General features: G+C 68.5%; 46 protein-coding genes and 4 pseudogenes (2 of these 50 cut by a window edge). 22 read left to right on the top strand and 28 right to left on the bottom strand.

Features of this window, described 5'->3' with window-relative positions; translation table 11 throughout:
* The 3 genes and pseudogenes from PSm6_RS10750 to PSm6_RS10740 all read left to right on the top strand — a co-directional run.
* Positions 1-24 carry the end of a hydrogen peroxide-inducible genes activator gene (locus PSm6_RS10750; RefSeq protein ID WP_021218904.1) on the top strand. Its footprint begins 918 nt before the window's first position, so the window shows 24 of its 942 coding nt (coding positions 919-942); its start codon lies off the left edge, out of view; the stop codon is at positions 22-24.
* A pseudogene (recG, locus tag PSm6_RS10745) lies at positions 21-2095 on the top strand (ATP-dependent DNA helicase RecG). Before PSm6_RS10750 ends, recG begins: the two are co-directional and overlap by 4 nt.
* Positions 2096-2186: 91 nt before the next feature.
* Complete coding sequence (locus PSm6_RS10740) at positions 2187-3590, top strand: aminoacyl-tRNA deacylase and HDOD domain-containing protein (protein ID WP_043240959.1); 1404 nt, start codon at positions 2187-2189, stop codon at positions 3588-3590.
* 88 nt (positions 3591-3678) lie between these two features.
* Here the strand turns inward: PSm6_RS10740 and PSm6_RS10735 are convergent, their stop codons facing one another.
* The 6 genes from PSm6_RS10735 to PSm6_RS10710 form a co-directional block, all read right to left on the bottom strand.
* Positions 3679-4401, bottom strand: coding sequence for a hypothetical protein (locus PSm6_RS10735; RefSeq protein WP_043240956.1), 723 nt, complete (start codon positions 4399-4401; stop codon positions 3679-3681).
* Between the two features lie 106 nt (positions 4402-4507).
* A complete protein-coding gene (locus PSm6_RS10730) occupies positions 4508-4900 on the bottom strand; it encodes a hypothetical protein (RefSeq protein ID WP_031287521.1) in 393 nt (130 codons plus the stop codon).
* A 135-nt stretch (positions 4901-5035) separates the two neighbouring features.
* The gene (locus tag PSm6_RS10725) at positions 5036-5308 is read right to left on the bottom strand and encodes an HU family DNA-binding protein (protein ID WP_021218870.1); all 273 of its coding nucleotides are present in this window, start codon (positions 5306-5308) and stop codon (positions 5036-5038) included.
* A 188-nt stretch (positions 5309-5496) separates the two neighbouring features.
* Positions 5497-6645, bottom strand: a complete 1149-nt coding sequence (locus PSm6_RS10720) for an NAD(P)/FAD-dependent oxidoreductase (protein WP_043240953.1) — start codon at positions 6643-6645, stop codon at positions 5497-5499.
* A 71-nt stretch (positions 6646-6716) separates the two neighbouring features.
* Positions 6717-6884 carry a rubredoxin gene (locus tag PSm6_RS10715; protein WP_043240950.1) on the bottom strand — a complete coding sequence of 56 codons (168 nt, stop codon included), beginning with the start codon at positions 6882-6884 and terminating at the stop codon, positions 6717-6719.
* A gap of 252 nt (positions 6885-7136) precedes the next feature.
* A complete protein-coding gene (locus PSm6_RS10710) occupies positions 7137-7304 on the bottom strand; it encodes a rubredoxin (protein WP_021218867.1) in 168 nt (55 codons plus the stop codon).
* A gap of 169 nt (positions 7305-7473) precedes the next feature.
* On the opposite strand from PSm6_RS10710, the gene PSm6_RS10705 reads away from it, so the two are divergent.
* Complete coding sequence (locus tag PSm6_RS10705) at positions 7474-8028, top strand: chorismate--pyruvate lyase family protein (RefSeq protein ID WP_043240947.1); 555 nt, start codon at positions 7474-7476, stop codon at positions 8026-8028.
* A gap of 27 nt (positions 8029-8055) precedes the next feature.
* Complete coding sequence (gene ubiA / locus PSm6_RS10700; RefSeq protein WP_021218865.1) at positions 8056-8946, top strand: 4-hydroxybenzoate octaprenyltransferase; 891 nt, start codon at positions 8056-8058, stop codon at positions 8944-8946.
* Between the two features lie 36 nt (positions 8947-8982).
* Here the strand turns inward: ubiA and PSm6_RS10695 are convergent, their stop codons facing one another.
* On the bottom strand, positions 8983-9354 hold the full coding sequence (locus tag PSm6_RS10695; protein WP_021218864.1) for a COG4315 family predicted lipoprotein: 372 nt from the start codon (positions 9352-9354) through the stop codon (positions 8983-8985).
* A 269-nt stretch (positions 9355-9623) separates the two neighbouring features.
* Between PSm6_RS10695 and phoB the strand changes: the two genes are divergently transcribed.
* The 4 genes and pseudogenes from phoB to PSm6_RS10675 all read left to right on the top strand — a co-directional run bounded on the left by phoB (position 9624) and on the right by PSm6_RS10675 (position 14212).
* Positions 9624-10313: a phosphate regulon transcriptional regulator PhoB gene (gene phoB, locus PSm6_RS10690; protein ID WP_021218863.1), complete on the top strand. Its 690-nt coding sequence runs from the start codon at positions 9624-9626 to the stop codon at positions 10311-10313.
* Positions 10314-10334: 21 nt separating this feature from the next.
* Positions 10335-11638: pseudogene (gene phoR, locus PSm6_RS10685) on the top strand (phosphate regulon sensor histidine kinase PhoR).
* A 76-nt stretch (positions 11639-11714) separates the two neighbouring features.
* Complete coding sequence (locus PSm6_RS10680; protein WP_265170519.1) at positions 11715-13070, top strand: hemolysin family protein; 1356 nt, start codon at positions 11715-11717, stop codon at positions 13068-13070.
* A gap of 344 nt (positions 13071-13414) precedes the next feature.
* The gene (locus PSm6_RS10675) at positions 13415-14212 is read left to right on the top strand and encodes an alpha/beta hydrolase (protein ID WP_021218860.1); all 798 of its coding nucleotides are present in this window, start codon (positions 13415-13417) and stop codon (positions 14210-14212) included.
* A gap of 10 nt (positions 14213-14222) precedes the next feature.
* On the opposite strand, the pseudogene recD reads toward PSm6_RS10675, so the two are convergent.
* From recD to recC, 3 genes and pseudogenes are all read right to left on the bottom strand, one after another.
* Positions 14223-16072 (bottom strand): annotated as a pseudogene (recD, locus tag PSm6_RS10670) (exodeoxyribonuclease V subunit alpha).
* Positions 16069-19608: an exodeoxyribonuclease V subunit beta gene (gene recB, locus PSm6_RS10665; protein ID WP_265170202.1), complete on the bottom strand. Its 3540-nt coding sequence runs from the start codon at positions 19606-19608 to the stop codon at positions 16069-16071. Before recB ends, recD begins: the two are co-directional and overlap by 4 nt.
* Positions 19605-22852, bottom strand: a pseudogene (gene recC / locus PSm6_RS10660) (exodeoxyribonuclease V subunit gamma). Before recC ends, recB begins: the two are co-directional and overlap by 4 nt.
* Before the next feature lie 261 nt (positions 22853-23113).
* Between recC and PSm6_RS10655 the strand changes: the two are divergent.
* Together PSm6_RS10655 and PSm6_RS10650 are read left to right on the top strand one after the other, a co-directional pair.
* Positions 23114-24811, top strand: a complete 1698-nt coding sequence (locus PSm6_RS10655) for a Na/Pi cotransporter family protein (RefSeq protein WP_043243827.1) — start codon at positions 23114-23116, stop codon at positions 24809-24811.
* A gap of 44 nt (positions 24812-24855) precedes the next feature.
* A complete protein-coding gene (locus PSm6_RS10650) occupies positions 24856-25896 on the top strand; it encodes an AraC family transcriptional regulator (RefSeq protein ID WP_265170201.1) in 1041 nt (346 codons plus the stop codon).
* Between the two features lie 22 nt (positions 25897-25918).
* Here PSm6_RS10650 and PSm6_RS10645 read toward each other — a convergent pair whose 3' ends face one another.
* Both PSm6_RS10645 and PSm6_RS10640 read right to left on the bottom strand, forming a co-directional pair.
* On the bottom strand, positions 25919-26881 hold the full coding sequence (locus PSm6_RS10645; protein WP_043243829.1) for an NAD-dependent epimerase/dehydratase family protein: 963 nt from the start codon (positions 26879-26881) through the stop codon (positions 25919-25921).
* Positions 26869-27786: a bile acid:sodium symporter family protein gene (locus PSm6_RS10640; RefSeq protein ID WP_265170200.1), complete on the bottom strand. Its 918-nt coding sequence runs from the start codon at positions 27784-27786 to the stop codon at positions 26869-26871. The genes PSm6_RS10645 and PSm6_RS10640 overlap by 13 nt, the downstream gene beginning before the upstream one ends.
* Positions 27787-27965: 179 nt before the next feature.
* On the opposite strand from PSm6_RS10640, the gene PSm6_RS10635 reads away from it, so the two are divergent.
* From PSm6_RS10635 to PSm6_RS10610, 6 genes are all read left to right on the top strand, one after another.
* Positions 27966-28271 (top strand): hypothetical protein, encoded by a 306-nt coding sequence (locus PSm6_RS10635; RefSeq protein WP_263400295.1) that lies wholly within the window; start codon positions 27966-27968, stop codon positions 28269-28271.
* Between the two features lie 166 nt (positions 28272-28437).
* Positions 28438-30669 carry a putative bifunctional diguanylate cyclase/phosphodiesterase gene (locus PSm6_RS10630; RefSeq protein ID WP_031287503.1) on the top strand — a complete coding sequence of 744 codons (2232 nt, stop codon included), beginning with the start codon at positions 28438-28440 and terminating at the stop codon, positions 30667-30669.
* Positions 30666-32249: a methyl-accepting chemotaxis protein gene (locus tag PSm6_RS30725; RefSeq protein ID WP_265170199.1), complete on the top strand. Its 1584-nt coding sequence runs from the start codon at positions 30666-30668 to the stop codon at positions 32247-32249. The genes PSm6_RS10630 and PSm6_RS30725 overlap by 4 nt, the downstream gene beginning before the upstream one ends.
* 60 nt (positions 32250-32309) lie before the next feature.
* Positions 32310-33686, top strand: coding sequence for a M16 family metallopeptidase (locus PSm6_RS10620; RefSeq protein WP_265170198.1), 1377 nt, complete (start codon positions 32310-32312; stop codon positions 33684-33686).
* Between the two features lie 106 nt (positions 33687-33792).
* Complete coding sequence (locus PSm6_RS10615) at positions 33793-34830, top strand: DUF5924 family protein (protein ID WP_265170197.1); 1038 nt, start codon at positions 33793-33795, stop codon at positions 34828-34830.
* A 202-nt stretch (positions 34831-35032) separates the two neighbouring features.
* Entirely contained in the window at positions 35033-36058 is a 1026-nt protein-coding gene (locus PSm6_RS10610) for a DUF6602 domain-containing protein (protein WP_265170196.1), read from the top strand.
* 150 nt (positions 36059-36208) lie between these two features.
* On the opposite strand, the gene PSm6_RS10605 is transcribed toward PSm6_RS10610, so the two are convergent.
* A complete protein-coding gene (locus tag PSm6_RS10605; RefSeq protein ID WP_265170195.1) occupies positions 36209-37435 on the bottom strand; it encodes a spore maturation protein in 1227 nt (408 codons plus the stop codon).
* Between the two features lie 140 nt (positions 37436-37575).
* On the opposite strand from PSm6_RS10605, the gene wrbA reads away from it, so the two are divergent.
* Positions 37576-38172: an NAD(P)H:quinone oxidoreductase gene (wrbA, locus tag PSm6_RS10600; RefSeq protein WP_184488229.1), complete on the top strand. Its 597-nt coding sequence runs from the start codon at positions 37576-37578 to the stop codon at positions 38170-38172.
* 249 nt (positions 38173-38421) lie between these two features.
* Here the strand turns inward: wrbA and PSm6_RS10595 are convergent, their stop codons facing one another.
* The 6 genes from PSm6_RS10595 to PSm6_RS10570 all read right to left on the bottom strand — a co-directional run bounded on the left by PSm6_RS10595 (position 38422) and on the right by PSm6_RS10570 (position 41128).
* A complete protein-coding gene (locus PSm6_RS10595; protein ID WP_184488228.1) occupies positions 38422-38886 on the bottom strand; it encodes an inhibitor of vertebrate lysozyme family protein in 465 nt (154 codons plus the stop codon).
* A 9-nt stretch (positions 38887-38895) separates the two neighbouring features.
* Positions 38896-39057, bottom strand: coding sequence for a DUF1328 domain-containing protein (locus PSm6_RS10590; RefSeq protein WP_021218842.1), 162 nt, complete (start codon positions 39055-39057; stop codon positions 38896-38898).
* Between the two features lie 32 nt (positions 39058-39089).
* Positions 39090-39284, bottom strand: a complete 195-nt coding sequence (locus tag PSm6_RS10585; RefSeq protein WP_021218841.1) for a hypothetical protein — start codon at positions 39282-39284, stop codon at positions 39090-39092.
* 21 nt (positions 39285-39305) lie between these two features.
* Positions 39306-39569 (bottom strand): hypothetical protein, encoded by a 264-nt coding sequence (locus PSm6_RS10580; protein WP_021218840.1) that lies wholly within the window; start codon positions 39567-39569, stop codon positions 39306-39308.
* Positions 39570-39827: 258 nt separating this feature from the next.
* Complete coding sequence (locus PSm6_RS10575; protein ID WP_021218839.1) at positions 39828-40262, bottom strand: ferritin-like domain-containing protein; 435 nt, start codon at positions 40260-40262, stop codon at positions 39828-39830.
* A 32-nt stretch (positions 40263-40294) separates the two neighbouring features.
* Complete coding sequence (locus PSm6_RS10570) at positions 40295-41128, bottom strand: BON domain-containing protein (protein WP_265170194.1); 834 nt, start codon at positions 41126-41128, stop codon at positions 40295-40297.
* Between the two features lie 228 nt (positions 41129-41356).
* On the opposite strand from PSm6_RS10570, the gene algB reads away from it, so the two are divergent.
* The gene (gene algB / locus PSm6_RS10565) at positions 41357-42703 is read left to right on the top strand and encodes a sigma-54-dependent response regulator transcription factor AlgB (protein ID WP_265170193.1); all 1347 of its coding nucleotides are present in this window, start codon (positions 41357-41359) and stop codon (positions 42701-42703) included.
* On the top strand, positions 42700-44475 hold the full coding sequence (locus tag PSm6_RS10560) for an ATP-binding protein (protein ID WP_043243836.1): 1776 nt from the start codon (positions 42700-42702) through the stop codon (positions 44473-44475). The genes algB and PSm6_RS10560 overlap by 4 nt, the downstream gene beginning before the upstream one ends.
* 202 nt (positions 44476-44677) lie before the next feature.
* On the opposite strand, the gene PSm6_RS10555 is transcribed toward PSm6_RS10560, so the two are convergent.
* The 3 genes from PSm6_RS10555 to PSm6_RS10545 form a co-directional block, all read right to left on the bottom strand.
* Positions 44678-45490, bottom strand: coding sequence for an N-acetylmuramoyl-L-alanine amidase (locus tag PSm6_RS10555; RefSeq protein WP_265170192.1), 813 nt, complete (start codon positions 45488-45490; stop codon positions 44678-44680).
* On the bottom strand, positions 45487-46080 hold the full coding sequence (locus tag PSm6_RS10550) for a MarC family protein (RefSeq protein WP_021219840.1): 594 nt from the start codon (positions 46078-46080) through the stop codon (positions 45487-45489). The genes PSm6_RS10555 and PSm6_RS10550 overlap by 4 nt, the downstream gene beginning before the upstream one ends.
* A 72-nt stretch (positions 46081-46152) precedes the next feature.
* On the bottom strand, positions 46153-46833 hold the full coding sequence (locus PSm6_RS10545; protein ID WP_043243839.1) for a hypothetical protein: 681 nt from the start codon (positions 46831-46833) through the stop codon (positions 46153-46155).
* 196 nt (positions 46834-47029) lie between these two features.
* On the opposite strand from PSm6_RS10545, the gene PSm6_RS10540 reads away from it, so the two are divergent.
* On the top strand, positions 47030-48451 hold the full coding sequence (locus tag PSm6_RS10540; RefSeq protein ID WP_265170191.1) for a DASH family cryptochrome: 1422 nt from the start codon (positions 47030-47032) through the stop codon (positions 48449-48451).
* Between the two features lie 6 nt (positions 48452-48457).
* Here PSm6_RS10540 and PSm6_RS10535 read toward each other — a convergent pair whose 3' ends face one another.
* The 5 genes from PSm6_RS10535 to PSm6_RS10515 all read right to left on the bottom strand — a co-directional run bounded on the left by PSm6_RS10535 (position 48458) and on the right by PSm6_RS10515 (position 53192).
* Positions 48458-50563: a GGDEF domain-containing protein gene (locus PSm6_RS10535; protein ID WP_265170190.1), complete on the bottom strand. Its 2106-nt coding sequence runs from the start codon at positions 50561-50563 to the stop codon at positions 48458-48460.
* On the bottom strand, positions 50560-51438 hold the full coding sequence (locus PSm6_RS10530; protein ID WP_021219844.1) for an endonuclease/exonuclease/phosphatase family protein: 879 nt from the start codon (positions 51436-51438) through the stop codon (positions 50560-50562). The genes PSm6_RS10535 and PSm6_RS10530 overlap by 4 nt, the downstream gene beginning before the upstream one ends.
* A 21-nt stretch (positions 51439-51459) precedes the next feature.
* Entirely contained in the window at positions 51460-52089 is a 630-nt protein-coding gene (locus PSm6_RS10525) for a thiol:disulfide interchange protein DsbA/DsbL (protein WP_021219845.1), read from the bottom strand.
* A 153-nt stretch (positions 52090-52242) separates the two neighbouring features.
* Positions 52243-52848 (bottom strand): c-type cytochrome, encoded by a 606-nt coding sequence (locus PSm6_RS10520; protein ID WP_021219846.1) that lies wholly within the window; start codon positions 52846-52848, stop codon positions 52243-52245.
* A gap of 53 nt (positions 52849-52901) precedes the next feature.
* Positions 52902-53192: a c-type cytochrome gene (locus PSm6_RS10515; RefSeq protein ID WP_031287843.1), complete on the bottom strand. Its 291-nt coding sequence runs from the start codon at positions 53190-53192 to the stop codon at positions 52902-52904.
* A gap of 175 nt (positions 53193-53367) precedes the next feature.
* Between PSm6_RS10515 and yihA the strand changes: the two genes are divergently transcribed.
* Complete coding sequence (yihA, locus tag PSm6_RS10510; protein WP_021219848.1) at positions 53368-54015, top strand: ribosome biogenesis GTP-binding protein YihA/YsxC; 648 nt, start codon at positions 53368-53370, stop codon at positions 54013-54015.
* A 251-nt stretch (positions 54016-54266) separates the two neighbouring features.
* Here yihA and polA read toward each other — a convergent pair whose 3' ends face one another.
* On the bottom strand, positions 54267-56389 hold the 3' portion of the coding sequence (gene polA, locus PSm6_RS10505) for a DNA polymerase I (protein WP_021219849.1). It continues 625 nt past the right edge of the window; the window shows 2123 of its 2748 coding nt (coding positions 626-2748); its start codon lies beyond the right edge, outside the window — the gene reads right to left on this strand; its stop codon occupies positions 54267-54269.

The raw sequence follows: 56389 nt of genomic DNA, 5'->3' as shown, positions 1-56389 counted from the left end.
CAGGCCGAACCGCAACCGGCATGACCGAGCTCGCGCAAGTCCCCGTCACCGTGCTCAAGGGCGTCGGTGACGCCCTGGCGGAAAAGCTCGCCAAGGTCGGCCTGGAAAACCTTCAGGACATCCTCTTCCACCTCCCGCTGCGCTACCAGGACCGCACCCGCGTGGTGCCCATCGGCGCCCTGCGCCCGGGCCAGGACGCGGTGGTCGAAGGCACCGTCACCGGCGCCGACGTGGTCATGGGCAAGCGCCGCAGCCTGCTGGTACGCCTGCACGACGGCACCGGCGCGCTCAGCCTGCGCTTCTACCACTTCAGCAATGCGCAGAAGGAAGGCCTCAAGCGCGGCACCCAGCTGCGCTGCTACGGCGAAGCCCGCCCCGGCGCCTCGGGCCTGGAGATCTACCACCCCGAGTACCGCGCGCTGAATGGCGAGGAACCGGCCCCGGTGGAGCAGACCCTGACGCCCATCTACCCAACCACCGAAGGCCTGACCCAGCAGCGCCTGCGCCAGCTCAGCCAGCTGGCCCTGGCGCGCCTGGGGCCAGAGAGCCTACCGGACTGGCTGCCGGAGGAGCTGGCCCGCGACTACCGCCTGGGCCCGCTGGACGAAGCCATCCGCTACCTGCACCGGCCGCCGCCGGACGCCGACCTCGACGAACTCGCCGAAGGCCAGCACTGGGCCCAGCACCGCCTCGCCTTCGAAGAGCTGCTCACCCACCAGCTCTCCCTGCAGCGCCTGCGGGAAACCCAGCGCGCCCAGCAGGCACCACAACTGCCGCCTGCGAAGAAGCTGCCGCAGCGCTACCTGGCCAACCTCGGCTTCACGCCCACCGGCGCCCAGCAACGGGTCGGCGCCGAAATCGCCTACGACCTCGCCCAGCCCGAACCCATGCTGCGCCTGGTGCAAGGCGACGTCGGCGCCGGCAAGACGGTGGTCGCGGCCCTGGCCGCCCTGCAGGCCCTGGAGGCCGGCTACCAGGTCGCCCTGATGGCGCCTACCGAGATCCTCGCCGAGCAGCACTTCCTCAACTTCAGCAAGTGGCTGCAGCCGCTGGGCATCGAAGTCGCCTGGCTCGCCGGCAAGCTCAAGGGCAAGGCCCGCGCCGCCGCGCTGGAACAGATCGCCGCCGGCACCCCCATGGTGGTCGGCACCCACGCGCTGTTCCAGGACGAGGTGCAGTTCAAGCGCCTGGCCCTGGTGATCATCGACGAACAGCACCGCTTCGGCGTGCAGCAGCGCCTGGCCCTGCGCAAGAAGGGCATCGACGGCCGCCTCAGCCCGCACCAGCTGATCATGACCGCCACGCCCATCCCGCGAACGCTGGCCATGAGCGCCTACGCCGACCTCGACACCTCGATCCTCGACGAGCTGCCCCCGGGCGTACGCCGGTGAACACCGTGCTGGTAGCCGACAACCGTCGCATCGAAGTGATCGAGCGCGTCCGCGCCGCCTGCCAGGAAGGCCGCCAGGCCTATTGGGTCTGCACCCTGATCGAAGAATCCGAAGAGCTCACCTGCCAGGCGGCGGAAACCACCTTCGAAGAGCTGTCTTCCGCCCTCGGCGAGCTGCGCGTGGGGCTGATCCACGGCCGCATGAAAGCACCGGAAAAAGCGGCAGTGATGAACGAGTTCAAGGAAGGCAAGCTGCAGCTGCTGGTCGCCACCACCGTCATCGAGGTGGGCGTCGACGTGCCCAACTCCAGCCTGATGATCATCGAGAACCCCGAGCGCCTCGGCCTCGCCCAGTTGCACCAGTTGCGCGGGCGTGTCGGGCGGGGCAGCGCCGCCAGCCACTGCGTGCTGCTCTACCACCCGCCGCTGTCACAGCTCGGACGCGAGCGCCTGGGCATCATGCGTGAAACCAGCGATGGCTTCGTCATCGCCGAGAAGGACCTGGAACTGCGCGGCCCCGGCGAAATGCTCGGCACCCGGCAGACCGGGCTGCTGCAGTTCAAGGTTGCCGACCTGATGCGCGACGCCGACCTGCTGCCGGCGGTGCGCGACGCCGCGCAAGCCTTGATGGAACGCTGGCCGCAGCATGTGAGTCCGTTATTGGAGCGCTGGTTGCGACACGGCCAGCAATACGGTCAAGTGTGACGCGGCGCACACTGCGCTGGTCGCCTGACCCATCAGTCACCCAGACCGCTCGTTATACTCCGGGCAGTCGTTTTTTCGCTGGATGCTACCCATGACCGAAGTCGCTCTCGCTCCAGATACAGAACCCCAAGCCCCGTCGGTGATCCTGCAATTGCTGGACAAGCTGGGCCTGCCCTACCAGATACGCCTCGAAGAGCCCTCCCTGGAGCCGGCCCGCCGCGTACAGGCAGTTCTGCTGGAAGACGCCGTCGGCACTCTGCTGGTGTTCTACCCGCGCAACCAGTTGCTGGACCTCAACCGCCTCGCCGAACTGACCGGGCGCAAGCTGGTGGCCGTGAAGCCGGAGCGCTTCGAGCGCATGCTCGGCAAGCACGACCTCAACACCCTGCCGGCCCTGCCGCCGCTGACCAGCTCGCCCTGCCTGTACGACGAGCGCCTGCTGCAGGAGCCGCTGCTGCTGATCGAGTCCGGGCACGCCGGCGTGTTGCTGGAACTGGCCGCCGAAGACTTCCGTCATCTGCTCAGCAAGGCCAGCGCCGCCCGTTTCGGCGTGCCGCTGAGCAGCATCCGCCTCAACCTCGATCGCCCTGACGACGACCGCGCCGAAATCACCCAGGCGGTCCAGGCCTTCACCGCCCGCCGGATCCAGCAGCGCCTCGAGGAAACCATCGAGATTCCGCCGCTGCCGGAAACCGCGCAGAAGATCATCAAGCTGCGGGTCGATCCCAACGCCACCGTCGACGACATCACCGGCGTGGTCGAAACCGACCCGGCCCTGGCCGCACAGGTGGTGAGCTGGGCCGCGTCGCCCTACTACGCGGCCCCCGGCAAGATCCGCTCGGTGGAAGACGCCATCGTCCGCGTGCTGGGCTTCGACCTGGTGATCAACCTGGCCCTCGGCCTGGCCCTGGGCAAGACCCTCAGCCTACCCCGCGAACAGCCGCAGCACGCCACGCCCTATTGGCACCAGGCGATCTACACCGCTGCAGTGATCGAAGGCCTGACCCGCGCCATTCCCCGCGCCCAGCGTCCCGAAGCCGGCCTGACCTACCTCGGCGGCCTGCTGCACAACTTCGGCTACCTGGTGCTGGCCCACGTCTTCCCGCCGCACTTCTCGCTGATCTGCCGCCACCTGGAGGTCAATCCGCACCTGGCCCACGGCTATGTCGAGCAGCACCTGCTGGGCATCACCCGCGAGCAGATCGGCAGCTGGCTGATGCGCTTCTGGGACATGCCCGAAGAACTGGCCACCAGCCTGCGCTTCCAGCACGACCCGCACTACGACGGCGACCATGCCGCCTACCCGAATCTGGTGTGCCTGGCGGTCAGCCTGCTGCGCTCCCGTGGCATCGGCACCGGCCCGGTGGAGGAAATCCCTGACGAGCTGTTCGAGCGCCTGGGCCTCTCCCGCGACAAAGCCGAGGAATCGGTGAGCAAGGTGCTGGAAGCCGAAGCCGCACTGCGCGAACTGGCTTCCCAGTTCACGCCCCACTGAGTGGCGTGAAGCGGTTGTAGAAAAGGGGCCTCGCGGCCCCTTTTTCATGGGTTCAGTTCCATGGCTGCACCCCGCAGCCCGTCCCGCACTACTTCAACAAGGCCCGGCGCTTGGCGAAGACACCGGGAAAGGCCTCCAGGCTCAATGCCAGCAGCTGCTTGACCGCCGGGCGCTCGTAGAGCTCCGCGTAAGCCTGTACCTGGTCGCTGGGCATCTGCCGGTAGGCATAGAGCATGAAGGACTCCACCGCCTGCTCGCTGCTGGCGCGGATGCCTTCGGCCTGCTTGGCGGTCTGCTCGGCCAGGGCCTTCTCGCTGATCTTCTCGCCGCGCTGGCGCAGGGTCAGCATGGCCAGGGTCTTGCCCACCTCATAGCGCAGCAAGGACGCCAGGTCGGTGGTCCGCGCGGCCTTGTCAAGCCGGCGCACCAGCCCCAACCGATCGGCCCGGGGCGGCTTGTCGGCCAGTTGGGTGCGGTAGGCGGCCAGGCCTTCACCCACATCGCGCTCGGCGGCGGTGAAGCGCTGCGCCAGGGGGCTGTCGAGGGCCGCCTCCACCTGGGCGAGCTGCTCGGCACTCACTTTCGGCGCAATGGCGCTGGCCAGGTCACGGCACAGGGCATCGGCCTCGAAGGCCTTGTTCAGCTGCTTCAGGTAGCGCTCCGGCGCGCTGCGCTGCAACAGCGGCCCGCTCTGCTCGCAGAGCAGGCGCACACCGGCCAGTTCGAAGGCCTTGGTCAGATCATCGGGTTTCGGGGCCGCAAAGGCGGCGAGGCTGCCAAGCAGCAGCGGAAGAGCGAGAAGGGCGCGCATGGACTGGATTCCGTCAGGACGAGCGCCCTCGACAGAGAAGGGCGCACACGGATCAGCCTAGCGAAAGGGCCGCGCGCCGACCAGCAGCGCAGCGACCGAATGCGGATCAGGCAGCCTTTTTGGCGGCGGCCTTCTTCTTCGGCACCAGGTACTTGGTCAGGCCCTGGAACCAGATCACCAGCGCAGGGTTGCCCTGGATCTGGATGTCCTTGTTCTGGATGCCCTGCATGAAGGCCAGCTGCTTGTTCTTGGCGTTCATGGTGGCGAAACCGTAGGCACCATCCTTGAAGCCGATGGCGAAGGCCGGAGCCTCGGCGGTGCCGCGCTTGCTGGTCACGCGCTGGTCCTTGACGATGAAATGCCGCGCGACCTTGCCGTCCAGGGTATGCAACTGGAACACCAGGTCCTTGCCGGCGAGCTGCTCCTGAAAAGCGGCGTTGTCACGGCTGGCCTTGGCCATCAGGCGGCCCAGCATCCAGAGGAGAAGACGGAATTTCATGCGCACGAGCCTCGGCTGAAAATGGAACGGCGGCGCATTGTAGCGGTTTGCGAGCGGGACTACAGCCAGACTTGGGATGGGTGAAAGGGCTGTCAGATCACGCCCGGAGCCTGGCGGCCCCGGGCGTCCATGGCCTTAGTTGACCGCGTCCTTCAGGGACTTGCCCGGCTTGAAGGCAACGGTGTTGCTGGCCTTGATCTTGACCGGTTGACCGGTCTGGGGGTTCTTGCCAGTGCGAGCACCGCGATGGCGCTGCAGGAAGGTGCCGAAACCGACCAGGGTCACACTGTCCTTGCGGTTCAGCGCGCTGGTGATTTCTTCGAGAACGGCGTTGAGTACACGATTGGCCTGATCCTTGGTGAGATCGGCCTTTTCGGCGATGGCGGCGGCGAGTTCCGGTTTACGCATAGATGCCTCTTTGACGGTTTGTTGTTTTTGTGTCCGTGCTGTTCATCCAGAACAGCGCCCAAGGCGCCGCAACAGCTCTGCGCTGCGGCAGACCAGAGGGAGGATGGCATGCTGCAAAGGGCCGCGCCAGTGTTGTCCGACAGTTTTGGGCGCGAACCCGAGGGCTAATCCGACAGAAGGACGGCGATTCACGCCAGCAGTGGAGGCAGTTCCCGGTTCAGGGCCAGCTTCTCCTGCACCGCCGCGCCGGTCAGGGCGTAGCCCAGCAGGCGGCCGCCGGCATCGCGGCACAGCGCCTTGATGTCGGCGCCAGAGCCCTCCACGCTCCAGGCCCCCTCCGTGCCACGGGGCGGCAACGATACCACCAGGGGGCAGGCCGGGGTCTTCACCGTCACCGGCATCGGCCCGTAGCTCACCGCCGTGGCATTGCCCGCCAGGGTCTGCGCCAGGGCACGGGCACAGGCCATCAGCGGCATCACATAAAGCAGGTTGATGCCATCCACTTCGGCGCAATCGCCCAGGGCGTAGACGTTGGCGTGGGAAGTCTTCAGGTGGCGGTCCACCATCACCCCGCGATTCACATCCAGCCCGGCCGCGGCGGCCAGGGCGATGCGCGGGCGCAGGCCGACCGCCGAGATCACCAGATCACAGGCGATGCGGGTGCCATCGGACAGGTGCGCGTCCAGGCCGTCACCGGCGTGATTGAGGCTGGCCAGCACCGGGCCCAGGTGGAAGCGCGTGCCCAGGCCTTCGAGGCCGGCCTGTACCGCCGCTGCGGCCGCCGGGTGCAGCAGGCCGGGCATGACCTGCTCGCAGGGGGCCACGAGCTCCACTTCGAAGCCACCCAGGGTCAGGTCGTTGGCGAACTCGCAACCGATCAGGCCGGCACCGAGGATCAGCACGCGCTTCTTGCCCGCCGCCGCCACGCGGAAGCGGGCGTAGTCTTCGAGGTCGTTGATCGGGAACACCGCGTCTTCGGCGTCGCCTTCCACCGGCACGCGGATCACCTCGGCGCCCCAGGCCAGCACCAGGTCGCGGTACTCCACCGCCTCCTCGCCTATCCACAGGCGACGGTGGCCCGCGTCGATGCCGGTGATGCGGGTGTGGGTACGGATCTCGGCCTTCAGTTGGTCGGCCATGGCACCGGCTTCGGCCATGGCCAAGCCGTCGGCGTCCTTGTTCTTGCCGAAGCCGGTGGACAGCATCGGCTTGGAGTAGGAGCGGCCGTCGTCGGCGCTGATCAGCAACAGCGGGGTTTCGCCGTCCAGCTTGCGGAATTCCTTGGCCAGGTTGTAGCCGGCCAGGCCGGTCCCGACTATCACCACGGGTGCACTCATCACTCACTCCTCAGCTGCAAAACGACGCGACGGCCCACGGGCCGTCGCTGAATATCGGGGGTTGTCGCGGATCAGGCGATCTCGATCATCTCGAAGTCGACCTTGCCCACGCCGCAATCGGGGCAGACCCAGTCCGGCGGGATGTCTTCCCAGCGCGTGCCCGGGGCGATGCCCTCTTCCGGCAGGCCCTGGGCCTCGTCGTAGATGAAGCCGCAAACCACGCATTGCCACTTGCGCATAAGCACCTCCGCCCGGCGGAAAAAACCGTTGAGACCCTACTCCAATTGCGAACCCCTCGCCAAGGCTTGGCGCGGCCCGCCCGACGGAGGTTGGGCTCGGGTGGCGGTGAGAAAGGAGACACCATGGACGGCGATGAACCCGAGGGCTTCGCGGTGGGCAAGCAGGGCGAGGGCCTGGGGTGCGTCTTCGGCCGCGCGGGCCGAAAGCAGGGGATGCGGGGCCCACCACAGGACGTGGGGGCCCGGGAGGGATCAGCCGATTTCGATCATCTCGAAGTCCAGCTTGCCGACGCCACAGTCGGGGCACAGCCAGTCGGCCGGCACGTCTTCCCAACGGGTGCCCGGCGCGATGCCGTCATCCGGCCAGCCCTGGGATTCGTCATAGATCAGACCACAGACCACGCATTGCCACTTTTTCATTATCGTCCTCGGCGGAACTCACGGTTTGGCGCGCAACCTATACCAAACGCGGCACAGCGCCAAGACGCCGGGCGACGGGATGAAGCCCGCCTGCGGCAACCCGCCGCCCCACGAAACGCCCCTGGCGCCGTGTTAGACTCCCGCGCCGCCCCGAACCGCCAGGACCATCGTGCCAGACGCCGCCCTCGCCCATCCGCCCCGCTGGCTCAGCGCCACGCAACTGCATCCCGCGCCCCCCGCCGGCCTGCGTGACTGGCTGTTCGACCAGGGCTCGCTGACCCGCCGCCTCACCGCCCTCTCGGCCGACGCCTTCAGCGTCACCCCGCTGGTGGAAGGCTGGCAGGTGCTGCGCAATGACGAATGCATCGCCCTCGGCGTGCCCGACGGCAGCCAGGGCTGGGTCCGCGAGGTCTACCTGCGCGGGCACGGCGAAGCCTGGGTATTCGCCCGCAGCGTCGCGGCCCGCAGCGCCCTGGAAGGCTCCGGCCTGGCCCTGGGCGAGCTGGGCAGCCGCTCCCTGGGCGAGCTGCTGTTCAGCGACCGCGCCTTCGCCCGCGGCACCATCGAGGTCACCCGCTATCCCGCTGCCTGGTTGCCCGCCGAGGTGCGCGCCGAACGCTTGTGGGGGCGTCGCTCCTGCTTCCGCCGTGGCGAGCTGGCGGTGCTGGTGGCCGAGATATTCCTGCCAACCCTGTGGCAGCACGCCGGCATCGAAACCCTATAATCCGCCCACGCCCAGCGGAGACCGCCGATGTACCTCAAGCTCCTGCAATCGCTCAACCGCCTGCACCCCCGCGCCTGGGACTTCATCCAACTGACGCGCATGGACAAGCCCATCGGCATCTACCTGCTGCTCTGGCCCACCCTCTGGGCGCTGTGGGTCGCCGGTGAGGGCCGCCCGAGCCTGAAGAACGTGCTGGTATTCGTCGTCGGCGTGGTGCTGATGCGTGCCGCCGGCTGCGTCATCAACGACTACGCCGACCGCAACTTCGACGGCCACGTCAACCGCACCAAGGCCCGGCCCCTGGCCAGCGGCGCGATCAAGCCGCGCGAGGCACTGGTGTTCTTCGCCGTGCTGGTGGCCCTCAGTTTCGGCCTGGTGCTGCTGACCAACGCCACCACCATCTGGCTATCCTTCGGCGGCCTGGCCCTGGCCGCCTGCTACCCCTTCATGAAGCGCTACACCTTCTACCCCCAGGTGGTGCTCGGCGCGGCCTTCTCCTGGGGCATGCCCATGGCCTTCACCGCCGAGACCGGCGAGCTGCCGGCAGCGGCCTGGCTGCTGTACATCGCCAACCTGCTGTGGACCGTGGCCTACGACACCTACTACGCGATGACCGACCGCGAGGACGACCTGAAGATCGGGGTGAAGTCCACCGCCATCCTCTTCGGCGACGCCGACCGCATCATCATCGCCACCCTCCAGGGCCTGGCGCTGCTGTGCCTGCTCCTGGCCGGCAGCCGCTTCGAGCTGGGCCTGTGGTTCCACCTCGGCCTGCTCGGCGCCGCCGCCTGCTTCGCCTGGGAATCCTGGAGCACGCGCACGCGGGACCCGCAGGCCTGCTTCAAGGCTTTCCTGCACAACCACTGGGCGGGGATGGCGATCTTCATCGGCCTGGTGGCCGACTACGCGCTGCGCTGAGCCAGCGCAACGCGGGTCGCGGGGACAGGGGCGGGCTCAGGGCTTGGCCAGGTGCCAGACCTGCATCTTGCCGTCGCCGGTCTTGTCGCCGGCCTGCTTGTCCATGATGAAGGTGTAGAGCGGCTTGCCGTCATAGGCCCACTGGCTGGTGCCGTCATCGCGCTTGACCAGGCTCCACTTGCCCTCGGCCTTGGCACCGGCCTCGGCCATCAGCGGCGGCCAGTTCTTCGCGCATTCGCCGCTGCAGTGGGACATGCCCATGGCGTCCTTGTCGAAGGTGTACAGCGTCATGCCGTGGTGATCCACCAGCACGCCATCCTTCTCCATCGCCGGCTCCGCCGCCAGCAGCGGCCAGGACAGCAATGCCCCGGCCAGCAGGGCCAGCGCCTGTGGATAAGTTCTGCTCATCGCATTTCTCCTCGCAAGGGTCCGCTTCGGCCCGGCAACCACCGGCCCGGGACGGGGTGCGGCGGGCAGGCAGCCGGTGCCCTGGCAGGGCATCGCGTCAGGCCGGCTCCGGCTGTGCGCCGGTGGCCCGTTGAGCATAGTCGAGGCCATCGCGCCGCCCGTCGCTACCCGGGCGAGGCCATCCCGCTACATGCCGATGTCATATAGCTGCAATAATTCCGTTATCTAATGCGCGCAAACCAGCTGAACAAGCGACCCGAGGCGGATACATGGTTGGTAAGAACATCCTGATAGTCGACGACGAAGCGCCCATCCGCGAAATGATCGCGGTAGCCCTGGAAATGGCCGGCTACGAGTGCCTGGAAGCGGAGAACACCCAGCAGGCGCACGCCATCATCGTCGACCGCAAACCCGACCTGATCCTCCTCGACTGGATGCTTCCCGGCACCTCCGGCATCGAGCTGGCCCGGCGCCTGAAGCGCGATGAGCTGACCGGCGACATCCCGATCATCATGCTCACCGCCAAGGGCGAAGAGGACAACAAGATCCAGGGCCTGGAAGTCGGCGCCGACGACTACATCACCAAGCCCTTCTCGCCCCGCGAGCTGGTGGCCCGCCTCAAGGCCGTGCTGCGCCGCGCCGGCCCCACCGACAGCGAAGCGCCGATCGAAATCCGCGGCCTGCTGCTGGACCCCATCAGCCACCGCGTGACCATCGACGGCAAGCCCGCCGAGATGGGCCCCACCGAGTACCGCCTGCTGCAGTTCTTCATGACCCACCAGGAGCGCGCCTACACCCGTGGCCAGCTGCTGGACCAGGTCTGGGGCGGCAACGTCTATGTCGAGGAGCGCACCGTCGACGTGCACATCCGCCGCCTGCGCAAGGCGCTGGGCGATGCCTACGAAAACCTGGTGCAGACGGTACGCGGCACCGGCTATCGTTTCTCCACCAAAGGCTGACCCCGCACAAGGACGCACCCGTTGAACCAGGACTGGCGTCGCGCCGTAATCCGCCGTTTGCTCCTCCTGCTAGCCGTCTGCCTGATCGCCGGAGCCCTCTCCGGCGAATACGGCTGGGCTCTGGCCGTCGGCCTCGGTGGCTACCTCGGCTGGACCCTCAGCCAGCTCCTGCGCCTGCACAAGTGGCTCAAGGAACACAAACCCGACGAGCCGCCGCCGGATGGCTACGGCCTCTGGGGCGAAGTGTTCGACAGCATCTATCACCTGCAGCGCCGTGATCAGCGCGTGCGCGGCCGCCTGCAAGCGGTGATCGACCGCGTGCAGGAATCCACCGCCGCCCTCAAGGACGCCGTGGTCATGCTCGACAGCGAGGGCAACCTCGACTGGTGGAACCGCGCCGCGGAAAACCTGCTGGGCCTGAAGACGCCCCAGGACAGCGGCCAGCCAGTGACCAACCTGATCCGCCACCCGCGCTTCAAGGAATACTTCGAGCAGGAAAACTACCGCGAGTCCCTCGACCTGCCGTCACCGGTCAACGACCGCCTGCGCCTGCAGTTCCACATCACCCAGTACGGCAACCGCGAACACCTGATGCTGGTGCGCGACGTCACCCGCATCCACCAGCTGGAACAGATGCGCAAGGACTTCGTCGCCAACGTCTCCCACGAGCTGCGCACCCCGCTGACGGTGATCGCCGGCTACCTGGAAACCCTGCTGGACAACGTCGAGGACGTGAACCCCCGCTGGACCCGCGCCCTGCAGCAGATGAACTCCCAGGCCGGGCGCATGCAGAACCTGCTCAACGACCTGCTGCTGCTGGCCAAGCTGGAAGCCACCGACTACCCCTCGGACAACCAGCCCATCGCCGTCGACACCCTGCTGCAGAGCATCCGCAACGATGCCGTCGCCCTGTCCGGCAGCCGCCAGCACAGGATCACCCTCGAAGCCGACGCCAGCTATCAGCTGCGCGGCAGCGAGGCCGAGTTGCGCAGCGCCTTCTCCAACCTGGTGTTCAACGCCGTCAAGTACACCCCGATGGCGGCGACGTGCGCATCCGCTGGTGGGGCGACGAACTGGGCGCGCACCTGGCGGTGCAGGACTCCGGCATCGGCATCGAGAGCAAACACCTGCCGCGCCTGACCGAGCGCTTCTACCGGGTCGACTCCAGCCGCGCCAGCAACACCGGCGGCACCGGCCTGGGCCTGGCCATCGTCAAGCACGTGCTGATCCGCCACCGCGGCCGCCTCGACATCAGCTCGGTGCTCAACCACGGCAGCACCTTCACCTGCCATTTCCCGCCCAGCCAGGTCGCGCCGCGCGCTTGAACGCGGCACCGGGCCCGGACAGGGCCCGGCGTCTTGCAAACTGCGGTCCCAGCCCTCACCCTTAGCCGATCATTCGCTGACCAAAGCCCCCAATGGACCCGTCCCCGCTAGTTCACTCTCTTCCTATTTCGCCGACTTCGGCCTCGTTCTGTTCGCCCTGTTCCTCGTCGTGCTCAACGGTTTCTTCGTGGCCGCCGAGTTCGCCATGGTCAAGCTGCGCGCCACCCGCGTCGAAGCCATCGCCGACAAGCACGGCTGGCGCGGCAGCATCCTGCGCACCGTGCACAACCAGCTGGACGCCTACCTCTCGGCCTGCCAGCTGGGCATCACCCTCGCGTCCCTCGGCCTCGGCTGGGTCGGCGAACCGGCCTTCGCCCACCTGCTCGGCCCGCTGCTCAGCGCCTTCGGCATCGAGTCGGAGAAGCTGGCCCACGGCATCTCCTTCTTCACCGCCTTCTTCATCATTTCCTACCTGCACATCGTGGTCGGCGAGCTGGCGCCCAAGTCCTGGGCCATCCGCAAACCCGAGCTGCTGTCGCTGTGGACGGCGGTGCCGCTGTACCTCTTCTACTGGCTGATGTACCCGGCCATCTGGCTGCTCAACGCCAGCGCCAACGCCATCCTGCGCATCGCCGGTCAGGGCGAGCCCGGCCCGCACCACGAGCACCACTACAGCCGCGACGAGCTCAAGCTGATCCTCCACTCCAGCCGTGCCCGCGACCCCAGCGACCAGGACATGCGCGTGCTCGCTTCCGCCGTGGAGATGGGCGAACTGGAAGTGGTCGACTGGGCCAACTCCCGTGAAGACCTGATCTACCTGGAGCACGACGCCCCGCTGGCCGACATCCTCAGCGTGATCCGCCGCCACAAGTACAGCCGCTACCCGGTGCACAACGCCCAGACCGGCGAGTTCATCGGCGTGCTGCACATCAAGGACCTGCTCCTGGCCCTCTCCGCCCTGGACAGCCTGCCCGAGTCCTTCGACCTGGCCGAGCTGACCCGCCCGGTGGAGCGCGTCACCAAGCACATGCCGCTGTCGCGCCTGCTGGAGCAGTTCCGCCAGGGTGGCGCGCACTTCGCCCTGGTCGAGGAGGCCGACGGCAAGGTGGTCGGCTTCCTGACCATGGAAGACGTGCTCGAAGTACTGGTCGGCGACATCCAGGACGAACACCGCAAGACCGAACGCGGCATCCTCGCCTACCAGCCCGGCAAGCTGCTGGTGCGCGGCGACACCCCGCTGTTCAAGGTCGAGCGCCTGCTGGGCATCGACCTCGACCACGTCGAGGCGGACACCCTCGCCGGCCTGATCTACGAAACCCTCAACCGCGTCCCCGAGGAAGAGGAAGTGCTGGAGACCGAAGGGCTGCGCATCATCGTCAAGAAGATGAAGGGCCCGAAGATCGTCCTCGCCAAGGTGGTCAGCATCGACTGATCCACCACTCGCTACGAAAAACGGGGCCCACGGGCCCCGTTTTCGTTCCCGCCTAGGCACAGGATGGGCGTAGGGTGGGCCGGGCGGCGCTCCGCTTCAGCCCACCGCTCTCCATCGATCCCCCACCTCAACCGCCCCCGACCGCCCTTCCCTGATCTAGAGTTCACCTGCACCCGCCGTTTCGCTTGCGCCTGGTCCCTGAACCCCGGCGCTGGCGTGCGATGCCGTCGGCCTCCCGTGCTGAATCCCCCTCATCAACGCTGCGGTGTCTCACGGGTTCCGGTCACGGCCGCACATCGCCGGGCCGTGGCCGGCCCCTCGCCGCAAGGAACGCGGAGTCGCTCATGATCATCATCAGTTCACGCAAGGACTTCTCCAACCCGGACCAGCTCTCCGAGACCGGCCACCTGATACGCGAGGTGGACCTGGCCAACGACACGGTCACGGCGGTGCTGGACTTCAAGGACCTGCTGCACCTGGTAAAGGGCAAGCGCCTGCTCCTGCTGGTGCACGGCTACAACAACGAGCAGTTCGAGGTGTTCGACTCCTACCAGGTGATCGAGCAACAGGCCATGGTCCACCTCGCCGACGCCTACGACATGGTGCTCGGCTACTCCTGGCCCGGCGGCGACCAGAAGCTCGACTGGTGGCAGGCGAAGAAACGCGCCAATGCCGTGGCGCGGATGTTCCGCTTCCTGCTGGACAACCTCTACGGGGATGCCGCCGCCGTGGACGTGATGTCCCACAGCCTCGGCGCGCGGGTCACCCTCAAGGCCCTCAAGGGCTCGCCCGGGCGCATCGTGCGCAACTACTTCTGCACGGCGCCGGCTGTGGATAACGAATGCTTCGAAAGCGACGAGGAGTTCGCCGACGCCATCCCCTCCTGCGAGCGGGTGTACATCTTCCACTCCTCGCGGGACGAGGTGCTGCGCTTCGCCTACGCCTCCTCCGAGCATGACCTGGCCCTGGGCCTCTACGGCCCCGAAGACAAGACCTACATCGAAGTGGCCACCAGCACGGTGTTCGTCGCCAACTGCAAGAAGGTGGTCTCCAACCATGGCGGCTACAAGCGCGCGGGGGCGGTGTACAGCTACATCCAGGCCAGCTTCGCCGGTGGCCTGCAGCGCTTCGTCACCCTGTGAGGGAGGCCCGTTAGAACAGGTCCAGCTGCCCACCCGCCGGAGGCGCGGGTGGTGCGGCGGGTGGCGGCGCCATGACGGGTGCCGGCTCCGCACTGGCCAGGCGCGCGGCCAACCCGGCCGCGCGCTCGGCGCGGGTATTCACCGCCTCGCCCAGGCGCTGCGGCAGGCCCCAGATCTCCACCCGCTGCTTGGCGCGGGTGATGCCGGTGTAGAACAGCGAGCGGCTGAGCAGCGGGCTCGGCTGCTCCGGCAGCGCCAGCAGCACCTCGCGGAACTCCGAGCCCTGGCTCTTGTGCACCGTCATGGCGAAGGCGCTGTCGTGGCTGGGCAACCGCGCCGGGGCGAAGGGCCGGTGGCCACCTTCGCCTTCGAAGAACACCCGCAGGCCGTTGGGCGTGGGCAGGCAGATGCCGATGTCGCCGTTGAACAGGCCCAGGGCATAGTCGTTCTGCCGCACCATCACCGCGCGGCCCGGGTACCAGCGCTCGCGGCTGGCGATGCCCAGGCGCCGCTTGATACGCGCCTCCAGCGCCTCGTTGATGCCGTTCACCCCCCAAGGCCCCTCGCGCTGGGCGGTGAGGGCGCGGAAGTCGGCGAAGGCGGCGAAGGCGGCCTCGGCATCACCGGTGCGCGCGGCGACGATGAAGGGCGCGTAGCCGGCGTCCAGGCGCTCCAGCAGCGGGCCCTGCAACGGGCCGGGGTTCCAGCCCAGATCGGGCCGCGCCTCGCGCAGCAACTCCAGGGTGCCGCGCGCGTCGCCCGCGTTGATGCGCCGCGCCAGCTCGCCGATGCCGCTGTCGCCCGCGAAGCGGTGGCTGTGGGTCAGCAGCACTACGGCGTCGCCGAGGCGCGAGCGCGGCTGCTCCACCGGCACGCGCTGGCCGGTGATGCGCTCCAGGTCGGCACTGGCGGTGGCGTCCAGGCCACGGCCTTCGCAGAGCTCGGCGAACACCGCGCCGGCCTCCACCGCCGAGAGCTGGTCCTTGTCGCCCAGCAGCACCAGGCGCGCGCCGGGGGCAGGGCGTCGAGCAGCTTGGCCATCAACGCCAGGTCCACCATCGAGGCTTCGTCCACCACCAGCACATCCAGCGGCAGCGGGTTGTCGGCGTGGTGGCGCACCTGCGGGCTGTCGCCGCGGCTGCCCAGCAGGCGGTGCAGGGTACGCGCCTCCTCGGGCAGCAGGGCCTTGATCCTATCGTCCACCGGCAGCTCGGCCTTGGCATTGCGGATGGCCTCGGCCATGCGCGCGGCGGCCTTGCCGGTGGGTGCGGCGAGGCCGATGGCCAGGCGCTCGCCACCGGGTTGTTCCAGCAGCGCGGCGAGCAGGCGTACCACGGTGGTGGTCTTGCCGGTGCCGGGGCCGCCGGAGATCACCGCCAGGTTGCGGCGCACCGCCTGGGCGGCGGCCAGGCGCTGCCAGTCCGGCTGCTGGGTGTTGCGGGCGAACAGCCGCGCCAGGGATTCCGCCAGGCGCGCCTCGTCCACCGGCGGGCGGGCGCCGGCCATGGCCAGCAGGCTGGCGGCCAGGCGCGTTTCGTAGGCGTGGTAGCGGCTGAGATAGAGGCGCTCGCCGTCCAGGGTCAGCGGCGCATAACCGCCGGGCTCCGCCACCAGAGGGGAAGCACGCAGGGCGGCCAGCCAGGTGGGCAGGGCCGGCAGGTCGAGCCCGGCAGCGCCCTCGTCGAACACCCGCTGCCCGGCCAGGCGCGCCAGGGGCAGGCACACGTCGCCATTGGCCAGGGCCTGGCAACACAGCGCGGCGGCGGCGGTGACCGCCTCGCCGGCATCCGGGTCGAGGCGCAGCAGGCTCTCGGCGAAGAAGCGCTCCAGCGGGCCCAGCGGCCATTCGGCGAGCGTCATGGGCGGCCCTCCTCGAACAGGCGGTCCAGGGCGTTGAGCAGCGCGTCGTCGGGCCGGTGGAAGTACACGCCGGCCTCCGGCATGCCACGCAGGAACAGGTAGTAGGCGCCGCCCAGCCCCTCGCTGGCGAAGCCATCCAGGCGCAGGCGCAGGAAACGCCGCAGCGCCACCAGGTAGATCAGGTACTGCAGGTGATAGTGCTCGGCGGCGATGGCCTGCTCCAGGCGCTCGCCGCCGTAGTAGCTGGCGTCCGGACCGAGCCAGTTGGACTTGTAGTCGGCGATGTACCAGCGCCCCTGGTGCTCGAAGGTCAGGTCGATGAAGCCCTTCATGAAGCCGTTCAACTGATCGAATTCCAGGCGCTCGGCGGCCAGGCGCATGGGCTCCGGCAGGCCGTGGGCGGGGTCGGCCAGCACCGCGCGCAGGCCCTGGATATCCAGCTGCGCCACGGGGAAGGTGAAGCCCAGCTCCGGCAGGCGCCGGCTCGGTTCGAGGGCGGCCAGGCTCAGGCCCTGGCCGTCGAGGTCGGCATCCAGCACCTTGCGCAGCTGCTCGATGGCAATCGCCGCCCAGTCCTCGGGCAGGCCGTGGCCCAGCAGGTGCAGCGGCACCAGGGCCTCCAGCTCGCCCTCGCCGCGCACCCAGTCCTCGAGGATGGCGTGCAGGCAGGTACCGGCACGGGCGCCCCGGGGGAAGCCGTAGAAGCCGGCACCCGGGTCGGTGGCCGGGGGCACGAAGAAGGCGTCGCGGTCCGGTGCCTCCATGTGCATGCCGGCGGCCAGGCCGGAGAAGCTGCCCACCCGCCAGGCGCTGTGCAGGCCGCGTTGCAGGTGCGACAGGGCGGCCGGCGGTGCAGCGCGGGTCTCGCCTTGGGCGCTGGCCTCGGCCTCGCGGCAGGCCACCAGGGCGATGTCGCCGCCGCTGGCGTCGGCCAGGCCCTGCAGCTCGCGGCGCAGGCCGGCGCCATCCAGCGCGGCGAGGTGGCCGCCCAGTTCGCTGAGCAGGGCATCGCCGGGCAGTTCGCGGCCGTGCAGCAGCCAGGCGAGGGCGCTGCTGTGCAGACCGTCCTCGGGCAGCTCGCCGTCCTTCTTCGCCTTGGGCAGGGCCACCGGGCCCCAGTGCAGCCACAGGCGATCCCGGGCGCGGGTCAGGGCCACGTAGGCCAGGCGCAGGCGCTCGGCGAAGCGTTCACGGCGGGCGCGCTCGCGGTTGTCGTCGTAGTCGGCGCCGCCCAGGTCCAGCAGCGGCGTGCCGTCCTCGGCGTGGCAGGTGATGTCTTCGTCGCGGCGCAGCAGCGCGCCGTCCCAGAGGTAGGGGCAGAACACCAGCGGGTATTCCAGGCCCTTGCTGGTGTGCACGGTAACGATCTGCACCCGCTCGGCATCGCTTTCCAGGCGCAGCAGGGCGTCGTCGCCGTGGCTCTCCGCCGCGCGCTGGGCGTTGAACCAGGCCAGCAGCGGTTCCAGGCCGGGGCGCTGGAGGCTCTCGGCCTGCAGCAGCTCGGCGAGGTGCAGGAGATTGGTCAGACGGCGTTCGCCGTCGGGCAGGGCGATCAGCCGTTCGGCCACCCGCTGCTCGTCGAGCCAGGCGCGGAAGGCGCGCATGAAGCCCTGCTGCTGCCAGAACTGGTGGTAGCGCTCGGCGTCCTCGCGCTCCTGGTCCCAGGCGTGCTCGTCGTCCTGGCAGCGCGCCAGGGCCTGGGCGTCGCGGCCCAGCAGGCGGGTGGCCAGGGCGTAGCGCAGCACGCCTTCGCGGCCGGGCTCTGCATAGGCGGCGAGCACGGCGGCCAACTCCTCGGCCTCGGCGCTGTGCCAGACGCTGTCACGCCCCCGGCGCACGCTGGGCACGCCGCGCGCGGCCAGTTGCTCGGCCACATCGCCAGCCTGGCGGTGGCTGGCCACCAGCACGGCGATATCACCACCGCGCAGGGGCGTGCGCACGCCGGCCTCGTCGAAATAGGCCTCGCCCCGGCCACTGGCGGCCAGCAGGGCCGCGATGCGCCGGGCGGTATCGATGGCCACGGCGTTGCCGGCCTCGCCCTTGCCCAGGGGTTCGTCGCCCAGCCACACCAGCTCCAGCGGCGCTCCCGCTTCGGGCAGCACCAGCTGGGCGCGGGCCTTGTCGCTGGCGCCCACGGGCGGGTAGGTCAGCCCCGGCTCGGCGAAGGGCAGGGGCCGGTCGAACACCTGGTTGAGCGCGGCGATCAGCGCCGGCACCGAGCGGTGGTTGGTGTTCAGGCTGTACTGCCGCGCCGCCTCGTCACGGGCTTTGAGGTAGGTGGCCAGATCGGCGCCACGGAAGGCGTAGATCGCCTGCTTGGGGTCGCCGACGAAGCACAGGTCGCCGCCTTGCTCGCCACCGGGGTAGATGCAGCGGAAGATGGCGTACTGCACCGGGTCGGTGTCCTGGAATTCGTCGATCAGCGCCACTGGGTAGCGCTCGCGCAGGGCGGCGGCCAGCGTTTCGCCGGCGGGGCCCTGCAGCGACTGGTCGAGGCGGTTGAGCAGGTCGTCGAAGGCCAACATGCGCTGCGCCGCCTTGCGCGCCGGCAGCTCGCGGTTGAGGGTGTCGAGCAGGCGCACCTGCAGGTCGATCAGCCGCGCCTCACCGGCGGGCTTGGCCTCTTCCAATGCATCGAACAGCCCCTGCAGCGCAGCGCAGAGGGCGTGCTCGGGCAGCTCGAAGCCCTTCTTGCAGGCCTTGATCAGCGCCTCGCGGCCGAGCTTTTCCAGGCCTGTGGGCGCCGCGAACAACGCTGCCGGGTCGGCGAAATAGGCGTCCAGCTCACCCTGCCAAAGGGCGAACTTGGCGGCGTCGTAGCTGCGCTTGTTAAGCCCGTCGAAGGCCGCCAGGTCGGCAAGGTAGGCCTGGGCATCGCGCAGCCAGGTATCCCGGGCGTGGTTCCAGGCCTCGCCGGCCGCCCCCAGGTCGCCCAGCTCGGTTTCCCGGGGCTCGATGCGCAGGTAGGGCTTGCCCAGGTGCGAGCGCAGGCGCTGGCGCAGGACCTGCGGGGTGAGGCGCTTCTGCGCGAGGAAGCGCGCCCAGGCCGGCTCGGCCGCGGCCAGCTCGGCACGCCAGAGGTCGGCGAGCAGGCCGTCCAGCACCTCGCGGTCGTCTGCCGTCAGCTCACTGTCGAAATCGCCACCGGCCTCGAACGCCGCGTCCTGCAGGGCGCGCTGGCAGAAGCCGTGAATGGTGAAGATCGCCGCCTCGTCGAAGCCGTGCACCGCCAGCAGCAGGCGGCGGTGGGCGTCCTCGCCCGGGTACTGCGCATGCAGGCCGGCCAGCACCGGGTCGGGCGCCGGTGCGCCTTCGTACATGGCCAGCAATGCCGCCAGCCGCGCGCGTATGCGTTCGCGCAGCTCGGCGGTGGCCGCAGTGGTGTAGGTCACCACCAGGATCTGCCCCACGCCCAGCTTGCGCTCCAGCAGCAGCCGCGCGTAGAGCGCGGTCAGGGTCCAGGTCTTGCCGGTACCGGCGCTGGCCTCGATCAGGCTGCGCCCGGTAAAGGGATCGTTGAGCAGGTCGAGACTCACGCGTCGTCCTCCTCGTCATCTGCCAGGGCGTCCAGCGCCGGGCCGAAGAGGGTTTCGGCGAGGCGTTCGAAGCGTTCGTCCAGGGGGTCGCGGTCGCGGAAGGCGAGGGCGTACCAGGGGTCGCGGGACTCACCCACGGGGCCGAAGTCGATGCCGTCCCAGGCGATGCGCGCCTTGCTGCGGGCGGCGTCGATAGGTTCCTTGCGCCCGGGCTTGCGCCAGCCGGAGGCGAAGCCGTGGCTGGCCTTGGTCAGCAGCGGCAGGGGTTCGCACAGGGCTTCGCGGTAGGCATGCAGCCAAGGTTCGAGGAGGGCGGCGGCATTGGCCAGGGGGCCAGCCTGCCAGTCACCGGCGGGCGAGAGCAGGCGGCTTTCACGGGCGATGCCGGGGGTGGCCGAAAGGTTGAGCAGCAGGTGGCGCAGCCAGAAGGGCGCCAGCTCCCATTCGCCGAGGCGGTTGAGGCGCCAGCCGAACAGGCCGTCCTCGGTGACGCCATCCAGCCAGCCGTGGATACGCACGCCGGCCAGGCTGACGTCCACCAGCAGCGGCTGCGGCGCGCTGTCCGGGCGCGCCTCGAACAGGCGCGGGGCGAAGGCACGCACCGGGCCGCGCAGCTGGCCCCAGAGCGCATGGCCCAGCTCGCCGGTGGGCAGCCAGCCGGCGGCGCGGGCGATACGGCGTTCGTCCAGCTCCGACCAGCCGCGCTCCACCGCGTCCAGGGCCAGCTGGCGCAGGCCGCGCCAGGCAGGCCCCTCCAGGGCGAAGGGCTCGTCGCTGGCCAGGGCCTCCTCAGCTTCGGCCAGGCGCAGGCCCAGGCGCTGCTCGAGGAGGAAGCGCGCCGGGTGGCGGAAGCATTGGATCAGTTGCGCCGGCTCCAGGGTCAGCCAGTCAGCGTCGGGCTCCGGCAAGGGCAGGGCGAAGGGTGCATCCGGCTCCCGGGGCACCTCCGCCAGGCGCTGGGCCGCGCGGAACCAGGGGGCGGAGAAACCGGCGTGGCTGCCGCCGGCGAAGTTGCCGGAGGCGAAGGGCTGCAGCGGGTGGCTGATGAGCACCCGCTGGCTGGCCTTGGTCTCGCCGGCGGTGGCGGTGAGGTCGATGGTTTCCAGCAGTTCGCTGATCAGCACCGAGGGCGGCAGGTGCGCGTTGTCGCGCGGGTCGCGGCCCACGTAGCTGAGGTAGAGGCCATCACGCGCCGACTGCAGGGTCTCCAGCAACAGGTAGCGGTCGTCGAGGCGCCGCGCGCGGTCACCCCGGCGCGGCTTGCGGGTGATCAGGTCGAAACCGGCGGCCGGGGTGCGCCGGGGGAAGGCGCCGTCGTCCAGGCCCAGCAGGCACACCAGGCGGAACGGCAGGCTGCGCATGGGCACCATGGTGCAGAAGGTCACCGCACCGGTGAGGAAGCCCGAGGCGCCGCTGCCGGCGTCCAGGGCGGCCACCAGTTGCTGGCGCACCAGGCTCATGTCGATGGGCCGTTCGATGCCCGCCGCCTCGGCCTGCTTGCGCAGGTCGCCGCAGGCCTGGGACAGCAACAGCAGGGTGTCGCCGGCTTCCCGCTCGTCGAACAGCTGGTCGATCAGGCCCTGCAGGGTCTCGGCCCAGTCCGCCAACGGGCGCGGGCGGGCCAGGTCGTCGGCGAGATGGCCGAGGCGCTGGATGAAACCGGCCAGGCGCCCGAGCAGCTGGGCACGGGCGCCTTCCAGCGCATCCAGCGGCCAGCTGTCGCCGAGCAGGGGCGGAGCATCGCCGGCCAGTCGCGGCGGCGCGGCGAAACCCAGCACCAGGCGCTCCAGGCCCTGGCGCCAACTGAAGGCGTCCTCTTCCGGCAGGCCCAGGCGGGCGCGGTGGCGGCCATCACGGCCCCAGCGCACGCCGGCCTCACGCAGCCAGTCGCGCACCAGCGGCAGGTCCTCGGCCTCGATGCCGGCGCGCACGGCCAGGGCCGGCTGCTCCAGCCAGCCGAGCAGTTCCTCGGCGGCGAAGCGGCTCTGGGCCAGGTCGAGCAGGGCGAGGAAGGCTTCCACCAGCGGCAGCTCGGCGCGCAGGCTGCGGTCGGCGAGGCTGAAGGGGATGCGCGGCACGCCCTCGCGGGGGCGAACACCGCTTCGATGTAGGGGGCGTAGCGCTCGATGTCGGGGGTCAGCACCACCACCTGGTCGGGGGTCAGCCCGGGGTTGGCGGCGAAGCGCGCCAGCAGTTGGTCGTGCAGCACCTCCACTTCGCGCAGGGGCGAGTGGCAGACGTGCACTTCCAGGGAGCGGTCGTCCTCGCGCAGGGCCAGGCGCTCGTCGGCGTGGCGGGTGCGCAACCGCAGGATGTCGTTCTGGATGGCCTGCAGCAGGCTGCCGTCGGCCAGGTCTTCGTTCTCGGCATAGATGCCGACTTCCTGGCCGCCGAGGGTGAACAGGGCGTCGAAGAAGTCGCGCCCCTGCTTGCCCAGGCTGGCCAGCAGCGGGTGGCCGACGTCGAGGTACCAGTCGTCGATGCCGGGCTCCGGCAGGGCGGCCAGTTCGCGGATGTCGCGGATATCGCCCCAGGCCTCACGGCAGGGGTTGAGGGCGAAGAGGATGACTTCGCAATGCCGCGACAGCCCTTCGAGCACGCGCATGTGGTGCGGCGGCAGGCTGCTGATGCCGAAGACGATGAGGCGCTCCGGCAGCCCCTCGATGGGCGCGTCGTCGTGCAGCCGCGCCAGCAGGTCGCCGAGCAGGCGCGCGCGGTGCGGGTGGCCGTCGGCGGTCAGTTCGCGCCAGAGCAGCGCCTGCCACTGTTCGTCGTTGCCCAGGCCGAGCAGCTCGCCGCGCTCCCAGGCGGCCAACCAGTCGTCGCGGTACAGCAGGTACTGGTCGAGCACGTCGGCGATGCGCGCCGCCAGGGTCAGGCGCCGGCGCTCGTCGCCGCCCTCCAGGTATTGGGCGAGACGCGGGGTACGTTCGAGATTGTCCGGCTCGCACAGCCAGTCGTAGAGGCGCCAGGTCAGGGTCACCGGGTTGAACGCCGATTGCGGTGGCAGTTCGCCGAGGGCCTGGCGGGTGAGGTCCCAGATGAAGCGCGCCGGCAGCTGGATATCGAGCTGCATGGCGATGCCCTGGCGCCGGGCCAGTTGCAGCGTCAGCCAGCGCCCCATGCCCTGGCTCGGCACCACCACGCGGGACGGCGCCAGCGGGTCGCGCTGGGGCTGCACGAGCAGGCTGCAGGCCAGCTCGCCGAGGCTTTCCAGGTCATTGGCGTGGTAGAGGTTAAGCATCGAAAGGTCGCGTCCGCCGGGTCGGTACAGGTTATCAGTTCGACGAGGCTACAGGCAGCGGGCGACAGGGCCTGTCGCCTGCGATGGGCAAGGCAAGGCTGCGGTTTTACGACTTAACTTGCAGGTAGAAAAGGTGACGGGCACGGGTGAACGGGACGCGGGCTGGCAAGTCAGAATATGACGATCATGTTACAACCCCACCCCCAGATAGCCGCCCCACCTCCAGGAGCGGCTCATGTCGTTACCTTAAGGAGGGAACCGATGCTGACACTGCTCAACCTGCTCTCCGCCGTGGCCTTGCTCGTGTGGGGCACCAATATCGTTCGCACCGGCATCCTCCGGGTCTTCGGCAGCGACCTGCGCCGCTGGCTCAGCCACAGCATGAAGCGCGCGCCCCTGGCCTTCGCCGCCGGCATCGGCGTCACCGCCCTGGTGCAGAGCAGCAACGCCACCGCCCTGCTGGTCACCTCCTTCGTCGCCCAGGGGCTGATGGGGCTGTCCTCGGGCCTGGCGATCATGCTCGGCGCCGACGTCGGCACGGCACTGATGGCGCGGGTGCTGACCTTCGACCTGTCGTGGCTGTCGCCGCTGCTGATCTTCTTCGGGGTGGTGTTCTTCCTCTCGCGCAAGCAGACCCGCATCGGCCAGCTCGGCCGCGTGGCCATCGGCCTGGGGCTGATCATCCTCGCGCTGCAGCTGATCGTCGCCGCCGCCGAGCCCATCACCACCGCCAAGGGCGTGAAGGTGCTGTTCTCCTCGCTCACGGGCGACGTGATGCTCGACGCCCTGACCGGCGCGCTGTTCGCCATGGTCACCTACTCCAGCCTGGCTGCCGTGCTGCTCAGCGCGACCCTGGCCGCCGCCAAGGTGATCCCGCTCAAGGTCGCCCTGTGCCTGGTGATCGGCGCCAACGTCGGCAGCGGCATCCTCGCCATGATCAGCGCCACCTCGCAGAACGCTGCCGGCCGCCGGGTGGCCCTCGGCAGCCTGCTGTTCAAGCTGGTGGGCTGCCTGCTGGTGCTGCCGGTGGTGGGGCCGGCGGCGGAGTGGCTGGACAGCTGGAGCTTCTCCACCGCCGAGCTGGTGATCGCCTTCCACGTTCTCTACAACAGTGCGCGCTGCCTGCTGATGCTGCCACTGACGCCCTACATGGCGCGCTTCTGCGACTGGCTGCTGCCGGACCGCGAGCAGGCCACGGACGTGGCCAAACCCCGCCACCTGGACAAGAGCGCCCTGGACACGCCCAGCCTGGCCCTGGCCAACGCCGTGCGCGAGACCCTGCGCCTGGGCGATATCGTCGAGCAGATGCTGCACCACCTGCTCACGCTGATGCGCGGCGGCGACGCCCTGCTGGGCAAGGAGATCCACCGCCTCGACGACGACATCGACGCCCTCTACACCGCCATCAAGCTGTACCTGGCGCGCATGCCGCGGGAGGACCTGAGCGAGCGCGACAGCCGCCGCTGGGCCGAGATCATCGAGCTGACCATCAACCTGGAGCAGGCCGGCGACCTGATCGAGCGCATGGTCGGCGACGTGCAGCACAAGAAGACCTCGCAGCAGCGCTCCTTCTCCGAAGCCGGCCTGGCGGACATCGCCGAGCTGCACCAGCAACTGGTGAACAACCTGCGCCTGAGCCTGTCGGTGTTCCTCAACGGTGACCTGGAGAACGCCAAGCGCCTGCGTCGTGCCAAGCAGCGCTTCCGCATCCTCGAACGGCGCCTGTCCCACGCCCACGTCGAGCGCCTGCACCACCAGGTGGTGCAGAGCATCGAGACCAGCGCCCTGCACCTGGGCCTGATCAGCGACATGAAGCGCCTCAACTCGCTGTTCTGCGCCATCTCCTATGCGGTGCTGGACAACCCCGACGCCCCGCCGGTGGCCCTGGAGGACGGTGGCGTCGAGCCGCTGGTGGAGGACGATGTGGACTATCAGCCGGATGTCGGCTCCCATCGCTGAACAGGGCTCTTCCTGAGTCACGGCGGCTTGGGCAGAATCCTCCCATGAGCCCAACCGCCGCAGCACCCGACCAGGCCTCGGTCAGCGCCAGCCTGACCCAGGCCATCCTCCACGCCGCCGAGAGCCTTGGCCTGCCACGCGCCGAGCTGCTGGCCGCCAGCCGCCTGGACGACGCCCAGCTGCGCGACCCCGACGCGCGCATCCCCTTTCCCGCCCAGGAAGCGCTGTGGAGCGCCATCGAATCGCGCCTCGCCCATCCCGAGCCCGGCCTGGTGCTGGGCCAGGCCCTGGCGCCCGGCCAGTTCAGCGTGCTCGGCTACCTGCTGCAGAGCAGCCCGACCCTGGGGGACGCCCTGGAGGCCGAACTGCGCTACCAGCGCCTGGTGGGCGAGGGCGGCACCCTGGCGGTGGAAAACCGTGGCGACGAACTCTGGACCCTCTACCGCCCGCTGCACCCGCAGCTGCCCGCCACCCGCGCGCGGGTGCTGGCGCTGATGGCCTTCTGGATGCGCCTGATGCAACCGCTGCTGGATGACTTCCGCCTGCTGCGCGCCTGCTTCATCCATTCGCAACCGGAAAGCCTGGCCGCCTATGAGGACTGCTTCGCCTGCCCGCTGGAGTTCGACGCCACCGACTACGCCCTGGTGCTGCCGCTGAAACTGCGCGGCGCCGCCCTGCGCCAGGCCAACCCGCCCCTCCAGGCGCTGCTGCGCCAGCACGCCGAAGCCCTGCTCGCGCGGCTGCCCAGCGAAGGCCTGCGGGCCCGCGTGGTGGCCCTGCTCGGCGCCCAGCTGGCCCATGGCGAGCCGGACCGCGGCGCCCTCGCCTCTGGCCTCGGCCTCAGCGAGCGCACCCTGCAACGGCGCCTGGCCGAGGAGGGCAGCAGCTACCAGCAACTGCTCAGCGACACCCGCCTGCAACTGGCCGAGCGCCACCTGCAGGAGGGCAGCCTGCCCATCGCCGAGATCGCCGTGCTGCTGGGCTATTCCGAACCCAGCGTGTTCTTCCGCGCCTTCCGCCAGTGGACCGGCAAGACGCCGGGGGAATATCGCCAGCAGCTGGTGGCTGATTCGGCCAGGACCTAGCGAGCGCTGCGCGCCGCCGGAGTCAGGTACGCGGCAACACGCCCCGCGCATCGAGGAACGCCAGGAAGGCTTCGCGGCTGGAGTACTGCGGCTGGTAGCCGAACTCCTCCTTCAGGCGGCGGTTGTCGAGCACCGGGCGGTAGCGCAGGAAGTCCAGTTGCTCGGGGCCGTAGCGGGTCAGGCCGAGGGGTTTGAGCAGCGCCAGGGTGGCGAGGATCAGCGTCGCCGGCAGTGGCCGGTAGGGCTTGCCGAGGATGGCGGCGATCTCGGCCATGCTCAGCGCACCGTCGCCGGCCAGGTTGTAGATGCCTTCGGCGCCGCGCTCCAGGCCCTGGAGGATGATCGCCACCACGTCCTGGTCCCAGATGAATACGAAGCGGCTGTCATGACCGCGCACGCCCATCACCGAGGGTTTGTCGAAGAGCGCGGTGATCTGGTTGTCCACCCGCCGGCCGAGGATGGTGCCCGGGCGCAGCACCAGTTGGCGCAGCTGCGGGTGGCGTTCGCGTGCCTCGGCTAGCAGCTCTTCCACCTCGCGCTTGTGGCGGGCATAGGCGAAGGCGTCATGACCGCGCAGTGGGTCGGCTTCGTCGATCCATTCGGCGTTTTCCGGGTAGTAGCCGTAGGCGGCGCCGGAGCTGGTCACCACCAGTTGCCCGACGCCGTGGGCGGCGGCGGCCGTGACCACCGCGCGGGTGCCTTCGACGTCGATGGCGTGCAGGGTCGCCTCGCTCATGCCCGGCGGCGGCGTCACCACCGAGGCCAGGTGGACGATGGCCTGGGGCTGCCAGTGGGCGATGCAGGCGTCCACCGCCTCGGGCTGGGCGATGTCCAGCTGCACCTCCTCGACGTTCGCCGCGCGGGCGGACGCCGGCAGCGGGCGGATGTCCGCAGCCACCAGGCGCCAGTCGGGGTGGCGGGCGGCCAGCGCCTCCAGCAGTTGGTGGCCGATGTAGCCGGCGGCGCCGGTGATCAGGACGCGCATGGCACACCCTCCTCGGCGACGGGCAACGGCCGGTTGCGCCAGAAGGCCACCAGCAGCAGGCCGCTGACCAGGTGCCAGGTGCCCCAGAAGGCCGCCACCAGGGCCATGTTCGGCTCACCGCCGAACTGGGCGAAGATCAGCCCCAGGGCGAGGCCGGAGTTGTGCATGCTGATCTCGATGACCATGGCCCGCAGGTTGGCCCCGTGCTGGCGGGCGAGCCTGGCCATGGCCCAGCCGAGGACGATGGCGCTGGCGTTGTGCAGCACCACGATGAAGAACACCAGGCCGAGGTTGTCGACGAACAGGCGCCAGTTGCCGGCCACCGCGCCGCCGACGAAGACCACGAAGGCCAGCAGCGAGAAGCGCTTGAACCAGGGCGTCACCCGCTCGGCCAGGCGCGGCCACAGGTTGCCCACCAGCATGCCCGCCAGCAGCGGCAGGCCGAGCAGCACCACCACGCTGACGAGGATGCTGCCACGGTCCATCTGCAAGGCGCTGAGGCGCCCGGCCAGGTAGGCGGAGGCTTCCGGGTTGAGGCCGCTGGTGAGGGCGAAGTTGAGCGGCAGCAGCACCAGCGCCAGCAGGCTGGAGAGCGCCGTCATGCTCATCGACAACGCGGTGTTGCCGCGCGCCAGGTGGGTCATCACGTTGGACAGGTTGCCCCCCGGGCAGCAGGCCACCAGCAACAGGCCCAGTTCCAGCCCGGGGTGCAGGTCCACCAGCAGGGTCACCGCCAGGGTGGCCCAGGGCAGGATCAGGCACTGCCCGAGCATGCCGGCGAGCACCGGCTGCGGCTGGCGCAGCACGGCGAAGAACTGGCCGATGCGCAGTTCCAGGGAAACACCGAAGATCATTACCGCCAGCACCAGCCCGAGGATGAGCTGCTGGTTCGCGTCGTAGTTCATGGCAAGGCGCCCGTGGTTCTTGTTATGGCCGCCACTTTAGCGGCAGCCACGGCGCACCGGCAGTGGCCGAGCCCGCCAGGCGGCGTGGCGATTCGCGACAGACTGACGCCGGTCAATGCCCGCCAACCGGGCGATGGCTAGAGTTCATAGCCAATTGCCATCAGCCGTAGCCCCCGACCATGGACAGCTCCGATCCGCCGATCGCCGCCATCACCGATCCTGCGCTCGCCTGCCTGCTGCGCGAGATGCTGCCCGCCATGGGCGTCGTCTGCGAAGTGCTCACCGAGACCGGCCAATGCCAACGGGCCCCCCTGTGCCGATGGCTCAAGGACGCCCCCCTCAGCGAGACGACCCGATTGCGCATGCTCCTCGACGAGACGGTGACGGTGCTCGACCGCACCCGCCACGCCTTCAAGTCCCGTGAACTCGGACGCTTGCGCCGGCGCCTGGAACAGGCGCTGGAAGAGTTGTCGGGCCCGGCCTGACTGGTGTACAACCTCGCGCTGCAAGGTTCCGCCAAGGGCGGGAACCGGCTTTGCCGGGCAGGACGCAAGGGCCTGCAAGACAAGGCGCCACGCGTGGCAGTTCACCCAGAACTGCCACCCGTGGCGCCTTTTTTATTGCCTGCAGGTTTTCACGAGGGATTGAGGGATGGGGCTGGAAACACAACTCAAGGGGATGCTCGGCAGAATCGGCCTCGGCCGTCGCGAAATCGACCAGCGCTGTCGCTACCTGGACTGGCAGGCGCTCGACGCCGCGCGCCTGAACCGCCAGGCGGAGGCGGTCGAGGCCCTGCACGAGGTGTTCGTCGAGCGCCTCTACGCGCACCTCGACCACTTCGAGCCGACCGCCAGCATCCTCCGCGACCCGGCGACCCTGGCGCGCCTGAAGGCCAGCCAGCTGGACTACTACCAGCGCCTGTGGAAGGGCCCCTATGACCGCGACTACGTCCTGCACCGGCTCAAGGTCGGCCTGGTGCACCAGCGCGTGGGCGTCGAGCTGAAGTGGTACCTGGGCGCCTACCGCCTGTACCTCGACCAGATGCTCACCGGCCTGCTCGGCGACAGCGAGACCACCCGCACCCTGGGCAGCCTCATGAAAGTGGTGTTCTTCGACATCGCCCTGGCCATCGACACCTACAGTGCCGCCCAGCACCAGGCCCTGGAGGACAGCGAGGCGCGCTTCGCCCGGGCCCTGCGCGGCGCCAACGACGGCCTCTGGGACTGGGACCTGGAGCACGACCGGCTGTACATCTCCGAGCGCTGGGCGAGCATGCTCGGCCGCTCGCGCGATGCCTTCGGCGAGAGCAGCGCCGGCTGGTTCGCCCGCGTCCACCCCGACGACCTGCCGGCCCTGCGCCAGGCCATCGACACCCACCTGCGGGGCGACAGCCCCTGGCTCAGCCACGAGTACCGCATGCGCCAGCAGGACGGCAGCTACCTCTGGGTCCTGGTGCGAGGCGTCGCCGAGGGCCAGCGCATGGCCGGCTCGCAGACCGACATCAGCCAGCGCAAGGCCACCGAGCACCAGCTCAGCCACGCGGCGCGCCACGACCCGCTTACCGGCCTGGCCAACCGCCTGCGCCTGGACGAGATCCTGCAGCAGGCCCTGCAACGCCAGTTGCGCCCTGGCGCCCGCCAGGCGGCGCTGCTGTTCATCGACCTCGACCGTTTCAAGCTGATCAACGACAGCCTCGGCCACGCCGTCGGTGATCGCGTGCTGGTGGAGGTGGCCCATCGCCTGGAGCGCTGCCTGCGCCCGGGCGACCACCTGGCGCGCTTCGGCGGCGACGAGTTCGTCGTGCTGCTCGACGACCTGGCCTGCCTGGGCGACGCCGAGGTCGTCGCCCAGCGCATGCTCGACAGCCTCCACCAGCCGCTGCACCTGGACGAGCGCACCCTGGTGGTCAGCGCCAGCATCGGCATCACCGGGCTCCAGGCCGAGGGCCAGACCATCGACGCGCTGCAGGCCGCCGACCTCGCCCTGTACCGCGCCAAGGAGGCCGGCAAGGCGCAGATCGCCCGCTACAGCAGCGAGCTGCAGGCCGCCGCGAAGAACCGCCTCGACCTGGAGAGCGCCCTGGCCCAGGCCCTGGCGCGCGACGAGTTCGAACTGCATTACCAGCCCATCTGCCGCACCGACCAGGGCCAGCCGCTGCTGGTGGGCGTGGAGGCCCTGCTGCGCTGGCGCCAGGGCGACCGCCTGGTGCAGCCGGCGCAGTTCATCCCGGCGCTGGAGGAGTCCGGCGAGATCATCGCCGTCGGCGACTGGGTGCTGCGCGAAGCCTGCCGCCAGACCCGCGCCTGGCAACTGGACGGCCAGCGCGGCCTGCGCTGCTCGGTCAACCTCTCCAGCCGCCAGCTGCACCAGCCGGGCTTCGCCGCGCGGCTCGAGTCGATACTCGAGGAATCGGGCCTGCCCCCTTCCAGCCTGGTGCTGGAGATCACCGAAAGCCTGCTGATGCAGGACGGCGCCGACACCCTCGCCTGCCTGCGCGAGTTGGCCTGCCAGGGCGTGCGCCTGGCGCTGGACGACTTCGGCACCGGCTACTCCTCCCTCGGCTACCTCAAGCGCTTCCCGCTGCACATCCTCAAGGTCGACCGCAGCTTCATCGACGGCGCCCCCGAGGACCCCGAGCTGCGCGCCATTTCCCGCGCCATCATCGGCCTGGGCGCCAGCCTGGGGCTGGAGGTGATCGCCGAAGGCGTCGAGCGCCCCGAACACCTGGACTTCCTCGCCGCCGAGGACTGCCACTACGCCCAGGGCTACTGGTTCAGCCGGCCGCGCCCGCCCCAGGCCCTGGAACGCCTGTTCAACGGCGAAGAATGTTTCGACGGGCACTGGTGCCTGCTGCCCGAAGCCACCACGAGAGCGACCTCATGAAACGCAACCTGCCGGTCAGCGGACGCGCCGTCGTCTTCGCCGACGACGCCAACATCCTCTCCACCACCGACCTCAAGGGCGTGATCACCCACGTCAACCAGGACTTCGTCGACGTCAGCGGCTTCAGCCGCCCGGAGCTGATCGGCCACAGCCACAACCTGGTGCGCCACCCGGACATGCCCGCCGCTGCCTTCGCCCACCTGTGGCAGACGCTCAAGGCCGGGCGCAGCTGGATGGGCCTGGTGAAGAACCGCTGCAAGAACGGCGACCACTACTGGGTCAGCGCCTTCGTCACCCCGGTGGTGCACAACGGCCAGGTGCTGGAGTACCAGTCGGTGCGCACCTGCCCGAGCGCCGAGCAGGTGCTGCGTGCCGAACGGGTCTACGCCCGGCTCGAGGCCGGCCGCATGCCCGCCCACACGCGCCTGCCGCTGCACCTGCGCCTGCTCGCCGGCCCGGCCCTGGGCATGGCGCTGGGCATCGCCCTGTACCAGGCCCTGGCGCCCTACGGCCTGCTCGCCGCCGTGCCGGCCTGGGGCCTGGCGCTGGGCTGCGCGGGGCTGGCCCTGCACCGCCAGCTGCGCCCGCTGCGTGAACTCCTGGGCCGCGCCCGGGGCATTGCCGACAACCCGCTGAGCCAGGCGGTCTATGGCCAGCGCAGCGACGAATTCGGCCAGCTCGGCTTCTGCCTGCAGATGCTGGAGATGGAGACCGGCGCGCTGGTCGGGCGCATCGCCGAATCCTCGCGCCAGCTCGCCGAGCACGCCGAGGAGCTGGCCACCGCCGTCGCCCACGGCAGTGCCGGCAGCCACCGCCAGCAGCAGGAGACCGACCAGGTGGCCACCGCCGTCGGGCAGATGGCCGGCAGCGTCCAGGAAGTGGCGCGCAGCGCCCAGCAGAGCGCCTGCGCCGCCGACCAGACCGACGACGCCGCGCGCATCGGCCAGCACGAGGTGAGCGCCACCCGCGCCCGCATCGCCGAGCTGGACGAGGACGTGCGCAACGCCACCCGCGTGGTGCGCGAGCTGCAGGACCACAGCAGCGCGATCGGCCAGGTGCTGGACGTGATCCAGGGCGTCGCCGAGCAGACCAACCTGCTGGCCCTGAACGCCGCCATCGAGGCCGCGCGCGCCGGTGACGCCGGGCGTGGCTTCGCCGTGGTCGCCGACGAAGTACGCGCCCTGGCCGGGCGCACCCAGCAGTCCACCGCGCAGATCAACCAGATGATCAACAGCCTGCAGAGCGGCGCCGAGCAGGCCGTCGCGGCCATGCAGCGCAGCTGCGCCCAGGCCGAGAGCAGCCTGGCCCAGGCCCAGCGCGCGGCCGAGTCCCTGGAGCGGATCAACCAGCAGGTCGGCGCCATCAACGGCATGAGCCTGCAGATCGCCAGCGCGGTGGAGCAGCAGAGCGCCGCCAGCGAGGAGATCCAGCGCAGCCTGGCCACCATCCGCCGCGCCGCCGACGACAACGCCAACAGCGGCCTGTGCAGCCAGCGCAGCGCCGGCGAGGTGGCCGGCCTGGCCGCCGACCTGCGCCAGCTGGCCCTGCAGTTCTGGAGCAGCCGCCGCGGCCTGGGGTGATTGCGCAAGGGCGGGGGCGATCCGCTATGCTCGGCGCTTCCTCCCAGCCAGACCCTCGCCATGCGCTACCTGCTCTGCCTGCTGCTTTTGCTCGGTGCCTCGGCACAGGCGTTCGACCGCGACCGGGTCGAGGGCTACGACCTGCAGAACGGCTTGCAGGTGATCCTCAAGCCCACCCCCGAGCGCGGCCATGTCGCCATCCGCCTGGTGGTGGGTGTCGGCTTCGACGACTTCGCCTGCTCGGACAAGGAGCTGCCGCATCTGCTGGAACACCTGTTCTTCAGCGGCCTGGGCGGCGCCGGCGAGGCGGACCTGGAAGCGCGCATGCAGGCTCTGGGCGGCGAATGGAACGCCTTCACCAGCGCCAGCGACACCGCCTTCGTCATCGAGGCGCCGGCGCAGAACCAGCGCAAGGTACTCGACCTGCTGCTGCAGGTGCTCGACGACACCCAACTGACCGACGCCCGCATCGCCACCGCCAAGCAGGTGGTGCAGCGCGAGGGCGGCGGCCACTACTCGCACCTGGAACGCCTGCTGGACCGCCAGGACCTGGGCCGCGAAGCCCACGACCAGCTCGCCGTCGAACTGGGCCTGGCCTGCGCCGAGCGCCCCCAGGTGGAGCACCTGCAGCGCGAGGCCCTGGAGGCCCTGCGTCGCGACTGGTACGCCCCCAACAACATGAGCCTGATCGTGGTCGGCGACCTCGACCGCCTGCTGCCGGCCTTCATCGAGCGGCGCTTCGGCGCCCTGGCGCCGGTGGAAGTACGCGAGCACCCGGCCCTGCCGGAAAGCAACGACAACGCCGCCGAGCACCGCACCCTGCGCCGCGGCCTGGTGGGCCAGAGCGCCACGCTGCACTGGATCTACCGCGAGCCGGAGGTAGACGGCGCCGACTACGCCGCCTGGGAGCTGCTCAAGGACTACCTGAACTGGGAGCTCTACCAGCAGCTGCGCATCCAGAACGGCCTCTCCTACGGGCCCTGGACCGAGCGCCGCGCCTTCGGCGGCGAAACCTTCCTCAGCCTCAACGCCGACCTGGAGCGCAGCGACGTGGAACCGGCGCTGCAGGTGCTGCGCACACTCACCACGCGCCTACGCGACCAGGGGCTGGACCGCGACAGCTTCGAGCGCCTGAAGAACCTCGCCATCAGCCGTCAGGCATGGGCGGCACAGGGCAACTCGGCGCTGGCCGACTACTACTGGAACTCCCTGGGTGACTACCAGGAGGGCCGCTTCGGCAACGAGGCCGACGCCCTGCGTGCGGTGACCCTGCAGCAGGTCAACGCCATCGCCCGCGAGCTGTTCCACGAACCGGGCTACATCCGCATCGAGCAGCCCCTGCTGGGCTACGACCAGTTGGCCTGGCTGCTGCCGGCCCTGCTGGGCCTGGCCCTGCTCGCCGCCCTGCTGTGGCGCGGCCGGCGCCCGGGCACGTGACCCGCGCCCGCCTGAGGCACTGGCCGTCGGCTGCGGCGCCTGGCGCCTTCTCAGGCCGGCGGGCGGGCAGTATCCTGCGGCCCCCGCAGCTTTCGCCGACGTGCCCATGTCGATCTGGAAAAACCGCCTGCTCGCCCTGATCGCGCTGATCCAGCGCCACCCGCGGCTCATCGCGCTCTACGGCTTCTGCTCGGGCGTCGGCAGCTTCCTGCTGGTGGATCGCGGCGCGCGCCTGGCCAAGGTGATCGCCATCGTGATGCTGGTGAGCTGGGTCTGGCTGCTGCTGGAGAACCTGTTCCGCAGCAGCATCGAGCGCCTGTTCAAGATCGAGCTGCCACCACCGCTGACGCGCTTCCTGACCCAGCTGATCCACCAGGAAAGCCTGTTCTTCGTGCTGCCCTTCTTCCTCATCACCACCAGCTGGAACAGCGGCCAGTCGCTGTTCACCGGGCTGCTGGCGGTGGCGGCGGTGATCTCCATCGTCGACCCGCTGTACAACCGCTTCCTCGCGCCGCACCGCTGGCTGTTCCTCGCCTACCACACCCTGACCCTGTTCGCGGTGCTGCTCACGGCGCTGCCGATCATCCTCCACCTGACCACCGCGCAAAGCTTCGAGTGGTCCCTCGGAATCGCCGTGCTGCTGTCCTTCCTCAGCCTCTACAGCACCATCCGCGTGCAACGCTGGTGGCGGGGCCTGGCCCTGGTCGGCCTGACCCTGGCCCTGGGCGCCACCGGCTGGCTGACCCGGGTGATGGTGCCGCCGGCCACCCTGTGGCTGACTGAAGTGGCGGTGACCCCGGAACTGGACGACCACCAGCGCACCCCGGGCAAGGGCGTGGAAACCGTGACCGCCGCCGAGCTGCGCAGCGATGGCCTCTACGCCTACACCGCGATCAACGCGCCGCGCGGGCTGAACGAGCGCATCTACCACCTGTGGCGTTTCGAGGGCCAGGAAGTGGACCGCATCGCCCTGGACATCCACGGCGGCCGCGACAAGGGCTACCGCGCCTGGACCCACAAGCAGAACTTCCCCGCCAACCCGGTGGGCCGCTGGCAGGTGCGCGTGGTCACCGAGGCCGGGCAGATGATCGGCACCCTGCGCTTCGAGGTCACCGAGGACCCGCTGCCGCCCAAGCCGCATTGACCTTGGCGCCATGACCGCATAGCCGTATGACCGTAGGAGCGAGCTCTGCTCGCGAAGCCTTTGGCGGTGCTACGCACCGCTTGGCGACTGAAGTCGCCCCTACAGGTGCCTCGACACACCGATGGAAGAGCGTCGCGAATGAATGTTCCCACAGGCTCAGTGCCTGTAGATTGCGGACGCTCAACCCCCTCAAGGAAGACCCATGGCCATCATCAACAACTGGGCGAAGTCCATCGCCCGGGTGCTGGAAACCAGCTTCAGCGTCAGCAGCAGCATCGCCAATCACCCGACCGTACTCGGCGATGCACGCGAGAGTTTCATCCGTGATGTCCTCAAGCGCTTCCTGCCGAGCAACATCAGCATCGGCTCGGGGCAGATCGTCGACAACGAAGGCGGCATCTCCAAGCAGATCGACCTGATCATCTACCGCAACGACTTCCCCACCCTGCGCACCTTCGGCTCGGCGGACGTGTACCTGATCGAAGGCGTGGTCGCCACGGTGGAGGTCAAGTCGCAGCTCAACGACAAGTCCCTGGTCGAAGCCCTGGAAAACGGCAGGTCGGTGCGCAACCTGCGGCCGTCGTTGCTCAAGGCCTCGCTGGACGACTACAGCACCCGCGTTTTCGGCAAGCCGCACACGGAGCTCTCCATCCCCCAGTACAACTCGCTCATGGGCCTGGTACTGCCGCCGACCTACGTCTACGGCTACCGCGGCTATACCGAGAACAGCCTGGAGGACCTGCGCGGAAGCCTGAACCGCTGGCACAACGTGCCCAACAGCGCCGGTGAGCTGGATATCACGCTGATGCCGGAGGTGATCGCCACCCAGGGCTGCGTGAGCCTGAAGAACCTCAGCAACTTCCTGCAGCTGCCCCATGCGGGCGCGGAAGACCTCGAGGCCTGCCGCCAGTCGTTCAACCAGGCGATGAACACCGACCTCGGCAAGCAGGCGTTCTATGCGAACTTCCGGGCCAACGAAAACGCGCGCTTCGACTATGGCCTGGCCCTGAAGACCTCCGATACGCCGCTGCAGTACCTGATCTCCAGCCTGCTGGAGACGGTCATCTCACGCATCGGCCACCAGCAGTTGGGCGGCACCGCCATCCAGTACAACCTGCTGCGCTACCACATGACCGAGGAGATGGAGGGCGGCTGGTCCGGCGCGGCGGTGAACGTCACCAGCGTGCGCGACCCGAAGCTGGACTTCGCCAAGGCCAACGGGTTCTGAGCCCGGGCGGTGCCAGGCGAATGAATTCGCCCCTACAGGGTTGGACGCGGGCCGTAGGGCGGGTGCAACCCGCCACCCCCGATCGCGAATGAATTCGCTCCCACCGGTTCAGCGCCGGCGGTAGCCCGGGCTTCAGCCCGGGAGCTGGGGTCAGCCGAAGAACCAGTAGCACACCAGGATCGAGGCGATGACGCCGGCGAGGTCGGCCAGCAGGGCGCAGCCCACCGCGTGGCGGGCACGCTGGATGCCCACGGCACCGAAGTACACCGCCAGCACGTAGAAGGTGGTTTCGGTGCTGCCCTGCATAGTGGCGGCCACTAGGGCGGGGAAGCTGTCCACGCCCTGGGTCTGCATGGTTTCGATGAGCATGGCGCGGGCGGCGCTGCCGGAGAACGGCTTGACCAGGGCGGTGGGCAAGGCGTCGACGAAGCGGGTGTCGAGGCCGGACCATTCCACCAGCGCGCGGATGCCATCGAGGCCGAAGTCCAGGGCGCCGGAGGCACGCAGCACGCCCACGGCGCAGAGCATGGCCACCAGGTAGGGCAGCAGGCTCTTGGCAACATCGAAGCCGTCCTTGGCGCCGTCAACGAAGGTTTCGTACACCGGCACCTTCTTAAACGCGCCCACCAGCAGGAACAGCATGATCAGGCCGAACAGCACCAGGTTGCCCAGCAGCGACGACAGGGCCGCCAGCGCCGTGGCGGAGAGGCCGGCCAGCAGCGCCATGAAGCCGCCCAGCAACAGGGCGCCGGGTACCAGGTAGGCGAGCACCACCGGGTCCCACAGTTTCAGGCGTTGCATGAAGGCCACCGTGAGCAGGCCCACCAGGGTGGAAGCGCTGGTGGCCAGGAGGATGGGCAGGAACACCAGGGTCGGGTCGGCGGCCCCCTGTTGCGCGCGGTACATGAAGATGGACACCGGCAACAGGGTCAGGGACGAGGCGTTGAGCACCAGGAAGAGGATCTGCGCATTGCTCGCCGTGGTGCTGCTGGGGTTGAGCTCCTGCAGCGCGCGCATGGCCCTGAGGCCGATGGGGGTGGCGGCGTTGTCCAGGCCCAGGCCGTTGGCGGCGAAGTTGAGGGTGATCAGCCCCAGCGCGGGATGGCCCCGGGGCACCTCGGGCATCAGCCGGGCGAACAGCGGGCCCAGCAGGCGCGCCAGCACCTCCACCAACCCGGCCTTTTCGGCGATGCGCAGCAGCCCCATCCACAGGGTCAGGGTGCCGAACAGCAGGATCATCACCTCGACCGAAAGCTTGGCCATGGCGAACAGGCTTTCCACCATGGCGGCCCAGACACCCGGGTCACCGCCGAGCCAGCGCACCAGCGCCGCGGTCGCGGCCACCACGAAGAAGCCGAGCCAAAGGCCGTTGAGCATGAACGATCCCCCCGAAAACGATGGGCGGATGATAGCGGCGGGGGCACGGCGCGCGCCAGGAAGCCACCCCGGCAATGTCATGAAAGCCATCTAGGCTGAACCGGGTCGGTCGATGACGACCTCTGTCCTGGGAGATGACGATGAAGAAGGTCCTGGTGCTCTATTACTCCATGTACGGCCATATCGAACGCCTGGCCGAAGCGGTGGCCGAGGGCGCGCGCAGCGTGCCGGGCGTGGAGGTGACCCTCAAGCGCGTCGCCGAGACCATCCCCGAGGACATCGCCCGCAACGCCGGCGCCAAGCTCGACCAACCCGCCGCCGTGGCCAGCCCCCAGGAGCTGGCGGACTACGACGCCATCCTCTTCGGCACCCCGACCCGCTTCGGCAACATGGCCGGGCAGATGCGCACCTTCCTCGACCAGACCGGCGGCCTCTGGGTGAAAGGCGCCCTGGTGGGCAAGTTCGGCAGCGTGTTCACCTCCACCGGCACCGGCGGCGGCTCGGAAACCACCATCACCTCGTTCTGGAACACCCTGGCCCACCACGGCATGCTCATCGTCGGCCTGCCCTACGCGGCACCCGAGCTGACCGACATCAGCGACGTACGCGGCGGCTCACCCTACGGCGCCGCCACCCTCGCCGGCGCCGACGGCTCACGCACGCCGACCGACAAGGAACTCGCGCTCGCCAGATTCCAGGGCGCACACGTAGCCAAGTTGGCAGTTAGGTTGCAATAGGAGTTGAGGTGGGGAAAGACTCCAGCTCCCGGCTTTTGTCTTCCAGCTTCCAGCTGCTTTTCTCTTCCAGCTGCTTTTAACGCTACCACCGAGAAGCTGGATCACAGCTTCCCGGTGGCGGCTTCACCTGACCCGGCCCGCGTTCGCGGAGGTAACCCCTTTACCCCTAGGTCATGCCGCTCTACCGACGCGGAACAACCCGGCCCCATGGTCATGGCCCCGCCTGTGGGGCCTGTGGTCTGAATGGCTTCAGTACCAGTTCGGATCGCTTTTCAGCTGGTCCTCGAGAATCGCCTTGACCTCATCATCCGGTTCGCCCAACCAGCGCTTGCTGGCGTGGCGGCTCGGTGATTTGTCCTGGGGCAGGCCTTCCGGCACTTGCACCAGCAGGGCGTAGGCGTCGTCCTTGTCCCAGCTGAAGGCGACGAGCAGTCGTTGGCTGGCGCAGGCATGCGGTTCGCACAACTCGCCAACCAGGTATTTATCGCCGTCCTGGTCCACCGCCTTCATCGGCGGTGCCGTCCCGCTCAGGTTCATTACCCATTCGGGCAGACGGCTTTCGTCCTTGACCAGCGCCTGCCAGGTCTCGCGGTACTGCGGGTCAGTGCCCAGCAGTTCGTTGAGCCTGTGCTGCGCGTCGGTATCGGCCGCCAGCACCAGGGTGCTGGCGAAGCCGAACGCGGCGGCGGCGCAGAGATCACGCAGGATGCGCATGCTGCCTCCCTAGCCCCTGCGGCGACCGAAGATGAAGGACACCACGAACAGGACCAGGAACAGCACGAAGAGAATCTTCGCGATACCTGCTGCGGTGCCGGCGATACCACCGAAGCCCAGAACGGCAGCGACGATGGCGATGACGAGGAAGGTAAGTGCCCAGCTGAGCATGATGGTTTCTCCTGCTTCGGTTTGTCGGGTTCTCAGTGCGCCGGCGACCAGGCCGGGTCGTGCTGAGCCGGCTGCGAGGCGAGGGCCTCGTCCGCCGGTGGATTGATGAAATCGATATCGCTGAAGTCGTTGCTGTCCTGCAGCGCCTGGCCAACCGCCAGGGCACTGCCGAGCATCAATACGGGGAGGATCAGGAGGGCGGTCAGGAACAGGGCGATGGTCCACATCTTCGTATCTCCTTTATGTACTCAGAACACCCAGCGGGGTTGCTGCGGTTGATCGTTCCAGCGCTGCTGGGCAACGCTCTGCAGCGAACCGTCGTGGAGCATGCCGTTGGCATGGAAAGCGGCCGGGGTGGGCGCGATATCCAGGCGGGCCGGCAGCGGGGGCTGCTGCTCGTGGCTGCGCAGGCTCTGGCGCAGCTGGTGTTCGGCCAGGAGGATCAACACCACGGCGAGGGCGGCCAGCAGTACCTTGCCCGCAAGGGCGAGACGCGCATGACGACGGTTCATCCTGAAACACCTCCTGAGCTGTTGATCGATCGAGGGAACCGAAGCTCCCCTGCCTGTCCTAGCGGTCATCGCCGGCTGGCGATTTGCTTTTCCTGATGTATTGATTGCAGAGCGCATGCCAGTTTTTCTAATCAGTTAAATCCATTTAAATTCAATAACTTACGAATTGATTGATCACTGGATCTGCTGGCAACTTGCATGATCGCCAGCGCTGCGTCGTGCGTTTTGCATGGCCGGACATCCCTGTCCGATCCGGGCTCACTTCATCGCCAGCTTCAGGCTGCGCATGCGGTCATGGCAGGCCTTGACCCGGGGCATTTCCTGGGCGAGGAGGCCGCGCACCTCGGGCTCGGCGCTTTCCAGGGCGTCTTCGAAGGCGTGGAGGATGCGGTCCTCGGCTTCCTCCAGCTGGCTCACATAGGTGGCCTTCTCGTCGCTGGACAGGGTGGCGCGGGTGTCCGCATAGACCTGGCGCAACTTGCCGACGAAGGTGCCGCCGGTGGACGGGTCTTCGTGGTTGGCCGCGACCCGGACCGCCAGGGCCTGGATGACCTGGGTCTTGGCCTGGGCCATGTCGCGGAACAGGCCCTGCAGGGCCGGGTCCTTCACTTCGTCGATGGCGTGCTGGTAGAAGCGCTCGCCGTCACGGGTGATCTCGATCAGCTCGTTGAGTTGCGCAGTGGTATTGGTCATGGTGTTTCTCCTTGGGGGTACGGGTCGCGCGTTCAGCCGGCGACCTTGAGGGATGCGGCGTGCACATCGAGCACGCCGCGAACATTTCTGGCCGTTTCCACCGCCAGCGCCTTTTCTGCCGCCGTGGCCACGTTGCCGGTGAGGCGCACCACGCCGTCGTCGGTTTCCACGGAGATATCCAGGGCGGCGAGGTTGTCGCTGGAGAGGAAGCGGGTCTTCACCTTGCCGGTGATCCAGGCGTCGCCCAGCAGGCTGCCGGCCTCGGCCCGTTGCTCACCGTCGCGCTGGGCGGTGCCGGGGTCGGCGCTGAGGTGAATGGCGTTGTCCACCCGCTCGACGCCCTCGGTGCTGGCGGCCAGCTTGCCGGCCATCTCACGGGACTCGGCGCTGGCGGAGCGACCACTGAGGGTGACCAGGCCTTCGCGGGTCTCGACACCGATGTCGAGACCTTGGGGGGTGGTGTTCCACAGCAGCTTGGATTTCACCTTGGCGGTGACGGTGGCGTCGTCGAGGTGGCTGTCGGCGGCGGCAATGGACAGCAAACGGGGCCGAACGCCCGGGTCGACGCGGATGAGGTTATCCACAGCGTCGATACCCTCGACGCCGAGGGCGACCTGCTCGGCCAGCTCGCGGTTGACTTCATTCGCCACGGTGCCGGTGAGCGTGGCCAGGCCATGCTCGACATCGACGTTGAGGGAGAAGGGGCCGAGGTGATGGTTGAAGGCGAAGGTGGTCCAGATGCTGCCTTCCTGGCGAGCTTCGCGAATCCGTTCGCTGAAGCCGTCCCCGGCGGCCGCCGGCAGGGCGACCAGCCCCAGCAAGGCGCTACCGGCCATGGCGAGCGCCAGGCTGTGCAAGTGCGGCATGGAAACCTCCTGTCATCCACTTCGGCGCTCAGCGCCTCCAGATGCAGGGGTTATCGCAAGGCCTGTGCCAGGCCTTTTCGTGGCGTTTATTCATTTAAAATCAATTGGTTATTGTAGACGTCCAAATACCCGCTGCATGCAGGCTGCAATACATGTATGAAAGGACCTTGCAACTTGCACGATAATTCCTGGACTAAGCGATACGACTGAACAATGCGGAGCGACAAAATGGCATCAGGAACGGAAACCAAGGGACGCATCCTGCTGGTCGACGATGAGTCGGCGATTCTGCGCACCTTCCGTTATTGCCTGGAAGACGAGGGTTACAGCGTGGCCACCGCCAGCAGTGCGGCACAGACCGAGGCCATCCTGCAGCGCCAGGTGTTCGACCTGTGCTTCCTCGACCTGCGCCTGGGCGATGACAACGGCCTGGATGTGCTTGCGCAGATCCGCATGCAGGCCCCCTGGATGCGGGTGGTGATCGTCACCGCCCACTCGGCCGTGGACACCGCCGTGGACGCCATGCAGGCCGGCGCGGCCGACTACCTGGTGAAACCCTGTAGCCCCGACCAGCTGCGCCTTTCAGCCGCCAAGCAGCTGGAAGTGCGCCAGCTCACCGCGCGCCTGGAGGCCCTGGAGGGCGAGGTGCGCAAGCCGGGCGACGGCCTGGATTCGCAGAGCCCGGCGATGATGGCGGTGCTGGAAACCGCTCGCCAGGTGGCGGGCACCGACGCCAACATCCTCATCCTCGGCGAGTCAGGCACCGGCAAGGGCGAGCTGTCCCGGGCCATCCACGGCTGGAGCAAGCGGGCGAAGAAGGCCTGCGTGACCATCAACTGCCCGTCGCTGTCGGCAGAGCTGATGGAAAGCGAGCTGTTCGGCCACAGCCGCGGCGCCTTCACCGGGGCCAGCGAGAGCACCCTGGGCCGGGTCAACCAGGCCGACGGCGGCACGCTGTTTCTCGATGAGATCGGCGACTTTCCCCTCACCTTGCAACCCAAATTGCTGCGCTTCATCCAGGACAAGGAATACGAGCGGGTGGGCGACGCGGTGACCCGCCGCGCCGATGTGCGCATCCTCGCCGCCACCAACCTCAACCTCGATGAAATGGTCCGCGAGGGCCGCTTCCGCGAAGACCTGCTCTACCGCCTCAACGTCATCACCCTGCACCTGCCGCCCCTGCGCGAGCGCACCGAGGACCTGATCGGCCTGGCCGAGCGCTTCCTCGCTCGCTTCGTCAAGGACTACGCGCGCCCGGCACGCGGTTTCAGCGACGCGGCACGGGGTGCCCTGCTGGGCTACCACTGGCCCGGCAACGTGCGCGAGCTGCGCAACGTGATCGAGCGCGCCAGCATCATCTGCGGCCAGGAGCTGGTGGAAATCGCCCACCTGGGACTGAGCGAAGCGCCGTCCAACAACGCCCCGCGCGTAGGAGCCTCCATGAGCCTGGAGGACCTGGAGAAGGCCCATATCGCCGCCGTGCTCGCGGCCAGTGAAACCCTCGACCAGGCCGCCAAGACCCTCGGAATCGACGCCTCGACGCTCTATCGCAAACGCAAGCAGTACGGTCTATGAAGCTGCCGATGAAGCTGCGGACGCGGCTTTTCCTCAGCATTTCGGCGCTGATCACCGTGGCCCTCCTGGGGCTGCTGCTGGGGCTGACCAGCGTCATGCAGCTGGCCCGTTCCCAGGAGCGCCTGATCTCCTACAACTTCGCCACCATCGACCTGGGCGAAAAGTTGCGCACACACCTGGGCGACCAGTTGGTGAACCTGACCCGCGAACAGCCGGATATCCAGGCACTGCTCACCTCGCAGCAACGTTTCCTCGCCGTGGTGCAACAGGGCCTGATGAACGCCCGCGACGAGCAGACCCGTCAGGGCTTCCAGGCCATCGCCGACAGCTACGGCGAGTTCCTGCGGGTCAGCGAACGCAACACCGACCGCCGCGACGATGATTTCAGCCAGGCGTTGAACGACACCCGCAATGCCATGCTGGCGCTGCAGAAGCACGCCTTGCAGAGCGCCGCCGAGGCCGAGCAGTCGGCCCGCGAGCGCGCCGGCCTGGTGGCCACCCTGCTGGGCCTGCTGGGCATCGCCGTACTGCTGATCGGCTTCGTCACCGCCCACGGCATCGCCCGGCGCTTCGGCCAGCCCATCGAGGCCCTGGCCCGCGCCGCCGACCGCATCGGCCAGGGTGACTTCCAGGTGACCCTGCCGATTTCCACGGTCAGCGAGATGGCCTCCCTGAGCCGCCGCTTCGGCCTCATGGCCGAGGGCCTGCGGCTGTTCAAGGAAACCAATATCGAGAAGCTGCTGGCCGAGCAGCGCCGCCTGAAGGCGGTGCTCGACAGCATCGACGACGGCTTGCTGATCCTCGACCGCCAGGGCCGCATCGAACACGCCAACCCGGTGGCCCAGCGCCAGCTGGCCTGGGAGACCGAGCAGCTCGGCCAACCCCTGAGCCAGGCCCTGGGCGACCCGGCCATGGAGGCGCCTACCCAGCAGGTGCTGCGCGGCCAGCCCCTGGAGCAGGTGCCGCCGGACCTGGCCATCGAGGTCGAGGGCGAGAGCCGCCTGCTGAGCTGGCGCCTGACCCCGGTGAGCCTGGACGAGGAGCGCATCCTCGGTGCGGTGATGGTGCTGCGCGATGTCACCGAGCAGCGCGCCTTCGAGCGGGTGCGCAACGAGTTCGTGCTGCGCGCCTCCCACGAGCTGCGCACCCCGGTGACCGGCATGCAGATGGCCTTCGGGTTGCTGCGCGAACGCCTGGTCTTCGCCGAGGAGTCCCGCGAGTCCGACCTGCTGCTGACGGTGGACGAGGAGATGCAGCGCCTGGTGCGGCTGATCAACGACCTGCTGCACTTCTCCCGCTACCAGAACGGCATGCAGACCCTGACCCTGGCGCCCTGCGATATCGACGACCTGCTCGGCGCCCTGCGCACGCGCTTCCAGGAGCCGGCGCAGAACAAGGGCATCAGCATAGAGCTGGACCTGCAAGAGCCGCTGCCCCGCGTGCCCATCGACCGCCCCCAGGTGGAGCGGGTGCTGGACAACCTGGTGAGCAACGCCATCCGCCACACGCCCAATGGCGGGCATATCCGCCTGCAGTCGCGGCGCCATGGCGAGCGGGTGATCCTCAGCGTCGAGGACAACGGCGAAGGCGTGCCCTACAGCCAGCAGGCGCGCATCTTCGAGCCCTTCGTGCAACTGGGCAGCTACACCGGCGGCGGCGTTGGCCTCGGCCTGGCGCTGTGCAAGGAGATCGTCCAGCTCCACGGCGGCCGCATCGGCATCTATTCACGCCCCGGCGAAGGCGCGCAGTTCTACCTGGCGCTGCCGCTCTAGCGGCGGGCTTGAACGCTATTTGGAGGATGGGTAGAGCGAAGCGAAACCCATCACCTCGGCGCGGCAGGGGCGGGTAGAGGGTGCAGCGCCAGCAGGCGAAGGGGGCTGCACGATGAGGAGGGTCGCGTCCGAGCGAGATCACTCAGGTAAAGCCCACCGTCATCACGCCAGCCACCGTCCGGTGCTGGGCGCGATTCGAGCGTCAGTAGAACGTAACGGGACGGAGTGGCAGCGCCTCGCCCGGCATGCGGTTGAGCACCAGCAGCAGGGCGGCGGTCTCGGCGTCGGGCTGGCCGTCGAACAGGTGGGGGCGGTACTTCATCTGGAAGGCGGCGATGACATTGCGCGTGGCCTCGTCCAGCTGGCCGTTGCGCGGCACCGGATAACCCTGGCGGGCCAGCTGCATCTGGAACCAGCCGACGGTGGGCAGCGCCTGGGCGAAGCGCGCCTGCTCGACCGCCACGGCGGAGGCTTCCGGCCAGGGCACCAGGCCGGCCTCGGCGAGGCGTTTCCAGGGGAACAGTGGGCCCGGGTCGACCTTGCGCTGGGGGGCGATGTCGCTGTGGCCGATGATGCTGCCCAGGGGCAGGTTGTGACGTTTGACGATGTCCTTGAGCAGCACGATGAGCGCGTCGATCTGCTGGTCGTCGAAGGGCTGCCAATTGCGCCCGGTGGGGGTCTGCTCGTAGCCCTCGTTGACCAGTTCGATGCCGATGGTGCTCGCATTCAGCCAGGTGCGCCCCTGCCACTCGCTCTGTCCGGCGTGCCAGGCGCGGCGGTTCTCGTCCACCAACTGGTAGATGGTCGGCGGCTGGGCGCCGATCAGGTAGTGCGCACTGACCTCGCCGTGGGTGAGCAGCGCCAGGGAGCGCGGCAGGTCGGTGGAGGTGTAGTGCAGCACGACGTATTGCACGCGGCTGTTCTGGTTGACCGAGGTCTGGCTGCGATCGATGCGCGGGCCGCTGGTGCAACCGGCGAGCAGGGCCAGCAACAGGCCGAGGGCTAGGGTTTTCATGGGGTGATGTGTAGCACGCTTTGCAGGTTGTCCAGGAGCATGTCGACACTGAGCATGATCAGCAACATGCCGGTCAGGCGCTCCACCGCCATCAGCCCGCGCTGACCGAGAAAGCGCTGCAGGAAGGCTGCCTGGAGCAGGATCAGGGCGGTGCAGGCCCAGGCCACCAGCACGGCGACGTAGAGCTCCCAGAGCTCGCCCTGGTGGGTGTTGCGCAGGGTCATCAGCACCGCCAGCGCGGAGGGGCCGGCCACTGCCGGGGTGGCCAGGGGCACCAGCATGGGTTCGCCGTCAGGCAGGTCGCCGAGCACGCCCTCGGGCCGCGGGAAGATCAGGCGCAGGGCGATGATGAAGAGAATGATGCCGCCGGCGATGGCGATGGCCTCGCGGGACAGGCCGAGGCCGCTGAGGATGTTTTCGCCGAAGGTGAGGAACAGCAGCAGCAGGCCGAGGGCGAAAACCAGCTCACGCAGGGCCACCTTGAGCCGGCGCTCCGGCGCCACGTTCTTCAGCGCGGCGAGGAAGATGGCGATGTTGCCGAAGGGGTCGGTGACCAGAAAGATCAGCACGGCGATGCCGAGAATTTCCATGGGCGCTCCTCAACTGAAGGACGAAGTGTAAAGGGCGCTGGCGGCGACGTCTCGCCGCCGTGCCGATCGGGGTCAGAAGTGGTACTTGAGGGTGCCGTTGACTGCGCGCTGCTCGCGGGAGGCGTTGCCGCGCACGTCGTCCAGCTCGCTGTAGCCACCGCTCTGCTGCAGGTACTGGATGCCGAGGAACAGCTGGCGGCCCTGGGCGAAGAAGTAGTCGCCGGCATCGAAGCTCAGCTGCGGGCTGAAGCTCAGGCCCTGTTCGCGGTCGCCTTCGGCACCGGCCCAGTCGAGGCCGCCATCGAGCATCCAGCTGGCCTCGCCGAGGCGGAAGGCATAGGCCCAGGCGCCGCTGAACTGCACGCTGTGGCCGGGTTCGTCCTGGTCGTCGCGGTCGTAGAGGCTCAGGGTCAGGTAGTCGAAGCCGGGGGCCTGCAGGTCGAAGGCCGGGCCGAGCAGGTTGCCGCCCTGGCCAGGCGCCGGGGCCGCCTGGGCACCGCTGAGGCGCATCTGCAGGGGCGCCGGGGTGTGGCCGGGCAGCTCCGCCAGGGCCTTGGGCGAGAGGCCGGCGGTGAAGGCCGGGCGCTCGGTGGCGAAGCTGAGGAAGCTCTCGCCGGCGGAATAGGGCAGGGTGGAGAACTGCAGGTTGCTGTCCTGCAGGTGCAGCAATTCGTTGCCGGCGACCTGAACGGCGCCGAAGGTCAGGGCAAAACCACCCAACCAGCTGGCGATACGGGAAAAGGAAAGACGCATTGACGATGTCTCCACAGGTGAATGCAGGCAGGGCCCGCGAAAAAAGGGGCGGATTATACGCAGCTCCCGGCCCGACGGCAGCAACGCCACCGGTCATCCTCCCGGCGGCACTGTTCAAGCCCGGCGAAAAGCCTATAACGTCTAGAAGCCAGCGGAATCAGTTGGCATAGGGAAATGCCTGCCGAGGATTTACGTCATGCGTCGTACTCTGCTCTGGTTCAAACAGGATCTGCGCCTCGATGATCACCCCGCCGTGCAAGCGGCGCTGGCGGCCGATTGCGTCCTGCCGCTGTTCGTTTTCGACCCGACCCTGCTGCGCCCGGGCGACCTCGGCATCCGTCGCATGGGCGTGCACCGCGCACGCTTCCAGCTGGAGAGCCTCACCGCCCTGGACGCCGAGCTGCGCCAGCGCGGCTCGCGCCTGCTAGTGGTGCAGGGCAATGCCGCGCAGGTGATCCCGGCGCTGCTGGAGCACCTGGACCTGAACGAAGTACTGACCCTGGAAGAAATGGCGCCCCAGGAACGCACCCTGGTGGAGGAACTGCGCCAGGCGCTCGGCGACATTCCCCTGCGTGAGCTGGCCGGCAACAGCCTGCTGCGCCGCGAGGAGCTGCCGACCCCGGTGGAGCACCTGCCGGCGGTGTTCAGCCAGTTCCGCGAGCAGGTGGAGCAGCGCCCCAGCGTCTATCAACCACGCTCGGCCCCGGTGACCTTGCCGCCCCTGCCCGAAGCGGTGGAGCCGCTCTTCGAACCCCTGCCGACGCCAACCCGCCTGGGTCTGGGCGAGCCGGTCGGCCTGCCCATCAGCGCCTTCCCCTTTTCCGGCGGCGAGGTCGCGGCACTGGCGCGACTGCGCGATTACCTGTGGGCGACCCAGGGCGTCCGCACCTACCAGGAGAATCGCAACGGCATGGTGGGCAGCGAGTACTCCTCCAAGTTCTCGCCCTGGCTGGCCAACGGCAGCCTCTCGCCGCGCCGCGTCGCTGCCGAGCTGCGCCGCTACGAGGCGCAGTACGGCGCCAACGCCTCCACCCGCCAGCTGTGGCAACAATTGCTATGGCGTGACTACTTCCGCTGGACCCTGCTGCGCCATGGCCGCGCGCTGTTCGAAGCCGGCGGCCTGAAGGCTACGGTGCGCGCACCGCAGCAGCTGGACGAACGCTTCGAACGCTGGTGCCAGGGCCGCACCGGCATGCCGCTGGTGGACGCCAGCATGCGCGAGCTGGCAGCCACGGGCTTCATGTCCAACCGCGGCCGCCAGGTGGTGGCCGCCTACTTGGTGCACGACCTGGAGCAGGACTGGCGCCATGGCGCCGCCTGGTTTGAAGAACACCTGCTGGATTACGACCCGGCGAGCAACTGGGGCAACTGGGCCTACCTGGCCGGCGTGGCCAGCGACCCGCAACGCAGCCAGGCCTTCAACGCGCTGCGCCAGGCCCGCCATTACGACCCGGATGCGACCTACGTGAGCCTGTGGTTGCCGGAGCTGCGAGCGCTGCCCCAGGCGCTGCGGCATACACCCTTCCAGCTCTCGCGCCTGCAGCTGGACGCCCTGGACTACCCGCGCCTGGAGCATGTGCCGGAAGACTGGAAGCCCTACCTGACCCACGCCGCCTGAGGCGGCTCAGCCCAGTTCGATGCGGTTGCGACCTTCGCGCTTGGCGCGGTAGAGCGCCTGGTCGGCGCGTTCGAACGCCTGCTCGTCCTTCTCGCCCTCGACGAAGGACACCAGCCCTCCCGACAGCGTGATGGTCACGGGCTCGCCCTTGAAGTGAAAGGGGCATTGCTCGATGGCCGAGCGCAGGGTGTCGAGCAACTGCTGGCCACCCTCCAGGGGCGTGGCGGGGAGCAGCAGGACGAACTCCTCGCCGCCGAAGCGGGCGATGAAGTCGGTCTTGCGCAGGCGCTTGGCGATCTCGCCAGCGATGATCTTGAGCACCTTGTCGCCGGCCAGGTGGCCGTAGTTGTCGTTGATGCGCTTGAAGTGGTCGATGTCCAGCACCGCCAGCAGCAGCTCGCCGCCATAGCGCTTCCAGCGCGCCACTTCCAGTTCCAGGCGCTCGCTCCAGGCGGCCCGGTTGGGCAGGCCGGTGAGCGGGTCGCTGAGGGCTTTCTGCCGCTGTTCTTCCAGGTGGTCGCGGAAGGAACTGGCTTCCTGTTCCATGGTGGCGACGCGATCCACCAGCACCTTGAGGCGTCCGCCGACTTCTTCTTCGCGGGCGGCGCGCTGGCGCTGGTAGTCGTTCATGGTGCTGAGCAGGCCGTCGAGGCGCTTTTCCACGGCGCGCTTGAGGTCGTCCAGGTCGGTGGCGTCCTGCACGCTGCTCTGCAGGTCGCTGACCTGCTCGCGCAACTGGTCGTCGAGCACGCGCGCGCTTTCCAGGGTCTCGCTGTAACCCTCCTGGGCGGCGGAAATGGAGGCGACGAAGGCGACCAGGCGCTCGTTGAGCTGCTTGAGGTAGATGGCGAAGTCACGGTGCTCGCTGTTGGTGACGGCCAGCACCAGCACGGCGAGGTCGTCCAGCACGGGCACCAGTTCGTACCAGTTCAGGCCACCTACCAGACGCTCGCGAAGGGCTTCGCCCTGGGGCTTGTGGCGCTCGGGCAGGTCGAGCTCGTCCAGCAGCCCGCGCAGGCTGGCGGCGACGTGGGGCGCGACGGCGCTGTAGCCGGGTTCGGGCGGCGTGGGCAGCGCGTAGCCCGGGTCGCCTTCGCCGGTGAGCAGCGCCGCCGGCAATGGCAGGCTGTCGAGGCGCGGCGTCAGGCTCGGGCTGACACCATCGGCCAGCGCGGTGACAGGCGCCGGAGCGGCTGCAGCGAGTGGCCCGACCGGGGCGGCAGGAGCAACCTCGGGCACAAGGGGCGCAACCACCGGTGCCGCTTCGGCGACCACCTGGGCCGAGGCAGACTGCTCGGTGGCGGCTGCCGGGGGGGGTACGGGAGCCTGGGCAGGAGCAGGGGCAGGGGCAGGCGCCGGAGCGGGAGCCGCAGCCACGGGGGCCGCCTCAACGGTAGGCGGCACGCCGGGAGCTGGCACGACAGGAGCCGGGGCGGCAGCGAGCGCCTGGGCCGGCGATGCGGGCTCGTCGTCCAGCGGGGGCGCGGCCTGCAATGCGGCAGGTGCCGGGACGGCCGGTGGTGGAGCCAGGGCGTCACCGGTGGGCAGCGGCGCGGCAGCAGGCTGGGCGTCTTCGGTGGCGTCACCCTGGCTGCCGAACAGACGCTGCAGCAGGCCGGGCTTGGGCGCGGCAGGGTCGGTGTTGGCGATCTCGTCGAGGGCGCGCTGTTGCAGGCCGCTGAGCTCGCCGAGGAGGGCAGGCATCTCACGCGCCTGACTGGCGCGCTCGTCGATGCGCTTGGCGAACTGCTTGAGGGATTTGCGCACGTCACGCGGCACATCCAGCTTGAGCAGCTGGTTGGTCAGCCCGGTGAGGGCGCCGACGTTCTGGTCGATCCGTTGCTGGCGACGCTGCTCGGAATCCAGCACGGCCTTTTCCAGGCGCGGGATCAGGGCGGAGAGGCCGGCGTCTATCTGATCGCCACGGATGATCTCGCGCAGCTCCTGCATGCACTGGTCGACGGCCTTGTCGCTGCCTTCGGCGGCGAGGGAGCTGCGCACCAGGCCACGGCGCAGGAGATCGAGGCGGGCGTCCCAGCGACGCTCCAGCTTCTCCTGCTGCTCGAGGCTCTGCAGGTACTTTTCTTTCCAGCGCTGGCCGTCGTCGCTCATGAAGGTGATCCGTCGGGAGTGTCCACCAGGGCCGGCAACGCATCCCCGGTAAGGGACGTGGGCAGGCGGATGTCCACCGCCACTGGCAGGTGGTCGGAGATGGGTTGGCTGAGCACCTGCACGCGCTCCAGGGTCAAGCTGGGGCTGAGCAGGATGTGGTCGAGGCAGCGCTGCGGGCGCCAGCTCGGGAAAGTGGCCTCGACCTGTGGCGCGAGCAGCCCGAGGTCACGCAGGGGCGAGTTCTGCAGCAGGTCGTTGGCGTGGGTGTTCATGTCGCCCATCAGCACCTGGTGGCGGTAGCCGCCGATGAGCTCGCGGATGTAGGCGAGCTGGCGGGAGCGGGCCTTGGTGCCCAGGGCCAGGTGCATCATCACCACCACCAGTGCGTCCTCGCCCTCGCCGAAGCGCATGAGGATGGCGCCGCGCCCGGGCGGGCCGGGCAGGGGGTGGTCTTCCAGCTGGGTCGGCTGCAGGCGGCTGAGCAAGCCGTTGCTGTGCTGGGCGATGCGCCCGAGGTTGCGGTTGAGCTGTTGGTACCAGAAAGGGAAATCGGCCAGGTGGGCGAGGTGCTCGACCTGGTTGACGTAGCCGGAACGCAGGCTGCCACCGTCGACTTCCTGCAGGGCCACGAGGTCGAAATCGCCGAGCAGGGCACCGATGCGCTGCAGGTTGCTGGCGCGGCCGGCGTGGGGCAGCAGGTGCTGCCAGCTGCGGGTCAGGTAGTGGCGGTAACGGCCGGTGCTGATGCCGACCTGGATGTTGAAGCTGAGCAGCCGAAGGCGGCCATCCTTTGGGAGGCCGCTGGAGCCACAATGAGGATTGACCTGCGGAGCCCGCAGGCCAGCGGTTCTGTCATTGCTCCAGCGGCGCAGCATCTTCGCTCTGCCGGGCGCCGCTTACTTCGCGGCGCGCTCCTTGGCGATGAGGAAGTCGGCGACCTGGGTGGCCTGCTCGAGACCGCCCGAGGAGCCGATGTCGAAGCGGTACTTGCCGTTGACGATCAGGGTCGGTACGCCGGAGATCTGGTACGCCATGGCGAGCTTCTTGGCCTTCTCCATCTGGCTCTTCACGCCGAAGGAGTTGTAGGCCTTGATGAAGGCCGCCTTGTCGACGCCCTGGCCAGCGAGGAACTCGGCCATCTCGTCGGGGGTGGAGAGCTTCTTGCCTTCCTTATGGATGGCTTCGAACACGGCTTTGTGCACGGCGTGCTCGACGCCCATGCTTTCCAGGGTAATGAACAGTTGGCCGTGGACGTTCCACACGCCACCGAACATGGCGGGGATGCGTACGAAGTTGACGTCCTCCGGCAGCTTCTCGGTCCAGGCGTTCAGGGTGGGTTCGAATTGGTAGCAGTGAGGGCAGCCGTACCAGAACAGTTCCACCACCTCGATCTTGCCGGGCTTGGAAATCGGGACCGGGCTGCTCAGTTCGACGTACTGTTTGCCGGCCTGGATATCCTCGGCCTGTGCGGTCATGCCGAAAAGGCTCGCACTGGCAAGAACGGCGGAAAGAATCAGGTTACGCATGCTCAACTCCTAAGCGGGTCATATGGTTCTGCGGCGGGCCTTGCTTCGACCGATCGCGTTGCGTCGGGTTCCGGCAATTGTAGCGGGGGCGCCAATGAAAAAGGGTGGCCATGGCCACCCTTTTATTTACCGTTTTCTACCGCTGGGCCGGACTTAGTGCAGGCCCTGAATGTAGCTGGAGACGGCTTCGATGTCCTTGTTGCTCAGCTTCGCGGCGATGGCGCGCATGATCATGTTGTCGCCATCGTTGGTGCGGTTGCCTTCGCGGAAGTCGGTCAGCTGCTTGGCCACGTACTGGGCATGCTGGCCACCCAGGTGCGGGAAGCCGGCAGCGGCGTTGCCGGCGCCGTTCGGGGAGTGGCAACCGGTGCAGGAAGGCATGCCTTCTTCCAGTTTGCCGCCACGGAACAGGGCTTCACCGCGCGCGACCAGCTTGGGATCGGCGGCGCCGACACTGCCGGACTGGCTGGCGAAGTAGGCGGCGATGTCGGCCAGGTCCTGATCGCTCAGGTTGGTCAGCAGGCCGGTCATTTCCAGGACCTGGCGGTTGCCGGACTTGATGTCGTGCATCTGCTTGAGCAGATAGCGCTCGCCCTGGCCAGCCAGTTTCGGGAAGTTGGGGGCAGCGCTGTTGCCGTCCGGGCCATGGCAGGCACCACATACGGCAGCTTTCGCCTGACCGGCTTTGGCGTCGCCAGCGGCGTGGGCCAGACCGGTGATGCCCAGGGTCAACAGCAGACTCACGAGTACTTTGTTCATCAGCTAATCCAATTACGGCTAAGGGTGAAAGAGTTAGCGCCGGGCTACCTTGATTATTGGCTCATCCACTGGATGACCGCTTGGTAGTCCTCGGCACTGCAGTCCATGCACAAGCCTCGGGGAGGCATGGCGTTCAAACCATTGGTGACGCTCTTGACCAGAGCATCGTTGCCCTTGGCCAGACGCGGCTCCCAGGCGGCCTTGTCGCCTTTTTTCGGCGCCATAGGCAGTTGACCGTTGTGGCAGGCACTGCAGGTCCGGTTGTAAACCGCTTCCGGATCCTGGGCAGCCTGCGCGCCAAAGGCCAGCGCCGCAAGGCTTGCGACGAGTAGCACTTTCTTCATGATCAACCTCATCAGAGGGGCCCTGCCATGCGTTCTGTCGCGCAACGGTCAGTCCCGTGAACACTGAACCCTGGGGGATAAAGCGCACACTAAATCTGCGGCATTATATACTGGCGATGCTCAAACGGAAACGAAACAGCCCCCTGCGACACCGCGTCGCACCCGTGGACACCTCATGTCATTCAAGAACCCGATCATCGGTCTGTGCCAACAGGCCCGCTTTCTCATCAGTGCCGCCAAGGTGGATCAGTGCCCTCCCGACGAAGGTCTGGAAGTGGCGTTCGCCGGGCGTTCCAACGCCGGCAAGTCCAGCGCGCTGAATACCCTCACCCACGCCAGCCTGGCACGCACCTCGAAGACCCCAGGGCGCACCCAGCTGCTCAACTTCTTCTCCCTGGACGACCAGCGTCGCCTGGTGGACCTGCCCGGCTATGGCTACGCCAAGGTGCCGATCCCGCTCAAGCAGCACTGGCAGCGCCACCTGGAAGCCTACCTGAGCAGCCGCGAAAGCCTGGCCGGGCTGATCCTGATGATGGACATCCGCCATCCGCTGACCGACTTCGACCGGCTGATGCTCGACTGGTCCAGCGCCGGCAACATGCCCATGCACATCCTCCTGACCAAGGCCGACAAGCTGGCCTTCGGCGCCGCGAAGAACGCGCTGCTGAAGGTTCAGCAGGACATACGCAAGGGTTGGGGCGAGGGCGTGACCATCCAGCTGTTCTCGGCACCCAAGCGCCAGGGCATCGAGGAAGCGCAAGCGGTGCTGGCCAACTGGCTGCAACTGGGCGAGGAATTCGAGCAGGTCGAGCCGGAGGCCTGAATCGCAGGCAAAAAAAACCCCGAGCTTCGTATGGGGAGGGGGAAGTTCGGGGTTCAAGTCTGAACCGCTAGGGCGGGGTTCAGATATCTGCCAACACTAAACACAGCAAAAGGAGCATCGAAGGCTTCACCAGCCATTCCCATCCTCTGACCCTGTGCCCAGGTATAAAGTTCACCGCCCCGCTGAAAACCGTTCGTTATTAGAGCCTCCTGCTTTATGCGCAGGAGGTCTATGCCAGGAATGGCGCCGGCTCAGTGCGCCTCGTCCCAGTTGTCGCCCACGCCCACTTCCACCAGCAGCGGTACATCCAGCTGCGCCGCACCGCTCATCAGCGGGCGGATGGCGTCGCGCACCTGGTCCACCAGGTCCTCGCGCACTTCCAGTACCAGTTCGTCGTGGACCTGGAGGATGACCCGCGCATCGATGGCGGATTCCGTCAGCCAGTTATCCACAGCCACCATGGCGCGCTTCATGATGTCGGCCGCGGTGCCCTGCATCGGCGCGTTGATCGCGGTGCGTTCGGCGCCCTTGCGCATGGCCTGGTTCTTCGAGTTGATCTCCGGCAGGTACAGGCGACGGCCGAACAGCGTCTCGACGAAGCCCTGCTGGGCCGCCTGCTCGCGGGTGCGTTCCATGTAGGCGAGCACGCCGGGGTAGCGGGCGAAGTAGCGGTCGATGTAGGCCTGGGATTGCTTGCGATCGACGCCGATCTGCTTGGCCAGGCCGAAGGCGCTCATGCCGTAGATCAGGCCGAAGTTGATCGCCTTGGCGCTGCGGCGCTGGTCGTTGCTGACCTGCTCCAGCTCGACGCCGAAGACTTCCGCCGCCGTCGCCCGGTGCACGTCGCGATCGTGGCGGAAGGCATCCAGCAGCCCTTCGTCCTTGGCCAGGTGGGCCATGATGCGCAGCTCGATCTGCGAGTAGTCCGCCGCCAGCAGCTTGTAGCCCTTGGGCGCGACGAAGGCCTGGCGTATACGCCGGCCCTCGGCGGTGCGGATCGGGATGTTCTGCAGGTTCGGGTCGGTGGAGGACAACCGCCCGGTGGCCGCCACCGCCTGATGATAGGAGGTGTGGATGCGCCCGGTGCGCGGGTTGATCTGCTCCGGCAGCTTGTCGGTGTAGGTGCTCTTGAGCTTGCTCACGGTGCGGTACTGCATGATCACCTTGGGCAGCTCGAAGTCCTGCTCGGCCAGCTCCGCCAGCACGTTCTCGGCGGTGGACGGCTGGCCGGTGGCGGTCTTGGACAGCACCGGCAGACCCAGCTTCTCGTAGAGGATGGCGCCGAGCTGCTTGGGCGAACCGAGGTTGAACTCCTGGCCGGCCAGCTCATAGGCCTGGCGCTCCAGCTCCACCATGCGCGCACCCAGCTCGATGCTCTGCTGACCGAGCAGCTTGGCGTCCACATAGGCGCCGTTGCGCTCGATGCGTGCCAGCACCGGCACCAGCGGCATCTCGATATCGCAGAACACCGAAGCCAGCGAAGGCACGGCTTCCAGCTTCTGCCACAGCGCCTGGTGCAGCCGCAGGGTGACGTCGGCATCCTCGGCGGCGTAGGGGCCGGCCTGCTCGATGGCGATCTGGTCGAAGGTCAGCTGCTTGGCGCCCTTGCCGGCGATGTCCTCGAAGCGGATGGTGCTCTGGCCGAGGTACTTCAGCGCCAGGCTGTCCATGTCGTGGCGGGTAGCGGTGGAATCCAGCACATAGGATTCGAGCATGGTGTCGAACGCGATGCCCTGCATGAGGATGGGCGTCGAGGCGTTGGCCAATACGTTCATGTCGTACTTGGCATGCTGGCCGATCTTGCCCTTGGCCGGGTCTTCCAGCAGCGGCTTGAGGGCCTTGAGCACGGCGTCGCGGTCCAGCTGGTCGGGCACACCCATATAGGAGTGGGCCAGCGGTACATAGGCCGCCTCGTGCGGGCTGACGGCGAAGGACACGCCCACCACCTGCGCCTGCTGCGGGTCGAGGCTGGTGGTTTCGGTGTCGAAGGCGAACAGCGGCGCGTCCTGCAGCTTCTTCAGCCAGGCATCGAACTGCGCCTGCTCCAGCACGGTTTCATAGCGGGTCTCGACCGCATCGGCCGGCGCTGCGGGCGGCGGCGGCGTCTCGCCGGCGGCCTTGGACTGGCGCTGCAGGTCATCCAGGCCGGTCTTGAATTCCAGGGTGCGGTACAGCTCGGTCAGGGCCTCCACGTCCGGCTCGCCCGGGTGCAGCGCCTCGATCTCGACGTTCAGCTCGACGTCGCACTTGATGGTCGCCAGCTTGTAGGAGAGGTAGGCCATCTCCTTGTGCTCTTCGAGCTTGGCCGGCAGCCCCTTGGCGCCGCGGATCGCCAGCTCGGGCACCTTGTCGAGGTTGGCGTAGAGCACGTCCA

It is taken from the genome of Pseudomonas solani (assembly GCF_026072635.1).
In the GTDB taxonomy this organism is placed as follows: Bacteria; Pseudomonadota; Gammaproteobacteria; order Pseudomonadales; family Pseudomonadaceae; genus Metapseudomonas; species Metapseudomonas solani.
This window is presented reverse-complemented; position numbering and strand designations above follow the sequence as displayed.

Coding starts and splice junctions, on each gene's coding strand:
- PSm6_RS10740 (WP_043240959.1), top strand. CDS start 2,187: ATGACCGAAGTCGCTCTCGCTCCAGATACAGAACCCCAAGCCCCGTCG.
- PSm6_RS10735 (WP_043240956.1), bottom strand. CDS start 4,401: ATGCGCGCCCTTCTCGCTCTTCCGCTGCTGCTTGGCAGCCTCGCCGCC.
- PSm6_RS10730 (WP_031287521.1), bottom strand. CDS start 4,900: ATGAAATTCCGTCTTCTCCTCTGGATGCTGGGCCGCCTGATGGCCAAG.
- PSm6_RS10725 (WP_021218870.1), bottom strand. CDS start 5,308: ATGCGTAAACCGGAACTCGCCGCCGCCATCGCCGAAAAGGCCGATCTC.
- PSm6_RS10720 (WP_043240953.1), bottom strand. CDS start 6,645: ATGAGTGCACCCGTGGTGATAGTCGGGACCGGCCTGGCCGGCTACAAC.
- PSm6_RS10715 (WP_043240950.1), bottom strand. CDS start 6,884: ATGCGCAAGTGGCAATGCGTGGTTTGCGGCTTCATCTACGACGAGGCC.
- PSm6_RS10710 (WP_021218867.1), bottom strand. CDS start 7,304: ATGAAAAAGTGGCAATGCGTGGTCTGTGGTCTGATCTATGACGAATCC.
- ubiA (WP_021218865.1), top strand. CDS start 8,056: ATGTACCTCAAGCTCCTGCAATCGCTCAACCGCCTGCACCCCCGCGCC.
- PSm6_RS10695 (WP_021218864.1), bottom strand. CDS start 9,354: ATGAGCAGAACTTATCCACAGGCGCTGGCCCTGCTGGCCGGGGCATTG.
- phoB (WP_021218863.1), top strand. CDS start 9,624: ATGGTTGGTAAGAACATCCTGATAGTCGACGACGAAGCGCCCATCCGC.
- PSm6_RS10675 (WP_021218860.1), top strand. CDS start 13,415: ATGATCATCATCAGTTCACGCAAGGACTTCTCCAACCCGGACCAGCTC.
- PSm6_RS10655 (WP_043243827.1), top strand. CDS start 23,114: ATGCTGACACTGCTCAACCTGCTCTCCGCCGTGGCCTTGCTCGTGTGG.
- PSm6_RS10650 (WP_265170201.1), top strand. CDS start 24,856: ATGAGCCCAACCGCCGCAGCACCCGACCAGGCCTCGGTCAGCGCCAGC.
- PSm6_RS10645 (WP_043243829.1), bottom strand. CDS start 26,881: ATGCGCGTCCTGATCACCGGCGCCGCCGGCTACATCGGCCACCAACTG.
- PSm6_RS10640 (WP_265170200.1), bottom strand. CDS start 27,786: ATGAACTACGACGCGAACCAGCAGCTCATCCTCGGGCTGGTGCTGGCG.
- PSm6_RS10635 (WP_263400295.1), top strand. CDS start 27,966: ATGGACAGCTCCGATCCGCCGATCGCCGCCATCACCGATCCTGCGCTC.
- PSm6_RS10630 (WP_031287503.1), top strand. CDS start 28,438: ATGGGGCTGGAAACACAACTCAAGGGGATGCTCGGCAGAATCGGCCTC.
- PSm6_RS30725 (WP_265170199.1), top strand. CDS start 30,666: ATGAAACGCAACCTGCCGGTCAGCGGACGCGCCGTCGTCTTCGCCGAC.
- PSm6_RS10620 (WP_265170198.1), top strand. CDS start 32,310: ATGCGCTACCTGCTCTGCCTGCTGCTTTTGCTCGGTGCCTCGGCACAG.
- PSm6_RS10615 (WP_265170197.1), top strand. CDS start 33,793: ATGTCGATCTGGAAAAACCGCCTGCTCGCCCTGATCGCGCTGATCCAG.
- PSm6_RS10610 (WP_265170196.1), top strand. CDS start 35,033: ATGGCCATCATCAACAACTGGGCGAAGTCCATCGCCCGGGTGCTGGAA.
- PSm6_RS10605 (WP_265170195.1), bottom strand. CDS start 37,435: ATGCTCAACGGCCTTTGGCTCGGCTTCTTCGTGGTGGCCGCGACCGCG.
- wrbA (WP_184488229.1), top strand. CDS start 37,576: ATGAAGAAGGTCCTGGTGCTCTATTACTCCATGTACGGCCATATCGAA.
- PSm6_RS10595 (WP_184488228.1), bottom strand. CDS start 38,886: ATGCGCATCCTGCGTGATCTCTGCGCCGCCGCCGCGTTCGGCTTCGCC.
- PSm6_RS10590 (WP_021218842.1), bottom strand. CDS start 39,057: ATGCTCAGCTGGGCACTTACCTTCCTCGTCATCGCCATCGTCGCTGCC.
- PSm6_RS10585 (WP_021218841.1), bottom strand. CDS start 39,284: ATGTGGACCATCGCCCTGTTCCTGACCGCCCTCCTGATCCTCCCCGTA.
- PSm6_RS10580 (WP_021218840.1), bottom strand. CDS start 39,569: ATGAACCGTCGTCATGCGCGTCTCGCCCTTGCGGGCAAGGTACTGCTG.
- PSm6_RS10575 (WP_021218839.1), bottom strand. CDS start 40,262: ATGACCAATACCACTGCGCAACTCAACGAGCTGATCGAGATCACCCGT.
- PSm6_RS10570 (WP_265170194.1), bottom strand. CDS start 41,128: ATGCCGCACTTGCACAGCCTGGCGCTCGCCATGGCCGGTAGCGCCTTG.
- algB (WP_265170193.1), top strand. CDS start 41,357: ATGGCATCAGGAACGGAAACCAAGGGACGCATCCTGCTGGTCGACGAT.
- PSm6_RS10560 (WP_043243836.1), top strand. CDS start 42,700: ATGAAGCTGCCGATGAAGCTGCGGACGCGGCTTTTCCTCAGCATTTCG.
- PSm6_RS10555 (WP_265170192.1), bottom strand. CDS start 45,490: ATGAAAACCCTAGCCCTCGGCCTGTTGCTGGCCCTGCTCGCCGGTTGC.
- PSm6_RS10550 (WP_021219840.1), bottom strand. CDS start 46,080: ATGGAAATTCTCGGCATCGCCGTGCTGATCTTTCTGGTCACCGACCCC.
- PSm6_RS10545 (WP_043243839.1), bottom strand. CDS start 46,833: ATGCGTCTTTCCTTTTCCCGTATCGCCAGCTGGTTGGGTGGTTTTGCC.
- PSm6_RS10540 (WP_265170191.1), top strand. CDS start 47,030: ATGCGTCGTACTCTGCTCTGGTTCAAACAGGATCTGCGCCTCGATGAT.
- PSm6_RS10535 (WP_265170190.1), bottom strand. CDS start 50,563: ATGAGCGACGACGGCCAGCGCTGGAAAGAAAAGTACCTGCAGAGCCTC.
- PSm6_RS10530 (WP_021219844.1), bottom strand. CDS start 51,438: ATGCTGCGCCGCTGGAGCAATGACAGAACCGCTGGCCTGCGGGCTCCG.
- PSm6_RS10525 (WP_021219845.1), bottom strand. CDS start 52,089: ATGCGTAACCTGATTCTTTCCGCCGTTCTTGCCAGTGCGAGCCTTTTC.
- PSm6_RS10520 (WP_021219846.1), bottom strand. CDS start 52,848: ATGAACAAAGTACTCGTGAGTCTGCTGTTGACCCTGGGCATCACCGGT.
- PSm6_RS10515 (WP_031287843.1), bottom strand. CDS start 53,192: ATGAAGAAAGTGCTACTCGTCGCAAGCCTTGCGGCGCTGGCCTTTGGC.
- yihA (WP_021219848.1), top strand. CDS start 53,368: ATGTCATTCAAGAACCCGATCATCGGTCTGTGCCAACAGGCCCGCTTT.